At 55.3% G+C, this 44,816-nt stretch carries 42 protein-coding genes, 1 tRNA gene and 1 other annotated feature; of the genes, 39 read left to right on the plus strand and 4 right to left on the minus strand.

The features are described from left to right. Together C772_RS13965 and C772_RS13970 are read left to right on the plus strand one after the other, a co-directional pair. The coding region (locus C772_RS13965; RefSeq protein ID WP_008301002.1) for a helix-hairpin-helix domain-containing protein at positions 1-626 on the plus strand (626 nt) is incomplete at its 5' end. Between the two features lie 12 nt (positions 627-638). Further along, entirely contained in the window at positions 639-1,013 is a 375-nt protein-coding gene (locus C772_RS13970; RefSeq protein WP_008301005.1) for a DnaJ family domain-containing protein, read from the plus strand. Between the two features lie 59 nt (positions 1,014-1,072). On the opposite strand, the gene C772_RS13975 is transcribed toward C772_RS13970, so the two are convergent. After that, complete coding sequence (locus C772_RS13975) at positions 1,073-1,489, minus strand: DUF2507 domain-containing protein (RefSeq protein WP_008301007.1); 417 nt, start codon at positions 1,487-1,489, stop codon at positions 1,073-1,075. A gap of 242 nt (positions 1,490-1,731) precedes the next feature. Between C772_RS13975 and C772_RS13980 the strand changes: the two genes are divergently transcribed. The 21 genes from C772_RS13980 to C772_RS16220 all read left to right on the plus strand — a co-directional run bounded on the left by C772_RS13980 (position 1,732) and on the right by C772_RS16220 (position 22,671). Then, positions 1,732-2,337 carry a succinate dehydrogenase cytochrome b558 subunit gene (locus C772_RS13980; RefSeq protein ID WP_008301009.1) on the plus strand — a complete coding sequence of 202 codons (606 nt, stop codon included), beginning with the start codon at positions 1,732-1,734 and terminating at the stop codon, positions 2,335-2,337. Positions 2,338-2,390: 53 nt separating this feature from the next. Next, a complete protein-coding gene (gene sdhA / locus C772_RS13985) occupies positions 2,391-4,142 on the plus strand; it encodes a succinate dehydrogenase flavoprotein subunit (protein ID WP_008301010.1) in 1,752 nt (583 codons plus the stop codon). A 25-nt stretch (positions 4,143-4,167) separates the two neighbouring features. Then, positions 4,168-4,968, plus strand: coding sequence for a succinate dehydrogenase iron-sulfur subunit (gene sdhB / locus C772_RS13990; RefSeq protein ID WP_008301011.1), 801 nt, complete (start codon positions 4,168-4,170; stop codon positions 4,966-4,968). Between the two features lie 184 nt (positions 4,969-5,152). Continuing rightward, positions 5,153-5,611, plus strand: coding sequence for an acyl-CoA thioesterase (locus C772_RS13995; RefSeq protein ID WP_008301012.1), 459 nt, complete (start codon positions 5,153-5,155; stop codon positions 5,609-5,611). Positions 5,612-5,698: 87 nt separating this feature from the next. Then, a complete protein-coding gene (locus C772_RS14000) occupies positions 5,699-5,923 on the plus strand; it encodes a helix-turn-helix domain-containing protein (protein ID WP_008301013.1) in 225 nt (74 codons plus the stop codon). A gap of 70 nt (positions 5,924-5,993) precedes the next feature. Continuing rightward, complete coding sequence (locus C772_RS14005; protein WP_008301014.1) at positions 5,994-6,491, plus strand: MarR family winged helix-turn-helix transcriptional regulator; 498 nt, start codon at positions 5,994-5,996, stop codon at positions 6,489-6,491. Between the two features lie 113 nt (positions 6,492-6,604). Beyond that, positions 6,605-7,210 (plus strand): XTP/dITP diphosphatase, encoded by a 606-nt coding sequence (locus tag C772_RS14010; protein ID WP_008301015.1) that lies wholly within the window; start codon positions 6,605-6,607, stop codon positions 7,208-7,210. Continuing rightward, complete coding sequence (locus C772_RS14015) at positions 7,207-7,728, plus strand: metallophosphoesterase (RefSeq protein ID WP_008301016.1); 522 nt, start codon at positions 7,207-7,209, stop codon at positions 7,726-7,728. The genes C772_RS14010 and C772_RS14015 overlap by 4 nt, the downstream gene beginning before the upstream one ends. Positions 7,729-7,786: 58 nt before the next feature. Beyond that, positions 7,787-7,860 (plus strand) — tRNA-Arg (locus tag C772_RS14020). 146 nt (positions 7,861-8,006) lie between these two features. Then, on the plus strand, positions 8,007-8,984 hold the full coding sequence (locus tag C772_RS14025; protein ID WP_008301018.1) for a tetratricopeptide repeat protein: 978 nt from the start codon (positions 8,007-8,009) through the stop codon (positions 8,982-8,984). Between the two features lie 102 nt (positions 8,985-9,086). Next, positions 9,087-10,373 carry a trigger factor gene (gene tig / locus C772_RS14030; RefSeq protein ID WP_008301019.1) on the plus strand — a complete coding sequence of 429 codons (1,287 nt, stop codon included), beginning with the start codon at positions 9,087-9,089 and terminating at the stop codon, positions 10,371-10,373. A 167-nt stretch (positions 10,374-10,540) separates the two neighbouring features. Further along, the gene (clpX, locus tag C772_RS14035; protein WP_008301022.1) at positions 10,541-11,812 is read left to right on the plus strand and encodes an ATP-dependent protease ATP-binding subunit ClpX; all 1,272 of its coding nucleotides are present in this window, start codon (positions 10,541-10,543) and stop codon (positions 11,810-11,812) included. 123 nt (positions 11,813-11,935) lie between these two features. Next, entirely contained in the window at positions 11,936-14,260 is a 2,325-nt protein-coding gene (gene lon / locus C772_RS14040; protein WP_008301025.1) for an endopeptidase La, read from the plus strand. Then, a complete protein-coding gene (gene yihA, locus C772_RS14045; protein ID WP_008301027.1) occupies positions 14,257-14,841 on the plus strand; it encodes a ribosome biogenesis GTP-binding protein YihA/YsxC in 585 nt (194 codons plus the stop codon). The genes lon and yihA overlap by 4 nt, the downstream gene beginning before the upstream one ends. 511 nt (positions 14,842-15,352) lie before the next feature. Next, a complete protein-coding gene (gene hemA, locus C772_RS14050; RefSeq protein ID WP_035002515.1) occupies positions 15,353-16,714 on the plus strand; it encodes a glutamyl-tRNA reductase in 1,362 nt (453 codons plus the stop codon). 84 nt (positions 16,715-16,798) lie between these two features. After that, positions 16,799-17,629 carry a cytochrome c biogenesis protein gene (locus tag C772_RS14055; protein WP_008301030.1) on the plus strand — a complete coding sequence of 277 codons (831 nt, stop codon included), beginning with the start codon at positions 16,799-16,801 and terminating at the stop codon, positions 17,627-17,629. A gap of 22 nt (positions 17,630-17,651) precedes the next feature. Then, positions 17,652-18,581 carry a hydroxymethylbilane synthase gene (gene hemC / locus C772_RS14060; protein ID WP_008301032.1) on the plus strand — a complete coding sequence of 310 codons (930 nt, stop codon included), beginning with the start codon at positions 17,652-17,654 and terminating at the stop codon, positions 18,579-18,581. Next, positions 18,574-19,338: a uroporphyrinogen-III synthase gene (locus C772_RS14065; protein ID WP_008301033.1), complete on the plus strand. Its 765-nt coding sequence runs from the start codon at positions 18,574-18,576 to the stop codon at positions 19,336-19,338. Before hemC ends, C772_RS14065 begins: the two co-directional genes overlap by 8 nt. Continuing rightward, positions 19,335-20,315, plus strand: a complete 981-nt coding sequence (gene hemB, locus C772_RS14070) for a porphobilinogen synthase (RefSeq protein ID WP_008301035.1) — start codon at positions 19,335-19,337, stop codon at positions 20,313-20,315. Before C772_RS14065 ends, hemB begins: the two co-directional genes overlap by 4 nt. A gap of 1 nt (position 20,316) precedes the next feature. Then, entirely contained in the window at positions 20,317-21,609 is a 1,293-nt protein-coding gene (hemL, locus tag C772_RS14075) for a glutamate-1-semialdehyde 2,1-aminomutase (protein ID WP_008301037.1), read from the plus strand. A 345-nt stretch (positions 21,610-21,954) separates the two neighbouring features. Then, positions 21,955-22,671 (plus strand): hypothetical protein, encoded by a 717-nt coding sequence (locus C772_RS16220; protein WP_008301039.1) that lies wholly within the window; start codon positions 21,955-21,957, stop codon positions 22,669-22,671. Here C772_RS16220 and C772_RS14085 read toward each other — a convergent pair. Beyond that, a complete protein-coding gene (locus C772_RS14085) occupies positions 22,630-22,821 on the minus strand; it encodes a hypothetical protein (protein WP_008301042.1) in 192 nt (63 codons plus the stop codon). The genes C772_RS16220 and C772_RS14085 overlap by 42 nt on opposite strands. A gap of 63 nt (positions 22,822-22,884) precedes the next feature. Further along, positions 22,885-23,107, plus strand: a binding site (T-box leader). 46 nt (positions 23,108-23,153) lie between these two features. Between C772_RS14085 and C772_RS14090 the strand changes: the two genes are divergently transcribed. Continuing rightward, positions 23,154-25,808 carry a valine--tRNA ligase gene (locus C772_RS14090; protein WP_008301043.1) on the plus strand — a complete coding sequence of 885 codons (2,655 nt, stop codon included), beginning with the start codon at positions 23,154-23,156 and terminating at the stop codon, positions 25,806-25,808. A 68-nt stretch (positions 25,809-25,876) separates the two neighbouring features. Then, positions 25,877-27,160, plus strand: a complete 1,284-nt coding sequence (locus tag C772_RS14095) for a nuclease-related domain-containing protein (RefSeq protein WP_035002518.1) — start codon at positions 25,877-25,879, stop codon at positions 27,158-27,160. A gap of 95 nt (positions 27,161-27,255) precedes the next feature. Here the strand turns inward: C772_RS14095 and C772_RS14100 are convergent, their stop codons facing one another. Together C772_RS14100 and C772_RS14105 are read right to left on the minus strand one after the other, a co-directional pair. Continuing rightward, on the minus strand, positions 27,256-28,053 hold the full coding sequence (locus C772_RS14100; RefSeq protein ID WP_008301047.1) for an ATP-grasp domain-containing protein: 798 nt from the start codon (positions 28,051-28,053) through the stop codon (positions 27,256-27,258). After that, positions 28,050-28,916 carry an ATP-grasp domain-containing protein gene (locus C772_RS14105; RefSeq protein WP_008301049.1) on the minus strand — a complete coding sequence of 289 codons (867 nt, stop codon included), beginning with the start codon at positions 28,914-28,916 and terminating at the stop codon, positions 28,050-28,052. Before C772_RS14105 ends, C772_RS14100 begins: the two co-directional genes overlap by 4 nt. 76 nt (positions 28,917-28,992) lie before the next feature. Between C772_RS14105 and C772_RS14110 the strand changes: the two genes are divergently transcribed. The 14 genes from C772_RS14110 to C772_RS14175 all read left to right on the plus strand — a co-directional run. After that, positions 28,993-30,177 (plus strand): bifunctional folylpolyglutamate synthase/dihydrofolate synthase, encoded by a 1,185-nt coding sequence (locus C772_RS14110; protein ID WP_008301051.1) that lies wholly within the window; start codon positions 28,993-28,995, stop codon positions 30,175-30,177. An 88-nt stretch (positions 30,178-30,265) separates the two neighbouring features. Beyond that, complete coding sequence (locus tag C772_RS14115) at positions 30,266-31,969, plus strand: GGDEF domain-containing protein (protein WP_008301053.1); 1,704 nt, start codon at positions 30,266-30,268, stop codon at positions 31,967-31,969. A gap of 19 nt (positions 31,970-31,988) precedes the next feature. Next, positions 31,989-33,683, plus strand: a complete 1,695-nt coding sequence (locus C772_RS14120) for a GGDEF domain-containing protein (protein ID WP_008301055.1) — start codon at positions 31,989-31,991, stop codon at positions 33,681-33,683. Positions 33,684-33,801: 118 nt separating this feature from the next. Then, entirely contained in the window at positions 33,802-34,299 is a 498-nt protein-coding gene (locus C772_RS14125; RefSeq protein ID WP_008301057.1) for a prepilin-type N-terminal cleavage/methylation domain-containing protein, read from the plus strand. Continuing rightward, positions 34,296-34,856, plus strand: coding sequence for a PilW family protein (locus C772_RS14130; protein WP_008301059.1), 561 nt, complete (start codon positions 34,296-34,298; stop codon positions 34,854-34,856). The genes C772_RS14125 and C772_RS14130 overlap by 4 nt, the downstream gene beginning before the upstream one ends. Further along, positions 34,825-36,300 (plus strand): hypothetical protein, encoded by a 1,476-nt coding sequence (locus tag C772_RS14135; RefSeq protein ID WP_008301061.1) that lies wholly within the window; start codon positions 34,825-34,827, stop codon positions 36,298-36,300. Before C772_RS14130 ends, C772_RS14135 begins: the two co-directional genes overlap by 32 nt. A 20-nt stretch (positions 36,301-36,320) precedes the next feature. Continuing rightward, positions 36,321-37,160, plus strand: coding sequence for a hypothetical protein (locus C772_RS14140; protein ID WP_008301063.1), 840 nt, complete (start codon positions 36,321-36,323; stop codon positions 37,158-37,160). Further along, on the plus strand, positions 37,150-38,604 hold the full coding sequence (locus tag C772_RS14145) for a VanW family protein (protein ID WP_008301066.1): 1,455 nt from the start codon (positions 37,150-37,152) through the stop codon (positions 38,602-38,604). Before C772_RS14140 ends, C772_RS14145 begins: the two co-directional genes overlap by 11 nt. A 23-nt stretch (positions 38,605-38,627) precedes the next feature. After that, a complete protein-coding gene (locus C772_RS14150) occupies positions 38,628-40,283 on the plus strand; it encodes a GspE/PulE family protein (RefSeq protein ID WP_035002520.1) in 1,656 nt (551 codons plus the stop codon). Positions 40,284-40,295: 12 nt separating this feature from the next. Continuing rightward, on the plus strand, positions 40,296-41,336 hold the full coding sequence (locus C772_RS14155; protein ID WP_008301071.1) for a type IV pilus twitching motility protein PilT: 1,041 nt from the start codon (positions 40,296-40,298) through the stop codon (positions 41,334-41,336). Then, the gene (locus C772_RS14160; RefSeq protein WP_008301073.1) at positions 41,336-42,541 is read left to right on the plus strand and encodes a type II secretion system F family protein; all 1,206 of its coding nucleotides are present in this window, start codon (positions 41,336-41,338) and stop codon (positions 42,539-42,541) included. Before C772_RS14155 ends, C772_RS14160 begins: the two co-directional genes overlap by 1 nt. Positions 42,542-42,679: 138 nt before the next feature. Beyond that, complete coding sequence (locus C772_RS14165; RefSeq protein WP_008301075.1) at positions 42,680-43,138, plus strand: prepilin-type N-terminal cleavage/methylation domain-containing protein; 459 nt, start codon at positions 42,680-42,682, stop codon at positions 43,136-43,138. A gap of 13 nt (positions 43,139-43,151) precedes the next feature. Beyond that, a complete protein-coding gene (pilM, locus tag C772_RS14170) occupies positions 43,152-44,069 on the plus strand; it encodes a type IV pilus biogenesis protein PilM (protein WP_008301078.1) in 918 nt (305 codons plus the stop codon). A 3-nt stretch (positions 44,070-44,072) separates the two neighbouring features. Continuing rightward, on the plus strand, positions 44,073-44,816 hold a 744-nt coding region (locus C772_RS14175; protein WP_051059462.1), incomplete at its 3' end, for a hypothetical protein.

The following is a 44,816-nucleotide window of genomic DNA, read 5'->3' on the forward strand; positions in this document are numbered from 1 at the left end:
CAATGGTCACGTTCGTCGACGGCCGGCCCGACAAAAAAGGATACCGGAAATACAAGACGAAGACGGCTTCCCGCCATGACGACTACGGGGCGATGAGGGAAGTGGTCCGCAGAAGGTACGTCCGCGTGCTGAGGGACAATCTTCCGCTTCCGGATCTCATCCTCATCGACGGGGGAAAAGGGCAGATCAGCGCAGCCAAGGAAGTGATCGAGGACGAACTCGGACTCGATATCCCGGTGGCCGGCCTCGCGAAGGATGACAAGCACCAGACTGCGCTGCTCCTGTATGGAGAACCGCCGGAAGTCGTGCCGCTCAAGCGCACCGGTGAAGCCTTCTACCTGCTGCAGCGCATCCAGGACGAAGTGCACCGTTTTGCAATCACATTCCACCGGCAGCGGAGGGGTGCCAAATCCCTCACTTCCTCACTGGACGGAATACCGGGCGTCGGGGCAAAGCGGAAAAACCAGCTGCTCCGGCATTTCGGATCGGTCAAAAAGATCCGTGCTGCAGGCGTGGATGAACTGAAGGAAGCAGGACTGCCGCAGTCCGTCGCGGAGACCGTGGAGCAATATTTCAGGGAGCAGGACAAGGCGAAAGAAGAAAAGACATCCGGTACCGGCGAATAGAGGAGGAACGGGATGAACTGGAGAATCGTCGAGGACGCCATCCTCAAAGCGCGGGAGGAAGGGAAGTTCAGCAATCTTCCGGGGGCGGGCAAGCCGCTTCCGAAAGACGAACTTGAACATGTGCCGGCCGATATCCGCATGGCGGTCAGAATCCTCAAAAACAGCGGATACGATGAAGAAGCCATGTTCGTGCAGAGGGAAATGACCGAACTGGGAAGCCGGCTCAACAACGCTCCGGATGAAGAGAAGAAGACCGAACTGGAACAGGCCTACAATCAGCAGATGCGGAAGATGAACAGTCTTCTTTCCAAAAAGGGCGTCCGGACCAACAGTTCGGCATTCAGGCAATACAGCCGTCAGGTCAATGACCGGCTAAAATGGGACTGAACCAAGACAAAGCGGCCTTGCAGCGGATTTCCGCAGCAAGGCCGCTTTGTTTGGAAGGATCATTCCCATGCAAGCGTCAGTTTCACAACGCCCTGCTTCCGATCCAATTCGGGCCGGCACTCAGAGATCCGGTTATGGATTTTCTGATACTGTCCCGCCAGGAAACCGGCTTCGACAGAAAAGCAGCGCCGGCCTTTCCTGACCTGTTCGGGATCAGGTTCAAGGACGTAGATGATCTCCCTTTTGCCGGGCGATTCCCGGCTGAGGGATCCCCAGCCCGCTTCAAGGAAAAACCCCGGGGCCTCATCCATATCAAAGAGGGGGAATTCGGATGCCAGTTCCTTTCCGGCCCAGTAGAGAATTTCTTCCTCGTGCCTGCCGAGTACAGAGGGAAGGATATGGTCACGGAAAAGGGCATAGCCAAATTCTGTCGGCTTGCCGTTATCCGTCTCGGCATGTTCCGGTTTCAACTCCATTTAGGTTCGCCTCTTCCGTTGGGAAACTTGACCGGAAGCCTTTTTAGCTGCCCGGGAACCGCATACGCGGCTTTTGTCGAAAATGTGACCGTCACCTTGATTTCCCCTTATTTCAGGAGTACAATGGTCATGTCTTAAATATTGTAAACATGATTAAATATGCAGTCAATGCACGCTTCCGCCGGCAGGCGGGGGCATCCTTGTCTGCCTGTTTGTCAGTACTAAGGGGGGTAAAAGATTTCATGAGAGATTCAGATTTTGCTTTGCGCCGTCTGCACTCGCTGCTTGGGATCATCCCGATCGGCCTGTTCCTGACGCAGCACCTCATCATCAACCACTTTGCAACACAGGGGGTTGAGGCATTCAACACAGCGTCGGACTTCATGGGCAACCTGCCTTTCGTTCTCTGGCTTGAGTGGATCGTCATCTACATCCCGCTCATGTTCCACGCTTTCTTCGGCCTTTATATCGCATTTACCGCAAAGCCGAACACGAACCGTTATGGTACATACCGCAACTGGATGTTCTCCCTGCAGCGGATTACGGGTGTATTCCTTGTGATCTTCATCGCATGGCACATCTGGCAGACGCGTATCCAGAAGGCACTTGGCGCTGATGTGGACTTCGACATGATGGCAGACATTCTTGCCAATCCGTTCATGATCGCGTTCTACGTAGTCGGCGTCATCTCTGCGACGTTCCACTTTGCGAACGGCTTCTGGTCGTTCCTCGTCACATGGGGCATCACGCAGTCTCCGCGTTCGCAACGCATCTCCACTTATGTGATGATGGGGCTGTTCCTCGCCCTATCCGTGATCGGCATCCGTGCCATCTTTGCATTCGTGTGATGAATGGCATCCCGTGTCACCTACTTTGATCTAACTGAGGAGTGAAAGATAGAATGGCGAAAAGCAAGTTGATCGTCGTCGGCGGCGGCCTTGCCGGCCTGATGGCGACGATTAAGGCTGCCGAAGCAGGCACGCCCGTCGAATTGTTTTCCCTGGTTCCTGTAAAGCGTTCCCACTCTGTCTGTGCGCAGGGCGGCATCAACGGTGCGGTCAACACGAAAGGGGAAGGCGATTCCCCGATGATCCACTTTGATGACACTGTGTACGGCGGTGACTTCCTGGCGAACCAGCCTCCTGTCAAGGCGATGGCTGAAGCCGCACCGGGAATCATCCACCTGATGGACCGGATGGGCGTCATGTTCAACCGGACGCCGGAAGGTCTGCTTGACTTCCGCCGATTCGGCGGAACGCTCCACCACCGCACGGCCTTTGCCGGTGCAACGACAGGCCAGCAGCTTCTTTACGCGCTGGACGAGCAGGTACGCCGCTTTGAAGTCGAAGGCCTCGTCAAGAAGTATGAAAACTGGGAGTTCCTCGGAGTCGTCCTCGACGATGAAGGTGTCTGCCGCGGGATTTCTGCGCAAGACCTGAAAACAATGGAAATCAAGACATTCCGCTCGGATGCCGTGATCCTGGCGACCGGCGGACCGGGAATCATCTTCGGTAAGTCGACGAACTCCGTCATCAACACAGGTTCCGCTGCGGCAATCGCTTATCAGCAGGGCGCAATCTATGCGAACGGCGAATTCATCCAGATTCACCCGACTGCAATCCCTGGTGATGACAAGCTCCGTCTCATGTCCGAGTCGGCACGCGGAGAAGGCGGCCGTGTCTGGACATACAAGGACGGCAAGCCTTGGTACTTCCTCGAAGAGAAATATCCGGCATACGGCAACCTCGTGCCGCGTGACATCGCGACGCGCGAAATCTTCGATGTGTGCGTCAACCAGAAACTCGGCGTCAACGGCGAGAACATGGTTTACCTTGACCTTTCCCATAAGGACTCCCGTGAGCTTGACATCAAGCTTGGCGGAATCATTGAAATCTATGAGAAGTTCACAGGTGACGATCCGCGCAAAGTACCGATGAAGATCTTCCCGGCGGTCCACTACTCGATGGGCGGCCTCTGGGTCGACTACGACCAGATGACGAACATCCCGGGACTCTTCGCAGCGGGCGAGGCGGATTACTCCATGCACGGCGCAAACCGCCTCGGCGCAAACTCCCTCCTGTCCGCGATCTACGGCGGCATGGTTGCAGGTCCAAATGCCGTCAAGTACATGGCCGGCCTCGACAAGCATGCCGAAGACCTTTCTTCGACACTCTACGACAACGTCGTCAAGTCGGAAGGGCAGAAGTGGGAAAACATCATGAAGATGGACGGCAAGGAAAACGCCTATGTCCTGCACAAGGAACTCGGCGAGATCATGACCGACAATGTCACGGTCGTCCGCTTCAATGATAAGCTTCAGGAGACGGACTACAAGATCCAGGAGCTCCTCGAGCGCTACGAGAACATCAACGTCCACGATACGTCCCGCTGGTCCAACCAGGGTGCGGCATTTACCCGCCAGCTGAAGAACATGCTTTACCTGGCGCGCGTCATCACAATCGGGGCACTTAACCGTGACGAAAGCCGCGGTGCGCACTACAAGCCGGACTTCCCTGAGCGGAACGACGAAGAGTTCCTGAAGACGACAATGGCTTCGTTCAATGGTGCCGCCAACGCACCGAAGTTCGAATATGCCGATGTCGATGTTTCCCTGATCAAGCCGCGTAAGCGCGACTATACATCGAAGCACTGATCTCTGCGAAAGGAGACGCATAATAATGGCTGAAACTGCTGTAAAGGAACGGAATGAGGCGACGGCCGCTAAGACCGTCCAGTTTAAGATCCAGCGTCAGGATAGCCCGGATTCGAGCCCGTACTGGGAAACGTTTAACGTCCCGTACCGCCAGAACATGAACGTCATTTCGGCACTTATGGAAATCCGCCGGAATCCGGTGAACTCGGAAGGCAAGCAGACATCCCCGATCCAGTGGGAAATGAACTGTCTCGAGGAAGTCTGCGGTGCCTGCTCGATGGTCATCAACGGCCGCCCGCGCCAGTCTTGCACGGCGCTTGTCGACCAGCTGACCCAGCCGATCACGCTTGAGCCGATGCGTACGTTCCCGGTCGTCCGCGACCTGGTCGTCGACCGTGAAGTCATGTTCGACTCGCTCAAGAAGGTCAAGGCATGGGTTCCGATCGATGGTACGTATGACCTCGGCGAAGGCCCTCGCATGCCTGAGCGCAAGCGCCAGTGGGCATACGAGCTTTCCAAGTGCATGACATGCGGTGTCTGCCTGGAAGCTTGCCCGAACGTCAACGACAAGACGAACTTCATCGGCCCTGCGCTGATTTCCCAGGTCCGCCTGTTCAACTCGCACCCGACAGGCGCGATGAACCGTGACGAGCGTCTGGATGCCCTGATGCAGGACGGCGGGCTCGCAGAATGCGGTAACTCGCAGAACTGCGTGGTCGCCTGCCCGAAAGGCATTCCGCTCACTACATCGATCGCTGCAATGAACCGCGCAGCATCCGTTTACTCCTTCAAGCGCTTCTTCGGTTCCGACCACATGGTCGACTGATGATGCACACATCCCCCCAGAACCGGCCAGTCCGGTTCTGGGGGGATTTTTTTTGGACCGGCCGTGTCATCTGAGCAAGATGGTTTATATAGTAGGAACATGCCTGCGCGTCTTCTCATCATCCGTTTCATCTGATATGATAAAAGAATGAATAGTCATTCATTTTGTGGTGGGAGGAATGGTCATGAGGGCAACCTATATTGGGGATTTCGAAGAATGGAAAAAGGGATTCAACTTTTCGGTGCCGGTCACGGTCCGGTTTTCTGAGACGGATATGTTCGGCCATCTGAACAATACGGTCAACTTCACTTATTTTGAACATGCAAGGATCGAGTACCTGAAGCATCTCGGCCTCATGGAGAATTGGCTGGATGAGGAGGAAGGGGCCATCACGGTTGTGGCCGACCTCCAGTGTGATTACCTGAAGCAGGTGTTTTTTGATGAGCAGCTGGATATCCACGTGAAGACGGCAAGGGTCGGCAGCACCTCACTGGATATCCATTACCTCGCGACCGGACGGGACGGGGAGCCGGCATTTACCGGGCGGGGGACGATTGTCCAGGTAAGCCGGAAGACCGGAAAACCGCTTCCATGGTCGGACAAAGCGCTGGATGCAATCGGTGCCGCATCGGCCTTATCGTGATAAACCTTTGAATGCCGGGCAAATGCCGTCACCGCCGGACCCGTCCCTTCATACTCTACGATGAAGAGTTGAGGGGAGGGGCGCTACGTGGCGGATGAGCTGCATCATCGTTCATTGCTTACCGGAAGGGAAAGAGAGATCTTCCAGCTGCTGGTGAAGGATCAGACAACGAAAGAAATTGCAGCCAGGCTGGGAATCAGCGAAAAGACCGTCCGGAATCATATTTCAAACACCATTCAGAAACTTGGGGTATCCGGACGCGCTCAGGCAATCGTCGAGCTTCTCCGGCTATCGGAACTCTCGCTTGACTAAATATACTTGCCATTCCGCCGGAAACCGTTCACAATATAATTATTCAAACGGTTTCGGGAGTGGTGAGTTGATGGCTGGCTTGAACGGAGAGGACCTGCAGCATAACGGGGAAAACATCGCCTTCGTTGAAAAGGAGCTGCGCCATATCGCTGCGCTGATCAAACAGAGCGGACGGGAGATCCTGGACAATTATCCGATCACCCCGCCGCAGTTCGTGGCGCTGCAGTGGCTGCTAGAACTCGGCGATATGACAATAGGCGACTTGTCAAACAAGATGTACCTGGCTTTTTCGACGACGACCGACCTTGTGGACAGGATGGAGAAGAACCGTCTTGTAAAGCGGGTCCGTGACGAACAGGACCGCAGGGTCGTCCGGATCCATTTGCTGGAGGACGGGGAACGTATCATTCAGGAAGTCATCGAGAAGCGGCAAAAGGACCTTCAGGCCGTGCTGTCCGATTTTTCCGAGGAGGAAGTTGTCCGGCTTTCCGGCATGCTGTCCAAGCTGCACAGCGGCATGAAGGAAGGCAGGAAGCGAAGGATGGAACTGAAAAACACCAAGCAATGAAGATTGGACGGCTGTTGAAGCCCGGAGCAGGAAGCGCTTCGGGTTTTTCGCTGTCCCGAAACGGTTATGATACGATGAGACGGCAAACTGACTGTCGGAAGGAGAAGGTACGGATGAACGAAGTGATCATCGCAACAAAAAATCGCGGTAAGGCGAAGGACTTTGAGGCGCTTTTGTCGCCCTACGGAATCAGGGTACTCACCCTGTTCGATGTGGCGCCTGACCTGGATATTGATGAAACAGGCACAACGTTCAGGGAGAACGCTGCACTAAAAGCGGAGACAGTCGCGGAAAAGCTCGGAAAAATGGTGATTGCCGATGACAGCGGCCTTTCCGTGGATGCACTTGACGGAAAGCCGGGCGTCTACTCCGCGCGCTACAGCGGCGAGGGGGCAACGGACGATCGCAACATTGAAAAACTGCTGGCGGATCTTTCAGGCGTGCCGGATGAGGAACGCACCGCCCGTTTTGTATGTGTGCTCGCAGTCGCCGCACCGGGTGCGGAAACACGGTTTTTCGAGGGTACATGCGAAGGGCGCATCCTGCGGACACCTGCTGGAGAAAACGGTTTTGGCTATGATCCCGTCTTCTACGTACCGAAGGAAGAACGGACGATGGCCCAGCTGACTCCCGAAGAGAAATCGGTCGTGTCCCACCGGGGCGAAGCGATCCGGAGCCTCGAGGAACAGGCCGGGGAACTGTTCGGTGAGAAGCAATGACGAACTGGCGCATCGCGGTGATGAGCGATTCGCATGGCGACACGGAGACAGTCCGTCATTTTCTGGACAGGCAGTCAGGCTCAGATCATCTTATCCATTGCGGGGACAGCGAGCTGCCGGCGGAAGATAAGCTGCTTGAAGGCATGGCCTCAGTAAAAGGCAACTGCGATCCGGATGGGCTGCCCGAGTACAGGATGCTGGAAGCCGGAGAATTACGCGTGCTCGTCACACACGGCCATCTGGACGGAGTAAAGTCCGGCATGCTGCCGCTCCGTTACAGGGCGGAGGAGGCCGGGGCCGATCTCGTTCTGTTCGGACATACCCATCTTTATGGAGCGGAAGTGCATGACGGGATCCTGTTTGTGAACCCGGGCAGCACGCACAGGCCGCCGCCGGGCCGTCCGGCCACTTACGCAGTGATCGAAGAAAAGGCGGAAGGCGTGTCTGTCCGCTTTCTGCAGCCGGACGGGACTGAAGCGGATTCGGCAGACTTTCCTGATTTTCAGAAACGCCGTTGACTTTCGGTGACGGGGAACCTATAATTATCTTTGTCTTGCGCAGCCGCATGGTTGCCCTGTCCCAGTAGCTCAGCAGGATAGAGCAACAGCCTTCTAAGCTGTCGGTCGGGGGTTCGAATCCCTCCTGGGACGTTAAAAGCATCGCCGGGTGGCGGTGCTTTTTCTTTTTCGGGAATCGGAACAGAGGCCTTTGGTCACAGATTTTGTACGGCGGAAAAGCATATGCACAGCGTCCTGCGGCTATGCTATCATGGATGGAAAGAGAGGGGATGTGTCGGATGCGCAGGAAAAGGCGACAGCTCAGAAAACACGGCAAGGTCATCGTCATGCCGGGCACTTTTGAACGGCTGATGGATGACGGGCTGCGTGCCGTCTCCGAAGAACGGTACGATGAGGCCGCGCCCCTTATCCGACAGGCCCTCTCCTATGAACCCGGCAATGCCCGCATGCTCGGCGCACTTACCGTTGCCCTTTACGAACTGCGGGAGTACGAGGAAGCCAAAGATGCGGCCATCCGGTATCTTAAAGCGGGACCCGCCAACTACATCGAGGCGATGGAGCTTTATCTGTCCATCTGTATCCAGCTCCGGGATTATGACGAGGTGGAAGATACCATCTCCGCGCTGCTCGATGAAGGGATCATCCCGCCCGACAGACGGGAAAAGTTCCTTTATCTCCAAGGGCTCAACCGGAGGCTGATGGACCGCTACGACGAGCCGCCCGAGTCACCTGAGGAACTGCCGGAACTGGATGAGTTCCTGACCCTTCCGGAGGGGGAACAGCACAGCCGGCTTTCATCCGTGCCGGACCATGAACTGCCGGCCTGGGGCGAGTTTCTGGCGTCACTGGCCGGACACGATGGTGCGTCGCCCCTTTTGAAAACCTATGCACTTGTGCTTCTGGCCGGCATCGGTTATTCTTCACCAGTGACGGTCAGAAAGTTCGGGGTGGAGGAAACCGTTGTTCCGGAACGGCTGCCCGGGCCCGAAGACCTGCAGAAGGCCGGAGAGGTGGAGGCGATCCTCAAGGGGCACTTTTCACAGGACCCCTCAAAAGAACAGATTGCCGTGCAGCTGCTGCGCACCTACCGGTTCACGGCCTACCCGTTTGAGTGGCCAGGCCTGTCTGCAGAGGAGGTCGCAGACGCGTACCATACATATATCGAAAGCCTGTTTGACGGCTCTGATGCCGGCGCACATCCGGTCATCGACCTCATCAACAAAATCGAACTGTTTCACAACGGCCGGCAGCTATGAAATTCTTGAATATGGACATATCTGTGCTATACTGAGAAAGTTGTCAAACCAGTGAACGCAAGCGCTGAAAAAGCGAATTATATCGTCTGGAGGTATGTAAACATGGCAGTAAATTGGGAAAAGCAGGAAGGTAACCAGGGGATCCTCACGTTTGAAGTCCCTGCTGAAACATTCAACAAAGGCCTTGATCAGGCATTCAAAAAGGTCGTCAAGCAAGTGAACGTACCAGGCTTCCGCAAAGGGAAAGTACCGCGCAAAATCTTCGAGCAGATGTTCGGCGTGGAGTCCCTCTACCAGGATGCCATCGATGCTGTCCTGCCTGAGGCTTACACCCATGCAATCGACGAAGCAGGCATTTCTCCGGTGGCACAGCCGGAAATCGATGTCGAGGAAATCGAAAAGGACCAGCCGGTCGTGTTCAAGGCAAACGTAACGGTCAAGCCCGAAGTCAAGCTTGGCGAATACAAAGGCCTCGAAGTCGAGCGCCAGGACACTGCTGTCACTGACGAAGAGATCGAAGAGCAGCTGAACGACCGCCGCCAGGGCAATGCGGAGTTCGTCATCAAAGAAGACGAGCCTGCAGCAGAAGGCGATACGGTTGTCATCGACTTTGAAGGCTTCACGGACGGCGAAGCATTCGAAGGCGGTAAAGCGGAAGGCTACGAGCTTGAGCTCGGATCCGGAAACTTCATCCCGGGCTTCGAAGAGCAGCTCGTCGGCGTTAAATCCGGCGATTCCAAAGACGTGGAAGTTTCCTTCCCGGAGGAATATCACGCAGCGGAACTCGCAGGCAAGCCGGCTACTTTCAAAGTGACGGTCCACGAGGTAAAATCCCGTGAGCTTCCTGAACTCAACGACGAGTTCGCAAAAGAAGTTGACAGCGAAGTCGAAAGCCTCGACGAGCTGCGCAACAAGCTGAAAGAACAGACGGCCCAGGAAAAGCAGGATGCTTCCGAAGCGGCTCTGCGTGATGAGCTTGTCGAGCAGGCTGCGAAAAACGCAGACATCGAAATCCCTGAAGTAATGGTCGAGAGCGAAGTTGACCGCATGGTCCAGGAATTCGGCCAGCGCCTCCAGCAGCAGGGCATGACGCTCGACCTGTACTACCAGTTCTCCGGCCAGGACGAAGCGGCACTCCGCGCACAGATGAAGGAAGATGCGGAAACACGCGTGCGTGTATCCCTCGTCCTTGAAGCAATCGCGGAAGCGGAAGGCGTAACTGTTTCCGAAGAAGACATCCAGGAAGAGCTCCAGACGATGTCCGGCCAGTTCAACATGGACACCGAGCAGATCAAGCAGATCCTCGGCGGCACGGAAATGCTCGAAAACGATATCCGCTTCAAGAAAACGATCGAGTTCCTCGTCGAAAACGCAAAAATCAGCGAATAATCCACTTCTGCCTTCAAGGCAAAAATGAAAGAATCAGGCGCCGGTTGACTCCAGCGCCTTCTTTCTTACATTGGAAAGTTTTTTCGCGCCAGGCGTGACCGGTACGAAATGTTTGCCAACGATTAGGCAATCTTGTAAGATTGTCACTTGAATAGGGGTGAACGACTTTGTTTAAATTCAACGATGAAAATGAAAACCTGAACTGCTCCTTCTGCGGCAAACCACAGGAACAGGTCCGCAAGCTGGTTGCAGGTCCGGGTGTCTATATCTGTGACGAATGCATCGAGCTCTGCTCTGAAATCGTCGAAGAGGAAGTCGGCACCGAAGAAGGATTCGAGCTGAAGGATGTCCCGAAACCGCGCGATATCCAGACGATCCTCGACGAATACGTGATCGGGCAGGACCGTGCGAAAAAAGCGCTGTCCGTCGCAGTATACAACCATTACAAACGCGTCAATTCCAACTCCAAGATTGACGATGTTGAATTGGCTAAATCCAATATCGTGCTGATCGGGCCTACGGGGAGCGGTAAAACCCTCCTTGCCCAGACCCTGGCACGTATCCTTGATGTGCCGTTCGCCATGGCGGATGCCACATCCCTGACCGAGGCCGGCTATGTCGGCGAAGACGTCGAAAACATTCTGCTGAAGCTGATCCAGTCCGCGGACTATGATATCGAGCGTGCGGAAAAAGGCATCATCTATATCGACGAGATTGATAAGGTTGCCCGGAAATCCGAGAACCCGTCGATCACGCGCGATGTATCCGGTGAAGGCGTCCAGCAGGCGCTTCTGAAGATTCTTGAGGGCACGGTTGCAAGTGTCCCGCCACAGGGCGGCCGCAAGCACCCGCATCAGGAATTCATCCAGATCGATACGACGAATGTCCTGTTCATCGTGGGCGGCGCGTTCGACGGCATCGAAGATATCATCAAGCGCCGGATCGGCAAGAAAGTCATCGGCTTCGGGTCCGAGAAGGGAAATGTGGAAGAAGAAGAGTCCCTCCTTTCCCGCCTGATTCCGGAAGATCTGCTCCGCTTCGGCCTGATCCCCGAGTTTATCGGGCGCCTGCCTGTTCTTGCGAGCCTGGAGCAGCTGGATGAAGACACACTTGTCCAGATCCTTACAGGACCGAAGAACGCGGTCGTCAAGCAGTATCAGAAGATGCTCGAACTGGACGGTGTCCGCCTGACCTTTGAAGAGGAAGCACTCCGTGCCATCGCCGCCGAGGCGATCGAGCGCAAAACAGGCGCTCGCGGACTCCGGTCAATCATCGAGAAAATCATGCTCGATGTCATGTATGACCTGCCTTCCCGTGAAGATGTGCTCGACTGCATCATCACGAAGGAAGCCGTCACCGACGGAGCGTCCCCGATTCTCCTGGATGAGAACGGCGATCCGATCGACAACGGCTCTGATAACGAAAAGACATCGGCTTGATCCAACAGGAAGAGCCGGCATCCTTCTGCCGTCTGAACGGCGCGGGCGGATGCCGGCTCTTTTCGCACCCGATGCGTTTTAACCCGTCCGGAAACGGACATGAATACATGGAGGTGACTCCGAATGCCGATAACCAAACTGAACCGCATCCCATACCTGCCTTTGCGCGGGATGCTGGTGTTTCCGAAAATGGTGCTCCACATCGATGTCGGCCGTGAACGGTCGATGGCGGCGATCGAGCAGGCCATCGTGGAGGAAAATCAGATTTTCCTCGTTTCCCAGCGGGATATTTCCGTAGAACAGCCGACTCTTGAAGAACTGTACGAAGTCGGGATCCTTGCGGAAGTGAAGCAGACGGTCAAGCTCCCGAACGGGACAATGAGGGTGCTGATCGAAGGGGTGGACCGTGCAAAGCTGATCGCCCTGGATGACGGGGATGCTTTTTCCACAGCCGACATTGAATTGATCGAGCCGGATATGGAAGCGGACATCGAGCACGAGGCCCTGATGCGGACTTTGCTCGAGCAGTTCAAGAAATATTCAAAGCTCTCCAAGAAAGTCACCGATGAGACATATGAATCGGTAGCGGATATTTCCGAGCCCGGACGCCTTGCCGATATGGTGGCGGCAAATCTGCCGCTGAAAGTGGCAGGCAAGCAGGAAGTGCTTGAGCTGTTCAACGTCAAGGAACGGATCGAATGGCTGATCAGCCGTCTTCTCAATGAGCAGGAAGTGCTCAGCCTGGAGAAGAAAATCAACAAGCGCGTCAAGGAAGCAATGGAAAAGACGCAGAAAGAGTTTTATCTGCGCGAACAGATGAAGGCAATCCAGACGGAACTCGGCGATGCGGACGGCAAGGGCGGGGAAGCGGCCGAACTGCGTGAGCGGATTCTGGAGTCGGGCATGCCGAAACATGCCCTGACAGCAGCACTGCGCGAGCTGGACCGCTATGAGCGACTTCCTGCCGCAGCCGCGGAAAGCGGCGTGATCCGCAGCTATATCGACTGGCTTCTCGCTCTCCCGTGGACCGAGGAAACAGAGGACCGCCTTGACCTGAACCGCGCCGAGCGGATCCTGAACCGGGACCATGACGGCCTAGAGCAGGTCAAGGAGCGGATCCTCGAATACCTGGCCGTCCAGCAGATGACCGGTTCGCTCCGCGGGCCGATCCTTTGCCTGTCCGGACCTCCCGGCGTCGGGAAAACGTCACTGGCACGTTCCATCGCTGAATCTCTCGGACGGAAGTTCGTCAGGATCGCGCTTGGCGGCGTGAGGGACGAATCGGAAATACGCGGCCACCGCCGGACTTATGTCGGCGCGATGCCGGGCCGGATCATCCAGGGGATGCGCAAAGCGGGCACGATCAATCCGGTCTTCCTGCTGGATGAAATCGACAAGATGTCGAACGACTTCCGCGGAGACCCGTCTTCCGCAATGCTTGAAGTGCTCGATCCGGAACAGAACCACAACTTCAGTGACCACTATATTGAAGAAACCTATGATCTTTCTAAAGTGATGTTCGTCGCGACGGCGAACGACCTCAGCATGATCCCGGGACCGCTTCGCGACCGCATGGAAATCATTACGATTCCGGGTTATACCGAGCTGGAAAAACAGCTGATCGCGAAAAATCACCTGTATCCGAGACAGCTGGAGCGCCACGGTCTCACGAAGGCCCAACTCCGCATTTCTGATGAAGCATTCCGATATCTGATCCGCTACTACACGCGCGAAGCCGGTGTGCGTTCATTGGAGCGGCAGATTGCCGCCATCGCGCGCAAAGCGGTGAAGAGGATCGTATCCGGCAAAAACAAGCGTGTACAGGTATCGCCGAAAGTCGTCACGGACATGCTCGGGAAGCCGAAATTCCGCTATGGCATGGCCGAACAGGAAAATCAGGTCGGCGCCGCGACGGGCCTGGCGTACACGACTGTGGGCGGGGACACGCTCCAGATCGAAGTGTCCCTTTCGGCGGGCAAGGGCCAGCTGATCCTGACAGGCAAGCTCGGTGATGTCATGAAGGAGTCTGCCCAGACGGCTCTTTCCTATGTCCGCTCCCATGCAGAGGAGCTCGGCATCGATCCCGCTTTCCATGAAGGCACCGATATCCATATCCACGTACCGGAAGGGGCCGTTCCGAAAGACGGGCCTTCCGCCGGCATCACGATCGCGACTGCGCTCGTCTCGGCACTGACCAGGCGCCCCGTGCGTCGGGAAGTCGGCATGACGGGCGAAATCACGCTCCGCGGAAGGGTCCTGCCGATCGGCGGCCTGAAAGAAAAGACACTAAGCGCGCACCGCGCAGGACTGACGACCATCATCATCCCGGCGGACAATGAACGGGATATCGAAGACATCCCTGATACGGTCCGTGAAGAGCTGACGTTCCATCCGGTCAATAACGTGACGGAAGTGCTGCAGATCGCGCTGGAGGAGGAACGCAAATGAAAGTCAATCACGCCGAAATCACCATCAGCGCGGTCAAGCCGGAACAGTATCCCGACGAGGGCTATCCTGAATTCGCACTGGCCGGACGCTCGAATGTCGGGAAGTCATCATTCATCAACAAGATGATCGGCCGCAAAAGCCTCGCCCGTACGTCGTCCAAGCCGGGGAAGACACAGACGCTGAATTTCTACAAGATTGAGGAAACCTTCTATTTTGTTGACGTCCCGGGCTACGGCTACGCAAAAGTATCCAAATCGGAGCGGGAGGCCTGGGGCAAGATGATCGAGCGGTACATCACGGGCCGCGAGCAGCTCAAGTCCGTCATCCAGCTGATCGACCTCCGCCACCCGCCCACAGAGGACGATATCCTCATGTACGATTTCCTGAAACACTACAACCTTCCGACGATCGTCGTTGCCACAAAGGCCGACAAGATCCCGAGAAGCAAACTGCAGAAGCACCGGAAAATCATCAAGGAAGCCCTCGATCTCGAAGAAGGCGACCCGCTGATCCTGTTCTCTTCCGAAACCGGACAGGGCAAGGAAGAAGCATGGGCCATCCTTGAAGAACGCATGAAGTGAGCAAGAGAAAACCGGCGCCGGTCCCGATGGGGAAAGGCGCTGTTTTTTTTATTGCCGGAAACGAATGAGGAGATCGGTTGCGGGAATGATGAGACTGCAAGGACGAACGATGAAATTACACCCTGATTCATGCTGATGATTAGCCTGGCCCATGTAATCATGGCGGACTGCAGCGGAGGGCCGACTGCGAAATACCGGTCGTTTCATAAAGGACTGCTGCTGTCGAATTCACGAATGGGCTGAAGCATACATTGGTACATTAACACGCACGCTATGGAACAATACGGAGCCAATATGGTTTAATCCTGCGGCCGGATGTATATAGACAACCATATCCTTTATTTGCATCAGGCATGACCTTTGATTCATCGGGTGCCTTTTGCTATACTTACATTGTAATCATTATAAAGTAGCTTTCATGGCTTGTTCACAATTGTGCCGGTCCGCTTCCGCGGGGACGTGGTATAATGGGAGCCGTGAAATGAAAGAACGTGAGAGGTGTGACACCTTTATGTATTCCATTGTCGTCGGTGTAAACTACCGGACGGCGCCTGTCGAGCTCAGGGAGCGGCTCAGTTTCCTTGAGTCCGACCTTCCCGCGGCCATGCAGGCGCTGCAGAATGAAAAGAGCATCCTGGAGAATGTCATTGTCTCGACTTGCAACCGCACCGAGATTTATGCCGTCGGGGATCAGCTCCACACCGTACGTTATTATGTCAAACGGTTCCTCGCGAAGTGGTTCGGGATGGAGCTGGAAGAGATCGAACCGTACCTCACCATCGAAGTGCAGGACGAAGCGGTACGTCATCTGTACAAGGTCGCTGCAGGCATCGACTCGATGGTGCTCGGCGAAACCCAGATTCTCGGCCAGGTCCGTTCAAGCTTTCTTATCGGCCAGGAGCACGGCACGACCGGTACGGTCTTTAACGAGCTGTTCAAGCGGGCGATCACCAATGCGAAGCGTGCGCATTCCGAAACGGAGATTGGTGAAAATGCCGTATCCGTCTCCTATGCGGCAGTCGAACTGGCCAAAAAGATCTTCGGTTCGCTCAACCGCAAGCATGTCGTGATTGTCGGAGCGGGCAAGATGGGCGAGCTGGCCATCAAGAACCTATACGGAAGCGGAGTCGGCAAGGTGACCGTCATCAACCGTACGCTAAGCAAGGCGGAGGCGATGGCCGAGAAGTTCAACGGTACGGCCAAGCCGATGAATGAACTCCAGTGCTCTTTGCTTGAGGCTGATATCGTGATCAGTTCAACAGGCGCGCAGGATTTCGTCATCGATTACGATATGATGGAAAATGTCGAAAAGCTCCGGAAGGGCAAGCCGCTCTTCATGGTCGACATCGCGGTTCCCCGTGACCTCGACCCGAAAATCGGCGACCTGCCGAACGTCTTCCTGTATGACATCGATGACCTGCACGGAATTGTCGAAGCGAACCTTGCCGAGCGCCGTCGCGCCGCCGATCAGATCATGGATATGATCGAAACGGAGATTGTCTCCTTCGACGAATGGCTGACGACGCTCGGCGTCGTTCCGGTCATCTCCGCACTCCGCAAGAAGGCACTTTCCATCCAGGAAGAAACGATGGAAAGCATCCTCAACAAGATGCCGGACCTGACGGAGCGCGAGAAGAAAGTCCTCAGCAAGCATACAAAGTCAATCATCAACCAGATGCTGAAGGAACCGATCCTGCAGGCCAAGGAAATCGCGGGATCACCGGATGCCGCCCGGCAACTGGAGCTGTTCCAGCGGATCTTCGGAATCGAAGAAGCCGTCGCGGAAGAGTATGCCGAAACTGCGGTACGTGCAAAGGAAAAACGGGCCAAGGAAGCCAGCCTTGCCGCCATGAAACCGTCACCGGCTCACTGATTGTTTTTAAAGGGCGTTTCCGCATCTATGTGATACACTATAGACGCGGAAACGCCCTTTTTTATAAGAAAGCAGAGGGTTTCAATGACCGAAATCGGACTGATGAGGCTGCATGAGCTCATGGTCGTCCTCTATGCGGCCAGCCTCGTGTTTTATTTTATCGACTTTCTGAACAGCCAGCCGAAGGCGAGGAAGGCGGCATTTTACACGCTCTCCGCTGTCTGGATCATGCAGACGCTGTTTCTCGTCGGAAACATCGTGGAAGAGCAGCGTTTTCCGGTGCTCAGCCTTTCGGAAGGAATCAATTTTTACGCATGGCTGCTGATTACGATGTCGCTCGTCGTTCACTTTTTCAGGAAAGCGGATTTCGCGGTATTCTTCCTGAATGTGATCGGCTTCGCGGCAGTCGTCATCACGGCCTTCGGGGAAGCGGGGACGTCCGACAGCGCGGTCGGGGAGGCACTAATCTCGGAGCTGCTGTTTATCCATATCACCTCTGCGATGATCTCCTACACGGCCTTTTCACTGTCGTTCGTTTTTGCGATCCTTTATCTGCTACTGTACCGTTCGCTAAAACAGAAAAAATGGGACGGGCAGTGGGGCAGGCTGCCTTCACTGGACCAGGCAAGGCGGGCGATGACGATCTCTGTTGTCATTGGAGTGCCTGTCCTGTTGGTCAGCCTGATCCTCGGGCTGCAGTGGGCCTTTATCGCAGCAGGGCCGTTCCCTGTATGGGACCCGAAAATCGTCGGGTCGTTCCTGCTGCTCATCATTTACTGTGTTCTGCTTGTCCTGCAGAACCGCGGCAAGCTGAACGGTCCTGATATCGCATGGGGCCATATCCTGTCATTCCTTGCGGTAATCGTGAACTTCCTGCTGATCAGCAGGTTATCCGTGTTTCATTTCTGGTACTGATATTTGAAAGGGTGGGTTCTTTTTGAGAAAGATCATTGTCGGTTCAAGACGTTCCAATCTGGCGCTTACGCAGACCAACTGGTTCATCGATCAGATGAAGGCGGCGGGTGCGCCATTTGATTTTGAAGTAAAGGAAATCGTGACAAAAGGCGACAAGATCCTGGATGTCATGCTGTCGAAAGTCGGCGGCAAGGGACTGTTCGTCAAGGAGATTGAGCAGGCGCTCATCAACAAGGAGATCGACTTTGCCGTGCACTCCATGAAGGACATGCCTGCCGTGCTCCAGGAAGGCCTGACAATCGGCTGTGTGCCGGAGCGGGAAGATGTGCGTGACGCCTATATCGCAAACAAGCATGTACGCCTGGAAGACCTGCCTGAAGGTGCGGTCGTCGGGACGTCCAGTCTCCGCCGAAGCTCCCAGCTGCTTTTGATGCGCCCGGACCTTGAGATCAAGTGGATCCGCGGGAATATCGAAACACGGCTCAGAAAGCTCCGCGACGGGGAATACGATGCGATTATCCTGGCCACGGCAGGCCTGAACCGGATGGGCTGGGATGAAGACCTCGTCACCCAATACCTGGAGCCGGATCAGTGCATCCCGGCTGTGGGCCAGGGCGCGCTCGGCATCGAATGCCGATCTGACGATGAGGAGCTTCTCCGTGAGCTTGCGAAACTCACCGAACCGACGACGCAACAGGCGGTCACGGCAGAGCGGACGTTCCTCTCCGAGATGGACGGAAGCTGCCAGGTTCCGATCGGCGGCCACGCGGTCGTCGACGGCGGACAGATCCGCCTGACGGGCTTTGTGGCCTCTCCTGACGCGGATGATGTATTCCGCGCGACCGTCATGGACGCCGACCCGGTCAATGCCGGAAAGGAGGCGGCACGCATGCTGAAAGAGCAGGGTGCCGACGAAGTCCTCCGGAAAGTGAAGGCGGACCTCGATGAGTGACAAGCACCCCCTTTCCGGGATGACGGTGATTTTCACCGGCACCCCGAAAGCAAAGGAAGCGGTGGCTTCCGTCCAGCTGCAGGGCGGCAATCCCGTCATCCTGCCGCTCATCAAGACCGTCGAGAAGGTCGTTGCGACCGATCCCCTGAGGATGCAGACCTGCGCTTCGTATGAATGGCTGATCTTCACAAGTGCCAATGCGGTCCATTTCTTCGGCCGCAAGATGGAGCAGGTCGGCCTGACACCGGAAGACATCCCCGTGAAGATCGCCGCTGTCGGAAGCGAGACGGCCAAGGCGCTTGAGGACATCGGGTTCCGGGCGGATTTCATCCCGACCACATTCAGCGCGGAACACTTCGTGGATGAATTCCCGGCCGTCTCCGATGAAGAGGAGCGCTGCCTGTTCCTGAAAGGCGATCTCGCGAAGGATACGATCAAGGAAGGGCTTCCGAATGAGGTCGATGAATGGACCGTCTATGAGACGGTCGACGATGAGGAAGGAATACACGGTGTGACCGACCTGCTCCAAAAGGGCGGGCGGATCGCCGTGCTGTTTGCGAGCCCGTCGGCCGTCCGGGTGTTCGGAGAGCAGATTGCCCCGTTAACCGGCTGGTCCGGATTCACGATCGGCGCGATCGGACACGTGACCGAGCAGGCATTGTCTGAAGCGGGTGCCGCAGTCCACGTCAAACCCGAACGGTACACGCTGCTCGACCTCGTCCGGGAACTAGGCAACCGAAAGGAAGGAATGTCATGAACAAACTTCAGTTTGCACGTCATCGCCGCCTCCGCAACTCCGCAGCGATGCGTTCGATGGTACGTGAAACCGTCCTGAACAAGGAAGATCTGATCTACCCGATTTTCGTGGCGGAAGGCAAAGACATCCGCACGGAAGTCAGCTCGATGCCGGGAGTCTACAACCTGTCCCTTGACCGCCTCGGTGAGGAAGTGGATGAAGTCGTTTCACTCGGCATCCCGGCCGTTCTCCTGTTCGGCGTTCCCGAACACAAGGACGCGGAAGGCACGGAAGCATACCATGACCACGGCATCGTGCAGGAGGCCACACGCTTCATCAAGGAGCGTCATCCGGAACTGCTCGTCGTGGCGGACACCTGCCTTTGCGAGTATACCGACCACGGCCACTGCGGCCTGATCGAGGAAGGCCGGATCCTGAACGATCCGTCACTCGACCTGCTTGCCCGCACAGCCGTCAGCCAGGCAAAAGCAGGAGCAGACATTATCGCACCGTCGAACATGATGGACGGATTCGTTACGGTGATCCGTCAAGCACTGGATGAAGCCGGTTTCGAAGATGTGCCGATCATGTCCTATGCGGTGAAGTACGCGTCCGCCTACTATGGCCCGTTCCGTGAGGCGGCAGGAAGCACGCCTCAGTTCGGTGACCGGAAAACGTACCAGATGGACCCTGCCAACCGCCTGGAAGCGATCCGCGAGGCGCAGTCGGATATCGAGGAAGGCGCGGACATGCTGATCGTGAAGCCGTCGCTGTCCTATATGGACGTCATGCGCGAAGTCAAGGACTTCTCCGGCATGCCGGTCGTCGCCTACAACGTGAGCGGGGAGTACTCGATGATTAAGGCCGCCGCACAGAACGGCTGGGTCGACGAGGAAAAGATCGTCATGGAGACGCTGACATCGATGAAGCGCGCAGGCGCCGACATGATCATCACGTACTTTGCGAAAGACGCAGTACGATACATGGAGGGGAACTGATTTGGCCCGATCGTATGAGAACTCGAAAAAAGCTTTTTCCGAAGCTGTCAGCCTGATGCCGGGCGGCGTCAACTCGCCGGTCCGCGCGTTCAAGGCGGTCGATATGGATCCGATCTTCATGGAAAGCGGCAAGGGCGCCGTCATTACGGATATCGACGGCAATGACTATATCGACTATGTCCTGTCCTGGGGCCCGCTCATCCACGGCCATGCCGATGACGATGTGGTCTCGGCGATCCGTGAACAGGCTGAAAAAGGATCCAGCTTCGGCGCGTCCACTCTCGCCGAAAACGAACTTGCTAACATCGTCATCGACCGCGTGCCGTCGATCGAGATGGTCCGGATGGTGTCTTCCGGCACGGAAGCAACGATGAGTGCGCTCCGCGTGGCACGCGGCGTGACCGGCCGTGACAAGATCCTGAAGTTCGAAGGCTGCTACCACGGGCATGGTGATTCGCTCCTGATCAAGGCAGGCTCCGGCGTGGCGACACTCGGGCTGCCTGACAGCCCGGGTGTACCGGCTTCAATCGCGGGCAACACCATCACCGTTGCCTACAATGACCTGGAAGCCGTCCGTCAGGCATTTGAAAACTTCGGCGACGACATCGCCGCGGTGATCGTCGAGCCGGTTGCTGGCAACATGGGCGTCGTGCCTCCGAATGAAGGCTTCCTGGAAGGCCTTCGCGAAGTGACCGAACAGCACGGCTCGCTTCTGATCTTCGACGAAGTCATGACCGGCTTCCGTGTCGGCTACAACAGCGGCCAGGGACTGTTCGGCGTGACACCTGACCTGACCTGCCTCGGCAAGGTCATCGGCGGCGGCCTGCCGGTCGGCGCATTCGGCGGCAAGCGCGAGATCATGGAGCAGGTCGCTCCGGCCGGCCCGATCTACCAGGCCGGCACGCTATCGGGCAACCCGCTCGCCATGGCGGCCGGAATCGCGACGCTCAAAAAGTTGACCCCGGAATCGTACGACCACTTCAAGGCGCTCGGCGACCGCCTGGAGGCCGGCTTCCGCGAAGCGGCAGAGGCGAACAACATCCCTCACACCGTCAACCGCGCCGGCTCGATGATCGGCTATTTCCTCACAAACGAGGACGTAACCGACTTCGCAAGCGCCAAGACGTCGGATACGGAACTGTTCGGCAAGTACTACGCACTGATGGCGGAAGAAGGCATCTACCTGCCGCCGTCCCAGTTCGAAGGCGTCTTCATCTCCACCGCCCACACCGAAGCACACATCGACCGCACGGTGGAAGCCTTCCACAAGGTGTTCGGACAGCTGAAGCGATAATGAATTATGTGACCGTCCCGGAATGGGGCGGTTTTTTGTTGAGGCAGGGGCGTTATCAGGCTGGCGGGGATGTCGCTCCTTATTGCAGGTTGACACCCCTTATTTCAACTTGAGGATCCATGTTTCAAGTCCAGCGGCCATATTTCAAGTTGCGTTTCCCTATTTCAACTTCGGCGGCCAAATTGCAGGTTGCGGCTTCTTATTTCAACTCAGCTAGCCATGCTGCAAGTGATCGTCCCTTCGTTCAATTCCTTCGACCAAAAATACATCGCCCGTCCCCGCCATAATGGAGCGTCCGGATGCATATATTGTTTTATGCGCGAACATACAGAGGAGGAGAGGCAGATGGCGATGTCGGCATGGACGATGGAGCAGACGTTCCGCTTTCCGCAGGGCTGCGGGGAGCCGGTGCGCGCGGAATCGGTGAATGTGACGCCCCAGTACACGGACGAGCATACGGAAAATGCGTACCGGCTGACCGGTATTTATCACCTGACGTGCATGGCGGTGTTTGACGGTGAGGGGGGGACCCCGGAGCCTGAGGGCGCGACGATGATCGAGGAGATTGACATGGACGGGGAGACGGGCTACTTCGAATATGCGGTCCCGCTCTATGTCGATCTTCCATCAGAAACGGGCGAGGGAGCATCAATCAAGGCGCAGGACGTCCGGGCTCATGTGAACGAAGACGGGGCATTGTGTGTCACCTGGAAAGTCGATTGCCTGTACGGTGACAACATGGACGACGAGTCGGATGACTCGGGTTCCGAGAGGGCAGAAGTTCTTGAGACTCAGCCTGAATCTTCATCCAGGCCCGATCTGGTCATGCGGGAAGAAACCGAATCTTCATCGGTGCGTGCAGCTGCCGAGCCTGAGCAAAGACAGCCGGTTGCCGCCGCCGTTACTGCAGAAAAGCCCCGGGCTGCCGTGGAAGCTTCCGAGACATCACAAAATAGCCCGGATGAGGTCAGGGCATTCATCGCGGGCCTGGAGGATACGTATACGGTCTTTTCGTACCCATCATATAAAATCCTTGTAAAACGCGACGCAGAGACCGATTAACACCGCGAGCAGGAGGAAGTCGCCCGTTGTCGGGACGAACAGCGTGCGGATCAGCTGGAACACGGTGATCGGGATGATGATCATCTTGCAGTAAAAGCGGATTTTCCGGAGGCAGGGCGGCAGAAGCCACGGGTTGTAGTTCTTTCTCAAGGCGGAACACCTCCTTTCGTATTGACGGGCGGATGCCGGTTTTGTACAATGAACGAAATGGATAACGATGCAGTGAGCGGGAAGAGTAGGAACGGTAGTTGTCCGGAGAGAGGGAGCGGCTGGTGAGAGCTCCCGTCAGCGCCGTCCGAAGTCGCCCGTGAGCAGCCTCCGCGAACCAAGTAGCGGAGTGCCGGTCAGACGACCGTTATCGTTTCGAGCGCCGGCCGCTCTTGTTTGCGTGCCGGAACTAAAGGTGGTACCGCGAAGTCAGCCCTTCGTCCTTTATTGGACGGAGGGTTTTTGATTTCCCGGAAACAAAGGAGGATGTTGAGATGGAACAGAACGGACAGCAGGAAACGTCCCTGCCGACAAAGTACGATCCGCAGTCGATCGAGAGCGGCAGGTATGAATGGTGGGTCAACGGCAAGTTTTTCGAAGCGCAGCCGGAAAGCGGCAAGGAGCCGTATACGATCGTCATCCCGCCGCCGAACGTCACGGGCAAACTCCACCTCGGCCACGCCTGGGACACGACGCTCCAGGACATCCTGATCCGCATGAAGCGCATGCAGGGCTATGATGCACTCTGGCTTCCGGGAATGGACCATGCCGGCATCGCGACACAGGCGAAGGTCGAAGGCAAGCTCAAGGAAGAAGGCAAGAGCCGCTATGACCTCGGCCGCGAGAAGTTCCTTGAAGAATCGTGGAAATGGAAAGAGGAGTATGCCGGGCATATCCGGCAACAGTGGGCAAAGCTCGGCCTCGGCCTCGACTATTCCCGCGAGCGTTTCACGCTGGATCAGGGCCTGTCGGAAGCGGTCCGCACCGTCTTCGTCAAGCTGTATGAAAAAGGCCTGATCTACCGTGGCGAGTACATCATCAACTGGGACCCGCAGACGAAGACGGCCCTTTCTGACATCGAGGTGATTTACAAAGACGTACAGGGTGCCTTCTATCATATGCGCTACCCGCTCGCAGATGGCACGGGATCGATCGAAATCGCGACGACACGTCCCGAGACGATGCTCGGCGATACGGCTGTCGCCGTCCATCCGGAAGATGAGCGCTACAAGCACCTGATCGGCAAGACGGTCAAGCTGCCGATCGTCGGCCGCGAAATCCCGATCGTTGCCGACGACTATGTCGAGATGGACTTCGGAAGCGGCGCGGTGAAAATCACACCGGCGCACGACCCGAATGACTTTGAAGTGGGCAACCGTCACGGTCTCGAGCGCGTTCTGGTCATGAACGAAGACGGCTCGATGAACGAGCGCGCGGGCAAGTATCAGGGCATGGACCGCTTCGAGTGCCGCAAACAGATCGTCAAGGACCTTCAGGAAATGGGCGTCCTCTTCGAAATCGAAGAGCATATGCACTCGGTCGGACACTCCGAGCGGAGCGGGGCAGTCGTCGAACCGTATTTGTCCACGCAGTGGTTCGTCAAGATGGCACCGCTCGCGGAGGCTGCGGTCGAGCTCCAGAAGGGCGAGGACAAAGTCAACTTTGTTCCGGAGCGCTTCGAAAAGACGTACCTGAACTGGATGGAAAATATCCGCGACTGGTGCATCTCCCGCCAGCTCTGGTGGGGCCACCAGATCCCGGCCTGGTACCACAAGGAAACCGGAGAGGTGTACGTCGGCATGGAAGCGCCGGCAGACGCGGAAAACTGGAAGCAGGACGAAGACGTCCTCGACACATGGTTCTCGTCTGCCCTCTGGCCGTTCTCGACATTGAACTGGCCGGATGAGGAAAACGAACTGTTCAAGCGCTACTACCCGACGGATGCACTTGTGACGGGCTATGACATCATCTTCTTCTGGGTTTCCCGGATGATTTTCCAGGGACTTGAATTCACCGGCGAGCGTCCGTTCGACGACGTGCTGATCCACGGACTTGTCCGCGCGGAAGACGGCCGCAAGATGTCGAAGTCGCTCGGCAACGGCGTCGACCCGATGGACGTCATCGACCAGTACGGCGCAGACTCTCTGCGCTACTTCCTCGCGACGGGCTCGTCCCCGGGGCAGGATCTTCGCTTCTCCAATGAGAAAGTCGAGTCTGTCTGGAACTTCGCGAACAAGATCTGGAACGCGTCGCGGTTTGCACTGATGAACATGGATGGCCTGAAGTACGAGGAAATCGACCTTACCGGCGAGAAGTCCGCAGCGGATGCGTGGATCCTTACCCGCCTGAACGAAACGATCGAGACCGTGACGAAGCTCGCAGACAAATACGAGTTCGGTGAAGTCGGCCGCGCACTGTATAACTTCATCTGGGACGACTTCTGCGACTGGTACATCGAGATGGCGAAGCTGCCGCTGTACGGCGAAGACGAAGCGGCGAAGAAGACGACCCGCTCGATCCTCGCTTACGTCCTCGACAACACGATGCGCCTGCTCCACCCGTTCATGCCGTTCATCACGGAAGAAATCTGGCAGAGCCTGCCGCACGAAGGCGAGTCGATCGTCGCAGCCAAATGGCCGGTTGCCGACCCGTCGCTGTCCGACGAACAGCGCGCAGGCGACATGAAGACGCTCATGGACGTCATTAAGGCGGTCCGCAACATCCGCGCCGAAGTGAACACGCCGATGAGCAAAAAAGTCGCGCTCGCAATCCGGACGCATGACGACTCTACACAGGCCGCGCTGGAAAACAACCGCGGGTACATCGAGCGCTTCTGCAATCCGGAAACACTCAATATCAGCCGCGATCTGGCAGCGCCGGACAAATCCATGTCCGCCGTCGTCACCGGCGCCGAACTCTTTATGCCGCTCGAGGGCCTCATCAATATCGAGGAAGAACTCGCACGGCTTGAAAAAGAGCTCGGCAAATGGCAGAGCGAGCTGAAGCGCGTGGAAGGCAAGCTCTCGAACGAACGCTTCGTCTCCAAAGCTCCGGCCGCCGTCGTCGAAGAAGAACGCGCCAAGCAGAAGGACTACCAGGAAAAATACGACTCCGTCCAAAAACGTATTGCGGAGCTGAAAGAGATTTGAATAGATGAAGTGACCCCCGCCGGAGACGGCGGGGGTTTCGCTGTTGGTGCGGGGCGCGGCCGACGGTTATGATCTTTCACGACCGCTTGTTGATATTTCCCGGGAGTTTATTGATATTTCCTGAATTGGTGATGATCTTTCACGAGTGCTTGTTGATCATTCAACCCATAAGCCTTCAAAATTCAATTTTGGGGCCATCGAAGCGTCCAAAATTCAAAGATGGAACAGTCCATTCCAAGTTGCCCGAAAACGTGTTAACCTCTTGGAAAATAAGAAAGCGGGTGTTGGATGTTATTACACAGGGCGCCGCATTATTGATGGAATTCGCTTATGGGCAAGCGGTTGAACGTCTTCCTCCCTATACATCGGAACGTTCCGATACAGAACGATCACTAAGAAATTTACGCGCCGGAGCGGCTGGAGAACAGAAGGTAATTGAGGCGGTGCGATCCGTTGCGCTGCCGGAGCATACTGAACTTGTCCAAAACGTTACTCTTTCACTCTTGGGCGGGGTCCGTTTTCAGATGGATCTGGCCCTCCTGTCTAAAAGCGGAATCCTGTTAATCGAGTGCAAGCAAATTGGTGGCAGATTGAAGTTTCATACCGGACCGGCTGAACTGAGGAAAGTAGATGAAGATGGGCGGATTTTATCCGTTTATGACTGCCCGGTCGCCCAGTTGAGTGATCAGCAAGAGAATCTTCTTCAGTGGCTGAGGATAGCTGGATTCAGGACGCCGGTGTACGGGGCTGTGGTGTTTGCCAACAATCCAATCATCGAAGAGATTGGGGAGGGCATGCCGGTGTTTAAACTGCGGGAGACTCGAAATCTGGTTCGTCGCCATGTTGAACGAAAACCTGTTGTACATGAGAATGAAGTCAACCGAATTGCCGCTGCAATGATTGAGAGTTCCATTCCTTATCTGCCATTCCCACTCCAGATTGCAGAACCTTCGCAATTTGTGACTAATCCTATTTGCTCCATCTGCAACAATGTGTTGAGCAAACGTTCGGAGAGAAAATGGGAGTGCGCCAAATGCAATCGAATTGAGCACAAGCCATACCTGCTCACGCTGCTTGCGTGGTTCCTGTTAATCCGCAATACCATTTCATCTGCGGAAATCATGCAGCTATTCGGTCTGAAGACACATAAAGCAGCGCGCAGTATCGCAGAAAGACTGCCTTTGGAAAAAATCGGATCCAGAAAGTCTTCGGCTTATAAAGCTGATTATGAGGCGTTGGCAGGATCTTCAATGGTGTTGGATGCTATCCAGACATGGCTCAAGCAGGACAGAGCGGCGAAAGATCAATATGGGACCCGGAAAGATCACCAACTGGCAGCGAAAGATCAATAAGCGTAGGCGAAAGATCATTAAAGACCCCTGAAAGATCACCACCATCAGACGACCCACCACACCCAAAAATCCCCCGGCCTTCACCCGCCGGGGGATTATTCGTTCAGCTTCATTCTGATATGCTGCATGAGGACGTCGGCGATGTCTACATCACTCGTTTCATAGAGTGATCTGGCGCCGACGGGGTCCTCGATTTCGTTGAGGAGGAAGCCTCCGTCGGGGAGGAGGAGGAAGTCGACGCCGATGTAGTCGCTTTTCAGGGCGCGGGCGATGCGCTGGGCGGCGCGTACCATGTCGGCTGACGGCATATGCGGGTCGACGCGGCCGCCGAGTGTGTAGTTGGATTTGAATCCGGAGCTGCCGGTGCGCTTGACGGCGCCGGCGAGTTCGTTGCCGACCATGAACAGGCGGACGTCGGCGGCGCCGGATTCGATAAAGGGCTGGCCGATGATGCGGCGGTCCATGAAGCGGGTGAAGAACCAGCCGGCTTCCATTTCGTCGAGGACGCGGGCGACTTCGACGCCGCCGTGGCCGTCGACGGTTTTCAGCACCGCAGGATAGCTGTCCAGCTCGTCCGGGCTTTCGACAAGGCGGCTCGGGACCGCGGGGACCCCCATGAATGTCGCCAGCTGGAAGGTTGCGAACTTATCGTTGGCGATCTGGTTGATCTTTGCGCGGTTAAACAGCCGGTGGCCGGCATGTTCAAGTTCGCGTGCGAGTTTCGGGTTCCGCTCACGGAAGATGACGAAGTCCGCATCCGGAGACAGGTCTTCCGGGTACATCGACAGGGTCAGCAGCATGCCCGCCCGCTCGGCAGCCAGCTTCAGTAGCTTGATGAAGGCGACGTTGCGGGCTGCCTCATCCGGACGGTAATAAACGATTCCATGCTTCATTGGAGTTTCTCCAGTATGTATTCGATCATCGCGTCGGCCACGTTGATGCCGGTCACGTTATAGATGTTTCTGATATGTGCGGCGGCATTGACTTCGCAGACGAGCGGCCTGCCGCCCGGTCCGAACAGGAGGTCGACACCCGCAAACTCCGCTCCGACCGCCCGGGCAGCATCCAGCGCAACCTCCCGCTGCTCATCACTCAGCTCCACGGGCTCCGCGACACCGCCGTTTGTGATATTCGCCCGGAAGTCGGTCTCTGAGTGCCGGTACATCGCCGCGACGATCCGGTTGCCGACCGTGTTCACCCGGATGTCGCGGCCCCGGCTAGAAGCGATGAATTCCTGAAAGACGAAGTCGACGCCGCGAAGGGATTCCACTTTCTCGAAAAACGCCTCCTCCGTCTCGATCAGGTACACCTTCGCACCGAACGAGCCGTGGCCTTCCTTGATGATCATCGGCAGCCCGAAATCGGCAAGCACCCGCTCGAAATACCCGGTCCCCGAGATCGAGAAGTTCGGATAGACCTTCGGGGCAATCACTGTCCGCGGCATCGGGATCCCCGACTGGGCGAGCCTGATGTACTGCTTCGCTTTATTGTCACACGTCTCGATCACTTCCGGATCGTTGAATACCGGTATGCCGGATGCCTTTAGCCAGGTGGCCAGCAGGATATCTTTGTCCAGGAACACGACGAATGAAGGCGGCGCGCCGATGCCGCGCTGCAGATCCATCATCACCTCATAGTTTTTCCGGATTTCTGCCCGGACCCCTGCGCGTTCCGCCGCCTCGGCGACAAGACGTGCCTGGTCCGCAAACTTATCCGATATGAGGCTGCCATTATAAATGACCCAACAACTCTTCATCGCTCTTCCTCCACTTAAACCGCGCTCTACGCTAAAATGAATTCATCACATAGTTTACCACACGGAGGAGACGGCTTTGATTCCAAAACTGGATTTGTATCAAAAGAAGCACGAACTGATGAGCGCGGATGAGATCCGCCCGGGGCTGGAGGCGATGGAAGAAGCGCTCACAAAGCTTGGCCACCCGGAGCGCGGACCGCGGTTTATCCATGTCTCCGGGACGAACGGCAAGGGCTCGACAGTGGCGTTCATGGAATCGATTGCACGCGCACACGGTCTCCGGACGGGATCATTCACGTCTCCTGCCATGATCGACCTCCACGACCAGATCCGGCTTGACGGCAGGCCGATCACGGAAAAAGAAGCCGACTCGGCCTTTGCCGAAATGAAGAAAGCCGGGATCTCGGGTCTGCTCACGGATTTCGAGCTGCTGACAGCCGCGGCATTCATTATATTCAACAACCACAGGCCGGATCTCGTTTTCCTTGAGGCCGGCATGGGCGGGCGATTCGACAGCACGAATGTCGTCGAGCCCGAAGCATCCGTGATCACATCGATCGGCCTGGACCACACCGGCTTCCTCGGCGACACCATAAAAGAGATTGCCTGGCACAAAGCCGGGATTTTGAAGCCCGGCAAACCGGGGATCATCGGGCCGCTCCAACCTGAAGCGCTGTATGAAGTCACTCGGGCCGCAAATGAAGCCGGCGCACCGGTCTTCATCTATGGCAGCGACTTTACCGCAATCCCCGGTATCCGTCCGGGTCTATCCGGTCCCCACCAGGAAGTGAACCTGGCGCTCGCCGCTGAAGCACTAAAGGCGGCGGGGGTTCCCATCGAACCGGAAAAACTGAAGACAGGGGCGGAATCCGCTTTTCTCCCAGGAAGGTTCGAGGAAATCCGGCCGAACGTTTTCCTGGACGGTGCCCATAACCCGGCTGCGTCAGAAGCGCTCGTCCATACCGTCAAAGATAGATTCGGCCAGGAGGCGAAGGTCCGTTTCATGGTCGGCATGCTCGAAAGAAAGGATTACCGGAGCGTGATTCGGATACTCGAACCGGTCGCGCATTCGTTTATCTTCCTTGACTTCGACCATCAGGACGCGGCACCCGCACAACTTCTTGCAGCCTGCACAGATATCCCGTCTAAGCAGATAAAAGCGGCGCAGATTCCGCAGGGCAGATGGGCCCATGAGGATCTGCCGCTGGTCGTGACCGGCTCACTATACCTTCTGTCGGAACTCCGTCCGCATTTCCTATAATTTTTTGAAAATTACGGGGACATTGATTCAAAGATTTGGTAAAGTATTTAATAGTGACTATTAATTGGACAGCGGGAGGGGGAACGGGATGGTTCGGTTCGGAAAGCACATACGGCTGGCGGTCCCGGTTGCCTGGCTGCTCACGGTTCCGGCGGGATTCGCATGGCTTTGGCAAATCAGGGAACCGCTTGACCCCGGACACATCCCGATTTTTGCCGTGGCCACACTGCTCGCGATGTTGGCTGTGTATTTTCCTGTCAGCCGGAACGGAATGCCATTGACTCTTGTCGGCTGGCTGACCCTGCCGGCATTTTTTCTCGGCGGGATCTTTGTTGAGGCGGTCATGATGCAGCTGGCACTGCTGGCTGCCGTTCCCGGAAACAGAAAAAGTCCGGATCCGCTGCAGCGGTTTTTCTTTAATTCGCTTATGTTCTTCGTACTGTCTGTCGCATCAGGCGCCGCTTTTTATGCAACGGGCGGCATCACAAAGGGGATGGGCTTTTCGGATCTCGCACTTCCTGCTGCCGTCTACCTGGCCGTCCATACATCAGGAAATATCGGCTTTGTCCGGCTTTATCAGAAGCTGATCGGGAACCCGTATCCGTTCCGGTTCAGACTGATCAGGCAGGATCTGGTATCGGCGCTGGTTGTGCTTCCCTATGCGCTGTCCGGTTATTATCTGTACCTTGCCATCGGCCCGGTGAGCCTGCCGGTCCTGGCCGTTCCGTTTTTCAGCATCATCTTCCTGCTGCGCCTGTACGACACGACCGAGCGGGTCAATGACATGCTGGCCAAAGCGGCAGAACTCGGGCACGGGATGTCCGGCAAACTGACCCAGACGGAGGTGCTGGACCTGTTCGTCAGGAAAGTGCCGGAGCTGCTGCCTGTGGATTTTCTCTATATCTATGACGTCAGGAACGGACGTATTGAACCACTGAAGCTAGTGGAGAACGGGGAAGTGCTTTCCGGCGCTTGGCAGCGCAGGGACGCCGACACGGGAATCGGCTCCATGGTCTACCATTCACCGAAGGGCCGGTTGTACGGAAGCCGGGATGGATGGGAGGTTTTTGTAAACGGTTCCATCCATCCGGAGGCGGAAAGTCTGATCGGTGTCCACATTATCCGCAACAAAACGGTGGAAGGTGTGATCACGGTCATGTCCAAGCGACCGTATGCCTATGAAGAGTCCCAGCTACGTGTGCTGGAGCTGCTCGGATCCTATCTGGCGGTGGCCCTGGAAAAAGCACGGCATGTGCAGAAAACGGTGCAGGAAAGCGAGCGGTGCGCACTCACAGGGCTGTATAACTACCGTTACATGGAGACGACGCTCCACAGGGAAATGGAAAAGGTGAACAGCGGCAGGGCCGACGGGCTTTCCTGTGTCATGCTCGATATTGACCATTTCAAGAAAATCAATGACATCCACGGGCATCATGGCGGAAACAGGGTACTGGCCGAATTTGCCCTGCTGCTTCAGGAACGTTCGGACCCGTCCTGGACGGTCAGCCGCTACGGCGGAGAGGAGTTTGTCGTCCTCTTGCCCGGAGTGATGAAGGATGAGGCCATCGCCTTTGCAGAAGCATTCCGCAGTGAAGTGGAGCATCATGCCTTCACGGTGGAATCAAACGGAGAAGCTGCCCCTGCGATGATTCCGGTCACTGTCAGCATCGGTGTGGCAACAGCGCCTGCAGACGGTGACAGCGCCCTGGGGCTGATCCGGAATGCCGACCGGGCACTTTACACGGGAGCCAAGCAGGTCGGCCGGAACAAAGTGGCCGCCTATACGGGATAAAGACGGGGGAGTGAATCTGATGAGAATCGGGAAGGGGGAGCGGGTTTCACTGCCGCTGGTCTGGCTGCTGCTCGTGCCGGGCGGCATGGCCATGCTCTGGCAGCTTGGCCGTGGCGTCGATGACTGGATCGCCTATACGATCATGGCGGCTGCCGCCGTTGTCACCGGGCTTTTTCCGCTGGAGTTCAGAAACATTACCGTCTCATTCCAGCAGTGGCTGCTGATTGCGATCTTCCTCAGGTTCGGGGCAGGCGCCGAAGCGCTGGCTTCACAGCTGGTCGTGCTCGCATCTGTCCTTTTCACTAAGTCGGCGCTGCCTCCGGTCCATCGCTTTGTGATCAATTCACTGATTTTCTTTTTCTCGTCCGTTTTTGCGGCGGGTGTGTTCTTTCTTGCGGGCGGGGTGACCGGCAGTATGTCCGTTCCCCATATAATCGGCTTTGGGCTGCTTTATATGATGGCGCACCTTGCGGCCAACCATCTCTGCATGCTGGCCGACTCCAAACTGTTCGGAAGGCCGTACCATTTCCGGTCCAGGGAAACGGTGTGGGATGCGGCATCGCTTCTCGTCATTTTCCCATTCGGAATCGCGGCTTACTTCCTGGAACGTTCATACGGACCCGGAGGCCTTTTTCCGATCCTGATCCCGTTTTTTATCGCGCTGCTGTTCGCGGCCCGATACAACACGAGCGAAGGGGTAAACCGGAGGCTCAGATCGGCCTCGAAAACGGGTTATGAACTCGCTGGCCGGCTCAACAGCGAGGAACTGATCCGGCTATTCATCCATAGGATCCGCCAGTCGCAGGGTGCGGACATCGTCTATCTGGTCGATTCAGCGGAGGGACGGTTGCTTGCCACAAGTGCATGGGAGGAAGATGCGCTTACGGAGAACCCGCGTCATCTTTTGATCACGGAGAGTGCCGGGAGTTACCTTGACAGGGTAGAGGCATCGGTTTTCGGCACTGCAAGGGAATGGCAGCGCGAATTGCCGTTCGGCTTACCGGAGGGAATCGAGAGTGTGATGGTCGCCCCTCTCCTGAACGAAGACCAGCTGACCGGTTATGTGGTGGCGGGGGCATACAGGCGCCACCTGTTTGCCAGGGAGGACGTCCAGATTTTCGACCTGCTGTGCACCCACTTCACCGTGTCGCTGGAAAAGGCGAGGTATGTCGAGACCGCCGCTTCGCACAGCGAACGCTGTCCATTGACCGGGATGCACAATTACAGATGGCTGGAGAGCGAACTCGAGCGCCGGGTAAGCAATGTGAACGGCGGTGTGCTCAGCCGGCTGTCGCTCATCATTTTGGATATCGACCACTTTAAGCGGCTGAACGACACATACGGCCATCAGAGCGGGAACGATATCCTTGTCAGTCTGGCGGCCATCCTCGAGAAGGAAACGGAGGGAAAGGGCCACGCCGCCCGGTTCGGCGGTGAAGAATTTGTCATCCTGCTGCCGGGATGGTGGAAGGAAGAGGCCGTCGGTTTTGCAGAACGGCTGCGGAAGTACATTGAACACTCAGTGTTCGAAATCCGGCCGGACCTCGGGGATGAGCGGACAAAGGAGTTCGTCAGCATCACCGCAAGCTTCGGCGTCGCAAGCGTTCCCGAAGATACGGACGAGCCGATGGATCTGCTCAGAAATGCCGACCGTGCGCTTTATGTCGGAGGAAAACAGTCGGGGAGAAATAAGGTTGGCGTATACCAAGTGTGACCGGACCGGGCAACCGGTCTTTTTGTGTGTCGAAACATCGACACTGGGGAAAAGGAAAATGACAACAACTGTCGAATGCAGGATAATAAGAGAATCATAGAGTCGGGGAGGGCGGAGGATGAACATACGGGCTTTCAAGAGGAATGAACAGGGCCTGACACTTGTGGAAATCCTCGCCACACTCGTGATCATCGGCATCGTCTTTATCGGCATCATGGCCATCTTCCCGCAGATGACGTTCTTTAATGAACGGACGGAAGTGAAATTGGATGCGATGAGCATTGCAAGGGCTGAAATCGAATTGGTCAAACAGGTGCAGGTGCAATCTTTTGATACGAACATCGGCACGGAACTTGAGGAAATTCATCCGGATGTGGAAGTAGTCAATTCGACGGCCGGTTCATCGGGAGAAATCATCCTTTCCTATCAGTTGCCAAATGGATACTATGTGGAAGCTTTTATCTATCCTGCTGAGGAAGACGAACAGTTTCATCCCGTTTATCTTCATCAGGTGCATCTCGTTGTCATGGAAGGTGGCACATCAAGGAAAATGTCAGAAACATATGCCTATCTTGAAATAGAGTACCCACCGGATGTGGCAGAGGAAAGTATATGATGAAGAAAATTCAAGAACAAAAAGGAATGACTTTAGTAGAACTGATTGCTGCACTGGCATTGGCGGGGATGGTAGTGGTCATTATTATGACGATTTTCTCCATCGGTACGAGGTATCAGTCTCTTGAAACGAACAATCTCGCCATGCAGCAGGAAATGAATCTGACGATATCACGGATCACACAAATCCATCGCTCAGGCGCATGCTATGCAATTGCACAAAAAGACAATGGCATTGAAATCATAACCTTTTCCCGGGAGTTGGACGACAACCGTAATGAGCTGAGGGATGGTCAATGCACAACATCGACAAAGAGCAGCTCCACTTACAGCAGCGAGGATTACGGTCTGGGCATTTGCAGAGTGAGTCTGCAAGACACAAAAACCGTCTGTGAAAATATGAATTCCGATACAATCATCGACCCACAAAGGGAAAACCTGAGGGCTCGAATCACGTTGAAAGACGGAAATTATAAAGAATTGGTTCAGGAAACAACGTTTTCCCGGTTCAAGGAGGAGGGCAGCAATGAAGAGGACAGCACAGAATCCACTCCGTGATGAAAATGGCTACACACTCATTATCGTATTGCTGGTGATCACTTTATTGCTTGCCTTTGCCGCCACCTTTATGGCTACTTCAATGAACCATTCTTTTCAGGAACGCACTGTCGAATCAGGGAATCAGTCAGTTGCAGCAGCGGAAATGGGCATTCAATATGAAACGGCCCATTTCGAAGAAGATTTCAATCAGTTGCTTGATGACATCAATCTGGAAACGCAAATCAGGATCAACAAGCTCAGAGAATGCATCCAGCCTCCGATAGGTGAAGATTGTGATAGTGAACAAGACCGGCAAGCTTATGAAAGCCGCATCGAATCAGATATGCGGGCATTGTTTTTCGAAAAAGTATACGCCCTAATCAATGCTTACAAGGATGATACAAGTACGATCAACCTGAAAAAAGAGTTTGCCGGCCAGGCGGGCTTTTACATTGAGAACGTGACTTCCAATCTAAGTTCAGATCTGCCGGTAGCCAATCTTAAAGAAATCGAGATGAACATGACGGTCAAAGGGGAAGCGGATGAACGGACAAGCACATTGATGGCGACCGTCATTTTCCCGGTTCCCGAACGATTTCTGAATCCTGATGAAGCCGAAAAGGTGCAGACGACCTTCGTTGAAGTAAATGAGGATATGAGTTACGAAGACATTTTTAATCCACAGGCTCCCACAATTTCCTGCAGTACACTGATAGATAACGTCAAGTCTGGAACTGCGACCGCCCCCTATAAATGTAAAGCCGATGATTCGTTGAATGATATCGTTGATAAGATCGATTCATCAGGGCAGGATCCAAGAGATTTCACAGTCTTCACCAGCAATTTCGTGCAAGATGTATGTGAGTCAAAATGTAACAATCTTAATAACATGAATTTCTCCGGTGTGAATGTCGTTGTAGATTCAAGAGAAGTTGAGGCATTTAACAATATGAACAACCTGGTTAATGCCAATCTGATCATTAATGGGACATTATCAGTCGGTAACAACTTAAATAATCTCGGGAAAAACGGCGTTAAACAAACGCTTATTGTAAAAGGGTTAAATGTTGACAACAACATTCAGAACATGTCTTATACAAACTTGCTAGTGCTTGGCAATCCGGACGGCAGTCAGGCCGATTTGAAATGGGGAAATCATTTCGATGTCGATATCTATTCCCGGCTATGTATTGACATTGATCGGATTAAAAGTGAAGACCTCATCCGACTGTCAAAAGACGCTAACTTCACTGATAGCGGATCCCTGATTTACTACTCGAGAGACCCCAATAAAACATTCCGATTGCAGCAAAACAACGATTACTATGTAGTTCGAGCACCCAGCTATGCCTCATTCCTTGAGAAATGTGGAGTAACGCAGAAGAAAACAGTGACCAGGCCAGTAGATATGTCCGTTCCCAGTGTGCTCGATCCCAACTACGATATCCAAGTAGACTATTAAACTTTGAAAGGAGGCCCGACATGCTGGATTACATATTTCTCCTGATTGCCGCCATCATCGTTTTTCCTGTCCTCTACTACCTGATGACAAAAGGAAAAGCGGGGCAGGCAATGGTCATCATGGCAGCCGCGGGGTTCGTGATCGCGCTGGCCGGCATTTATATTCAGAACCATTTCGCGTTCTATTATTCGGCACTTGCGATGATCGGTCTGTCGTTTGCGGCGGCGGTGCTGATCGCCAACCGGCTGCCGGGTGAGACGGTCACCGAAGGCGTGCCGGATGAACTGTCCGAGCCGATCCGGCTGGAGGATGACCGGCCTGCCAGCGCAGACGACGAGATCGCCGTGGCCCCGGAAGACATCCGGGCCGGCATTCTGGCAGAGGACTCCGATACGATCGAGCCGGAGGGCTACCGGGAAATTGTCCTTCCGGGCATGGCCGCTATTGAGCAGCCGCCTGGAGACCTTCATGTGGATGAATCCTTTGCTTCCAGTATTGAAGATGGTGAACTGGAGATCCTGACCGACCTGGATACACCGGAGATTGACCTTGTCCCGGAAACGGCTGAGGAGGCGGTGTCGCCGGAACCGGTAGGGGATGGTGATTATTTGGAGCCAATTGATGTGGCAGCCGAGCCGCAGGTGGAGAAACCGGATCAGCCGAAGGAGTCCTCTTACGTTGATGAAGAAGATTATTTGGATGACGGAGATCTGGAGTCCTGGCTGGAAGCCCGGCCGGTACCCGAGACGCATGATGAGAAGATTGAAAAGCCGGAAGTGATTCGGGATGATGATCCGTTCGGACTTCTGACAGAAGAAGATTGGATTGTGGAAGAGGAGGAAAAAGACGATGGAAAATAAGAAGGTCCTGAACGTCCTGTTGGGCGTTCTCCTCTCCACATTCTTTTTTTATCTGTTTGCGTCGGGCGGATCTCTCCTGGCCGGCAATCTGCTCTTCCCATCAAAGGACTTCGGGGATAATACATATATCGGTCCGTACGATGTGTCGGACTTTAAGGAAGCGGAGACGGCCAAGGTCCTGAATGAAGGCGTCAGCGATCTGCAAAGCCGCTTCGAGGTGGAGGTCCGTTACCTGGATGGCTCGTTCCAACTGCCTCAGGAAGCGGTTGAATTTGATGTGCAAGGCACCATCAGCGATGCGGACAGCGGGCAGGAAAACCCATTGGTTGTACGTGTAAAAGAGGGCGCGGTACAGACACTGCTCGAGCAGAACTTCGGCGAGTTGGACCTGACCGATGAAGAGATCAGCGCCATCGCTTCCGGCATCGAACGCAGGCTCCAGAACGGGACCATGCCGGCGAATATCCAAATCAGTGACTTCCTCGATGCAGGGCGCAAGGCAGGAGAAACTGTTTCCGCTTCTGCTTCATTTGAAGCACAGCCCGTAACGGAAGGGCTCCTCAACGGACTTGATGCGCTTAACGGCGTGGAAGTCGCCGGGGGAGCGACCGTGTCTTTCCTGCAGCTGATGGAATCATTGGAAACCGGATCGCTTACGAAGGATGAGATGACGAGAATCGCATCCCTACTTTATGCGGCTGTATTAAATACGAATTTCGTCATCGACGAGCGGTCCATCAGCAACCGCCTGCCGGACGGAATCCCCCTCGGATTTGAGGCGGCGGTCGACCCGGCAACCGGAACCGACCTGATGTTCACAAATCCGAACGGCGCAACCTTTACCATTACAACCGAAATGTCCGGTGACACGGCGACCCTGTCGCTTCATGGCCTGCCGTTCCTTTATGAATACTCGGCAACCGTCACAGGCACGGAAACTTTCGAGCCAAGGCTCGTCAAACAGTTCAGCGAGAACGTGACAACTGTTGCGCCAAGAATCGAAGAAGCAGGGGAAGACGGCATCCGGGCGACTGTGATCAAGACGGTCTTTGATGAGGCCATCGAACTGTCGATGGAGGAAGTATCGACCGACTTTTATCCGCCTGTCCATCGCATTGAAGTCCACCGCTTGAAGCCTGAAGAGCAGCCTGCAGAAAACACGGAAGGCGGTACGGACGGTTCCGGAGATGGAAACGGTAGCGGCAAGGGGTCTGGCGGCACTACAGGAAATGGGGCCGGCAGTAGTGGCAATGGAGATTCCGGGAACGGCGGAAGCACCGGCAACGACGGAAACTCCGGCAATGGCAACGGCTCAGGTTCCGATTCCGATTCCGGCCAAGGAAACGGCAATGGCTCAGGTTCGGACAACGACTCCGGAAGCGGTTCCGGCAATGGAAAAGACGACATCCAATATGACAAGGGCGGCAACCCGATCACACCATGAGCCGCCCGGGGAAGGTGATGCACATGGTCCAGGCACGAAAACGGCTTGGGGATATTCTGGTTGAAACGGGGCTCATTACAGAAGAACAGCTTCAGGAAACCCTAAAGGAAAAACCGAAAGACCAGCGGCTTGGTGATGCGCTCTTGCAGAGGGGGCTGATCACGGAATTGCAGCTGGTCGAGACGCTCGAGATTCAGCTTGGAATCCCGCATGTGAACCTGTTCCGGTATCCGTTCGAGCCGCAAATTTTCAGCCTCGTTCCGAAAGAGTTCGCCAAACGTAATCTGCTCGTTCCTTTAAAAACCGAAGAGGACAGGCTATATGTGGCGATGGTCGACCCGATGGACTATATCGCAATTGAGGACCTCAGGCTGTCCACCGGTTTCCAGATCGAGCCGGTGATCGCTTCCAAGGATGACATCGTGAGGACAATCGCGAAATTCTACGAAGAGTCCTTCGACGAATTGTTTATCGAGCAGGAGCGGCTTCAGCAGGAGGACGAGGATAACCTGACTGACCTGGACTCTCCGGTCGTCCGCCTCGTCAACCAGATCCTCACCGCCGCAGTGATCCAGAAGGCGTCGGACATCCATATCGATCCGAGGGAGCATCAGCTGCTGATCCGGTTCCGGATCGACGGGATGCTCCATGACGAGCGGATGCTGCCGAAGCATATGCAGCCAATGATCAATGCCAGGATCAAGATCATGGCGAACCTCGACATCACGGAACACCGCGTGCCGCAGGACGGCCGGATCAAGACGAATGTCGACTTCCGCCCGATCGACCTGCGTGTATCGACGCTGCCGACCGTCTACGGTGAAAAGATCGTCATGCGGATCCTCGACCTGAGCAACTCGCTTGCTGACCTGACGCATCTCGGATTTAACCGGATTAACCTGGAGCGGTTCATGAAGGAGATCACGAAGCCGAGCGGCATCGTATTGATTTCTGGTCCGACCGGTTCAGGGAAATCCTCGACGCTTTATGCGGCGCTCAACAAGCTGAACCGTGAAGAAGTGAATATCGTGACGGTCGAGGATCCGGTCGAGTACCAGCTGAACGGCATCAACCAGGTACAGGTGAACTCAAATGTCGGGATGACGTTCGCAGCAGGACTCCGGTCCATCCTCCGGCAGGACCCGGACATCGTCATGGTCGGGGAAATCCGTGACGTGGAGACGGCTGAAATTGCGGTCCGGGCATCTTTAACGGGGCACGTCGTCCTCAGCACGATTCACACCAATGACTCCATCGCGACGATTACCCGATTGCTCGACATGGGCGTGGAGCCGTTCCTTGTCACGGCTTCACTGAACGCGGTTGTTGCCCAGCGTCTCTTGCGTAGGGTGTGCCGGGACTGCAAGACGGAGGAGCCGGCGACCGAGAGGGAAAAGGAAATAGCGGCCAAGCGGGGCATCAAGATCGAGCAGGTCATGCGCGGCAAGGGCTGCCCGTCCTGCAACATGACCGGCTACCGCGGACGGATTGCAATCCATGAGGTTCTTGTCCTGGATGACGAAATGAGGAATGCGATCAACCGTGGCGATACCGTCACGAAGCTCCGCGAGATTGCCATCCGTAATAAAACGATCTTCCTTCTGGATGACGGGTTGCTGAAAGTCAAACAGGGAATCACGACGACGGAAGAAGTGTTCCGCGTCGCAATGCTGGATTAAGGCGGTGGAATGATGAAACAGACAATCGACGGGCTTTTAACTGCAGCATTCAAACTCAAGGCATCGGACATCCATCTGACGGTCGGCGTCCCGCCCGTTTTCCGTGTCCACGGGGACCTAAAACGATACGGCAAAGAAGTGAACACGCCGGAGTTTACCGAAGGGATTGCAAAAACCGTCATCCCGGAAAAACTGTATGACCAGTTCCTTGAGAAGGGCGAGCTGGACTTTTCCTATTCTGTCCCGGGTGTATCGCGTTTCCGAGTGAACGCATACCGCCAGCGCGGTTCAATCTCCCTCGCATTCCGGACCATCCCGACGAAGATCTTGACTGTCGAGGAACTTGGCATGCCGGACACTTTAAAGCGGCTGGCGGAAACACCACAGGGGATGATCCTCGTCACCGGCCCGACCGGATCGGGTAAGTCGACGACCCTCGCGGCAATGATCCGGCATATCAACGAAACCACCCGGAAACATATCATCACACTCGAGGACCCGATCGAGTTCGTCCATAACCACGGCGCGTCGATCATCGACCAGCGGGAAGTCGGGTTCGATACCGATTCATTCGCAAACGGCCTTCGTGCTGCACTCCGGCAGGACCCGGATGTCATTCTCGTCGGGGAGATGCGGGATTTGGAGACGATTTCGATCGCCATCACTGCGGCGGAGACGGGACACCTCGTCTTCGGCACGCTCCACACATGGAGTGCCGCATCCACCATCGACCGGATTATTGACGTATTTCCTCCGTCCCAGCAGACACAGATTCGTGTTCAGCTTGCGGGTGTTTTGACCGGTGTCATCTCTCAGCGCCTGTTCAAGACGGCAGACGGGCAGGGCCGCCGCGCCGCAACGGAGATCATGATCAACACACCGGCGATCGGCAACCTGATCCGGACCGAGAAGATTCACCAGATCCCGAGTGTGATCCAGACAAACCGCGCGATCGGCATGCACACGATGGAATCCTCAATCCAGAAACTTGTCGACACCGGTGCAATTTCCTACGAAACGGCCAAACCGTATCTTGAAGGAGATGACCACTGATGCCGCGGTTTCAGTATGAAGGGCGCGACACAAAGCGCGTCCGCAAAGGCACCATCCAGGCGGATACCAAACGCGAAGCGGTCATGAAACTTCGCGAGCAGGGGATCCGCGTACTGAACTTGAACGAACTGCCGGAAACGACGCTGACGAAAGAGATCACAATCGGGAAACCTGTCAAACGGCCTCAGCTCATCATGTTTCTCCAGCAATTTTCGACGCTTCTCCGGGCCGGGGTGACGATTGTTGATGCGATTCACATCCTGTCCCAGCAAGTCGAATCCAAGCCGTTCCGGAAGATCCTGTCGGAAATCGCTGACGACCTGCGCGGAGGCGGCTCGCTAAGTGACGCGATGACGAAGCATCCGAAAGCATTCGAGCCGCTCACACTCAATATGATTGCAGCGGGAGAAGCTTCCGGTAACATTGACGATTCACTGGACAGGCTCGCCATGCACTACGAGAAGTCGTATGCGACCCGTCAGAAAGTCGTTTCTGCAATGGTCTATCCGGTGGTCGTCCTTGTACTAGCATTCGGAGTCGTCATCTTCCTGCTGGTTTCAATTGTTCCAATGTTCGTTGACATGTTCGACAGTCTCGGAGCGGAACTGCCTGCAATCACGCTCTTTGTCCTCGGAGCAAGTCAGTTCATGCAGCGATTCTGGTATCTGATAGTCGGATTTGTTTTGTTGCTTGTTCTAGCAATCTACTTCATGCATCGCAGCAAGGAAGGAAAGTATATCCTAGATACTATCCTTCTTCGAATGCCATTGATCGGCGACTTGATGAAAAAGTCTGCCTTGGCCTCAATGACCCGGACACTCAGCTCCCTATTTACAAGTTCCGTACCGATTCTCCAGGCGATGGCAATGGTCGAACGGGTTGTCGACAACGAAGTCATCAAGCGTGTAGTGAGGGAATCGCGTGACGCCCTGCAAAAAGGGAATTCCATCGCCGGCCCGATGACCGGCCACTGGGCATTCCCACCTCTCATTCCTCACATGATTGCTATAGGTGAGCAGACAGGGGCACTAGACCAGATGCTTGGCAAGGTAGCGGAATTCTATGAAAAGGAAGTAGACACGGCAACAGAGCGGCTAAAATCCTTGATTGAGCCGCTCATGATGATTTTTCTCGCTGTCATCGTCGGGACTATCGTCATGGCGATCATGGTTCCGATGTTCAGCATGTATGAGCAAGTTGGCTAGTCATTTGTTAAATATTTGTTAACACGAAGGACTATCTGACTGATTTTTTACATTGTGAATCTATTTTATGGTAATGGGTATTGCTATAATAGAATCGTAGAAAACCTACACCATACGACAGAGGAGGAATGAATCATCATGTTGAAATTCATTCAAAAAAAATTAAAAGAGGAAAAGGGCCTTACGCTTATTGAGCTCTTGGCGGTTATTGTTATTCTTGGTATTATTGCTGCGATTGCAATTCCGGCAATAGGTAATATCATGGACAATAGTCGAACTGGTGCAATAAAGTCTGACGCAATTAATATCATGTCTGCTGCAGATCTTTATTTTGCAGAGGTAACTAATGATAGTACCCCAAATACTGCAACTACCCAGGAACTTCAGACAAGTGGATATCTTGATGATCCCGGTTCATTTCCAGTAGATGCCAATACACTGGTTACACAGGTGAATAATGGACAAAATACTTTCACCGGCACTGGAACAGCGGGTAGTATCACACTGACTTTTAATGCTGCTACTAGAGACCATATTAACAGCCTTCAAAATAACCAAAGTAACATAGGTACTATAACTACAATCTCTGCACAGTAAAGGAGTAGTAGCCATGCCCTGGAATTTCATCCGCTCCAAACAACGCATTATCTCAATCACAATCGAAGAAGACGCCCTCCGCTACAGCGAGCTCCGCTCCACCAACCCGCTCACAATCGAGCGAGCAGAAGAGCGGCCGCTCCCGGAAGGCATCATCTCCGAAGGAAAGGTGATCGACCCAAAAGCGTTGGAAGAGGCGGTGGAGGGGGCAGTGAAGGATTGGGGGCTGCGGCGCAAGCGCGTCCGGTTCCTCGCTCCTGATCAGTTTGTCATCATCCGAAAAGTGGATACCCCGGCCGATGTCCCTGAAGATGAGCTGAAAGGCTACTTCTTCATTGAGATCGGCTCTTCTTTGTATTTGCCGTTTGATGACCCGTTGTTTGATGTGGTTCCGTTCGATAGTGAGGGTGACGGGAAGGAATCGATCATCATCGCGTCGAAAGAAGAGATTGTGCGTCAGTATGAGCGGGCTCTTGACGAAGCGAAGCTGAAACCTGTCGAATGTGACATCGCGCCGCTTGCGCTTTATCGACTTGCTTACCAACAGCATGACCTGGACACGCACCGCAATGTGCTGATCGCTGATTTCCGCGGAAATGACCTGACGGTGTCGACTTTCCACCGGCATCAGCCGCTGTTTATGCGGTCGGTTGACATGGATGAGGATGGCTGGACGGCGGAGGTTGCCTTCCGGGAGATTTCCAAGCTCATCAATTTCTATACATACAACATGATGGACGGCAATGAGACAGTCGATTGCCTTCTCATCTCGGGCGACTGCCGCATGACCGAAGAGCTGTCCAGGATGTTCCGGGACCAGATGCGCCTGGAAGCCGGATGTATCCGGAAAGAACGGATTGAAGACGCGGCCGGCCGTGAAGTCCCGGACCGGTTTGACCGGGTGATCGGACTGGCATTGAAAGAGGTGTAGCGTTTGCTCGTTGATATTAACTTACTTCCCGAACGGGACAGGGAACGATCAAAGGCCGTCATCCTCTCGCTCGTCATCCTGCTTTCGGCGATGCTGTTCTGGCTGACGTTCTTCATCATGGCGAACCGGAATGCGGACGAAGCGGAGCGGCTGGATGCCCGGACGCAAGAGATGCGCCTGGCGGGTGCGGAGATCCGTTCCCGCATGCAGGGGACGGAGACGATGGCGGACCGCGAGCAGTTGGAGCTGACCATCGGCTGGGCGGAAAGCTACCAGTTCCCGACGGCTCCGCTTCTCCGGCATCTCGTTTCGTTGCTGCCCGTCCGAGGATTTATCATGGACTATACATATACCGACCCGCATACGGCCGACCTGTCCGTCCAATTCGACCGCTATGAGCAGGCCGCCTACTACCTAGCCCGTCTGAAGGCTGCGACTCCAGTTGAGAGTGCAATTATGAATGATGTCAGCGCATCGCCTCTTGATGAAGAAACCGACGAGGAAGGGAATCCCGTAGATACTGACGACATCGTCGTGCCCCGCTATATCGCGACTTACACCATTGAGTTTGTCAATCCGAGGGTCCCGGCAGAAGGGACGGCCGAGGAACCTGCAGAAGATGGGGAAGGTGCAGCGGCGGAGGACGGCTCTGACACCGAGGTCAACGTCGACAACGATGTTAATGTGAATGTGGAGCAGGAGAATCCGGAGCCGGAGACTGGAACTGATACCGGTGAGGGAACGGGT

The sequence above is a fragment of the Bhargavaea cecembensis DSE10 genome (genome assembly GCF_000348905.1).
In the GTDB taxonomy this organism is placed as follows: domain Bacteria; phylum Bacillota; class Bacilli; order Bacillales_A; family Planococcaceae; genus Bhargavaea; species Bhargavaea cecembensis.

What these genes read in the sequence shown, in the direction of transcription:
- C772_RS14160 (WP_008301073.1), top strand. Translation starts at nt 41,336, where the DNA reads ATGCCGCGGTTTCAGTATGAAGGGCGCGACACAAAGCGCGTCCGCAAA.
- C772_RS14090 (WP_008301043.1), top strand. Translation starts at nt 23,154, where the DNA reads ATGGAACAGAACGGACAGCAGGAAACGTCCCTGCCGACAAAGTACGAT.
- C772_RS14150 (WP_035002520.1), top strand. Translation starts at nt 38,628, where the DNA reads ATGGTCCAGGCACGAAAACGGCTTGGGGATATTCTGGTTGAAACGGGG.
- C772_RS14025 (WP_008301018.1), top strand. Translation starts at nt 8,007, where the DNA reads ATGCGCAGGAAAAGGCGACAGCTCAGAAAACACGGCAAGGTCATCGTC.
- pilM (WP_008301078.1), top strand. Translation starts at nt 43,152, where the DNA reads ATGCCCTGGAATTTCATCCGCTCCAAACAACGCATTATCTCAATCACA.
- C772_RS14125 (WP_008301057.1), top strand. Translation starts at nt 33,802, where the DNA reads ATGAACATACGGGCTTTCAAGAGGAATGAACAGGGCCTGACACTTGTG.
- C772_RS14010 (WP_008301015.1), top strand. Translation starts at nt 6,605, where the DNA reads ATGAACGAAGTGATCATCGCAACAAAAAATCGCGGTAAGGCGAAGGAC.
- C772_RS13975 (WP_008301007.1), bottom strand. Translation starts at nt 1,489, where the DNA reads ATGGAGTTGAAACCGGAACATGCCGAGACGGATAACGGCAAGCCGACA.
- C772_RS13980 (WP_008301009.1), top strand. Translation starts at nt 1,732, where the DNA reads ATGAGAGATTCAGATTTTGCTTTGCGCCGTCTGCACTCGCTGCTTGGG.
- C772_RS14140 (WP_008301063.1), top strand. Translation starts at nt 36,321, where the DNA reads ATGCTGGATTACATATTTCTCCTGATTGCCGCCATCATCGTTTTTCCT.
- sdhB (WP_008301011.1), top strand. Translation starts at nt 4,168, where the DNA reads ATGGCTGAAACTGCTGTAAAGGAACGGAATGAGGCGACGGCCGCTAAG.
- C772_RS14105 (WP_008301049.1), bottom strand. Translation starts at nt 28,916, where the DNA reads ATGAAGAGTTGTTGGGTCATTTATAATGGCAGCCTCATATCGGATAAG.
- hemA (WP_035002515.1), top strand. Translation starts at nt 15,353, where the DNA reads ATGTATTCCATTGTCGTCGGTGTAAACTACCGGACGGCGCCTGTCGAG.
- C772_RS13970 (WP_008301005.1), top strand. Translation starts at nt 639, where the DNA reads ATGAACTGGAGAATCGTCGAGGACGCCATCCTCAAAGCGCGGGAGGAA.
- C772_RS14145 (WP_008301066.1), top strand. Translation starts at nt 37,150, where the DNA reads ATGGAAAATAAGAAGGTCCTGAACGTCCTGTTGGGCGTTCTCCTCTCC.
- hemB (WP_008301035.1), top strand. Translation starts at nt 19,335, where the DNA reads ATGAACAAACTTCAGTTTGCACGTCATCGCCGCCTCCGCAACTCCGCA.
- sdhA (WP_008301010.1), top strand. Translation starts at nt 2,391, where the DNA reads ATGGCGAAAAGCAAGTTGATCGTCGTCGGCGGCGGCCTTGCCGGCCTG.
- C772_RS14155 (WP_008301071.1), top strand. Translation starts at nt 40,296, where the DNA reads ATGAAACAGACAATCGACGGGCTTTTAACTGCAGCATTCAAACTCAAG.
- C772_RS13995 (WP_008301012.1), top strand. Translation starts at nt 5,153, where the DNA reads ATGAGGGCAACCTATATTGGGGATTTCGAAGAATGGAAAAAGGGATTC.
- C772_RS14055 (WP_008301030.1), top strand. Translation starts at nt 16,799, where the DNA reads ATGACCGAAATCGGACTGATGAGGCTGCATGAGCTCATGGTCGTCCTC.
- C772_RS14005 (WP_008301014.1), top strand. Translation starts at nt 5,994, where the DNA reads ATGGCTGGCTTGAACGGAGAGGACCTGCAGCATAACGGGGAAAACATC.
- C772_RS14130 (WP_008301059.1), top strand. Translation starts at nt 34,296, where the DNA reads ATGATGAAGAAAATTCAAGAACAAAAAGGAATGACTTTAGTAGAACTG.
- C772_RS14100 (WP_008301047.1), bottom strand. Translation starts at nt 28,053, where the DNA reads ATGAAGCATGGAATCGTTTATTACCGTCCGGATGAGGCAGCCCGCAAC.
- C772_RS14120 (WP_008301055.1), top strand. Translation starts at nt 31,989, where the DNA reads ATGAGAATCGGGAAGGGGGAGCGGGTTTCACTGCCGCTGGTCTGGCTG.
- C772_RS14115 (WP_008301053.1), top strand. Translation starts at nt 30,266, where the DNA reads ATGGTTCGGTTCGGAAAGCACATACGGCTGGCGGTCCCGGTTGCCTGG.
- lon (WP_008301025.1), top strand. Translation starts at nt 11,936, where the DNA reads ATGCCGATAACCAAACTGAACCGCATCCCATACCTGCCTTTGCGCGGG.
- C772_RS14165 (WP_008301075.1), top strand. Translation starts at nt 42,680, where the DNA reads ATGTTGAAATTCATTCAAAAAAAATTAAAAGAGGAAAAGGGCCTTACG.
- C772_RS14095 (WP_035002518.1), top strand. Translation starts at nt 25,877, where the DNA reads ATGATCTTTCACGACCGCTTGTTGATATTTCCCGGGAGTTTATTGATA.
- C772_RS14015 (WP_008301016.1), top strand. Translation starts at nt 7,207, where the DNA reads ATGACGAACTGGCGCATCGCGGTGATGAGCGATTCGCATGGCGACACG.
- C772_RS14065 (WP_008301033.1), top strand. Translation starts at nt 18,574, where the DNA reads ATGAGTGACAAGCACCCCCTTTCCGGGATGACGGTGATTTTCACCGGC.
- yihA (WP_008301027.1), top strand. Translation starts at nt 14,257, where the DNA reads ATGAAAGTCAATCACGCCGAAATCACCATCAGCGCGGTCAAGCCGGAA.
- tig (WP_008301019.1), top strand. Translation starts at nt 9,087, where the DNA reads ATGGCAGTAAATTGGGAAAAGCAGGAAGGTAACCAGGGGATCCTCACG.
- C772_RS14135 (WP_008301061.1), top strand. Translation starts at nt 34,825, where the DNA reads ATGAAGAGGACAGCACAGAATCCACTCCGTGATGAAAATGGCTACACA.
- C772_RS16220 (WP_008301039.1), top strand. Translation starts at nt 21,955, where the DNA reads ATGGCGATGTCGGCATGGACGATGGAGCAGACGTTCCGCTTTCCGCAG.